We start from the raw sequence: 54,922 nt of genomic DNA on the forward strand, positions 1-54,922 counted from the left end.
CCCCACCGGCGTAGAGCGGGGCAAGCCCCGCTCTACGCCGGTGGGGGCCGCGGGAGGGCGGGAGCGGGCGGCGGGCCGCGCCCGCGGATGGCGTGGCCGGGCGGCAAGCCACCCCGCGCGTCGGAGCGGCTGGACCGTCAGTCCCGGCGCAGGGCCCGGTATTCGCTCGGGGTCATGCCCACCAGTGCCACGAACCGGCGGGTGAAGGCGCTCTGGTCGCCGAACCCGCAGGCCTGGGCGATCGAGGCGATGCTGCCGGGGCCGTGCAGCCGGTGCATCGCGGCCTGGATCCGGATCCGGGTCAGCAGTTGCAGCGGCGCCAGCTGGAACACCTTCTGGAAGGTGCGCTCCAGCTTGGACTCGGAGAAGCCGGTGATCGCCAGCAGGTCCTGGACGCGGACGTTCTCGGCGTAGTGCCGGTTCATGTGGACCAGCGCTTCCCGCAGCGAGCGGTAATCGGCCTCCAGGCCCTCGCGGCTGGCCAGGTCGCGGGAGATCCCGATCAGCCCGATGACCTCGCCGTCGCGCAGCAGCGGCCGCTTGCAGGTCAGGCACCAGCCGGGCTCCTGGTCGGGGAACAGCTGCAGCTCGAGCAGGTTGTCGATCACCGCCCCCTCCAGCACCTGCTGGTCCTGCAGGCCGTAGGTGGCGCCCAGGCCGCCCGGGTACACCTCGCTGGCGCGCCGGCCGATGATGTCCCGGCGCGAGCGCAGCCCCAGCCGGCGCAGCATGGTGGCGTTGACATGGGTGTAGCGGCCTTCCCGGTCCTTGATGAAGAACAGGACGTCGGGGATCGAGTCGAACAGGGCCTCGACCTCGGCGGCGTCCACGGTCGGCAGGGCAGGCTTCACGTCGCGGCGGCGCAGGTCTTTCCGGGGAGGCGTCATTCTAGGGCCGGCGGCGGGCCGGAGCGGCCGCCCGCCTCGCGCCGGCGCTGCGCGGGCGGCCGTGGCGGCCCGCCAGGGCGGGCCCGCGCGGCCTGCGCCGGATCAATGCAAGTTGCCGCTGGATATGCCCAACGCTTACCATCCCGATGTTTTCCGCAGGCGGCAAGCGGCGGTGGGCGGCATGATCGAGGTGGTTCCGGGCAGGTCCGGCGATGCCGGCGCGCAGTTGCGGCTGCGCCCGCCGCGGGCCCTGTCGGCCCGCCAGTTCAGGGGCCTGTTCGCCGCGCTCTCGGGGGCGATGTGGCTGGTGGCCGGGCTCGGCTGGCTGGCCGGCAACGTCTTCGCACCGGCCTTCGCCCTGCTGCACAGCGCGGGGCTCGCGCTGGCGCTGCGCTGGCTGTGGCGCAGCGGGGAACGCGGCGAGGAGATCGCCATCGGCGCGGGGGCGGTGGAAGTCCGCCGCGGCGCCGATATCTTCTTCAGCGCCCATCCGCACTGGGTGCGGATGCAGCGGGAAGGGGACGACGGCAGGGTGATGCTGTCGTCCAGCGGCAGGCGGGTGGAGGTGGGCGCTTTCCTGGGCCCGGCCGAACGCTCGCAGCTGGCGGGGTGTTTGAAGCAATTCCTGGCGGCCGCCGATGGCGACGGCCGCAACCGATGACGCAACCAGGGTCTAGGCAATGATGCAAGCGAAGGGATGGTGGAAGCGGTGGATGGCGGCAGGCGCGCTGTTGGCGGCGCCGGCGCTGGCCTGGGCCCAGTCGGCGGACCCGCACCGCTGGCAGCTGAACATGGGGCGCGGCGTGACCGCCTCCTCGCAGAACGCCTATGAAGCCCACATGATCGTGCTGATCGTCTGCGTGGTCATCGGCGTCATCGTGTTCGGCGCGATGGGCTACGCGATGTTCAAGTTCCGCCGCTCCAAGGGCGCGGTCGCGGCGCAGTTCAGCCACAACACCACCGCCGAGGTGATCTGGACGGTGATCCCGGTGCTGATCCTGATCGCGATGGCGTGGCCGGCCACGGCCAAGCTGATCGCGATGTACGACACCCGCAATTCCGAGATGACGGTAAAGGTCACCGGCTACCAGTGGATGTGGAAGTACGAGTACCTGGGCGAGGGCGTGGCCTTCACCAGCCGGCTGGACCGCGAGTCCGACCGCATCCGCCAGAGCGGCGAGCAGCCGACCCACGAGGCGAACCCGCACTACCTGCTGGACGTGGACAACCGCCTGGTGCTGCCGGTGGACACCAAGGTCCGCTTCGTCATCACCGCCGACGACGTGATCCACGCCTGGTGGGTGCCGGCCCTGGGCTGGAAGCAGGACGCCATCCCGGGCCTGATCAACGAGGCCTGGACCGAGATCAAGGAGCCCGGCGTGTACCGCGGCCAGTGCGCCGAGCTGTGCGGCAAGGACCACGGCTTCATGCCGATCGTGGTCGAGGCGGTCTCGAAGGACGAGTTCGCGCGCTGGCTGGCGGCGAAGAAGCCGGCCCCGGCCGCGCCGCCTGCCGCCGAGGCGCCGGCCCCGGCGGCCGAAGCGCCGGCCGACGCCGCCACGCCGGCCGACGCCGCGCCGCAGGATGCCGCGCCCGAAGGCGCCGCCGCGCAGGGCTGATCCGACGAACACGCAACGGCCGCCGCGCGGCCGCCACGCAAACGCATTCCAGAGGTAGCAACGCCATGGCCCATTCCGCCGCCGGACACCACGACGACCACCACGGCCACAAGCAGGGGTTCTTCGAGCGCTGGTTCTTCTCCACGAACCACAAGGACATCGGCACGCTGTACCTGCTGTTCTCCTTCACCATGTTCATCATCGGCGCGGCCATGTCGGTGGTGATCCGCGCCGAGCTGATGAAGCCGGGCCTGCAGTTCGTCAGCCCCGAGTTCTTCAACCAGATGACCACGGTGCACGCGCTGGTCATGATCTTCGGCGGCGTGATGCCGGCCTTCGTCGGCCTGGCCAACTGGATGATCCCGCTGCAGGTCGGCGCGCCTGACATGGCGCTGCCGCGCATGAACAACTGGTCCTTCTGGATCATGCCGTTCGCGTTCACCCTGCTGCTGATGACGCTGTTCCTGCCCGGCGGCGCCCCGGCCGGCGGCTGGACGCTGTACCCGCCGCTGTCGCTGCAGGGCGGCTACAACGTGGCGTTCACGATCTTCGCCATCCACATGATGGGCGTCAGCTCGATCATGGGCGCGATCAACATCATCGCCACCGTGCTGAACATGCGCGCCCCGGGCCTGGACCTGCTGAAGATGCCGATCTTCTGCTGGACCTGGCTGATCACCGCGTTCCTGCTGATCGCGGTCATGCCGGTGCTGGCCGGCGCGGTGACCATGCTGCTGACCGACAAGTTCTTCGGGACGAGCTTCTTCAATGCGGCCGGCGGCGGCGACCCGGTGATGTTCCAGCACATCTTCTGGTTCTTCGGCCATCCCGAGGTCTACATCATGATCCTGCCCGCCTTCGGCGTGGTCAGCGAGATCATCCCGACCTTCAGCCGCAAGCCGCTGTTCGGCTACCAGGCCATGGTCTACGCGACCGCCTCGATCGCGTTCCTGTCGTTCATCGTCTGGGCCCACCACATGTTCACCGTGGGCATGCCGCTGGGCGGCGAGATCTACTTCATGTTCGCCACGATGCTGATCGCGGTGCCCACCGGCGTGAAGGTGTTCAACTGGGTCAGCACGATGTGGAAGGGCTCGCTCACCTTCGAATCGCCGATGCTGTGGTCGGTGGCCTTCGTGATCCTGTTCACCATCGGCGGCTTCTCCGGCCTGATGCTGGCGATCGTGCCGGCCGACTTCCAGTACCACGACACCTACTTCGTGGTCGCGCACTTCCACTACGTGCTGGTGACCGGCGCGGTGTTCGCGCTGATCGCCGCGGTCTACTACTGGTGGCCGAAGTGGACCGGCCGCATGTACAGCGAGAAGGCGGCCAAGTTCCACTTCTGGTGGACGATGGTGTTCGTCAACCTGCTGTTCTTCCCGCAGCACTTCCTCGGCCTGGCCGGCATGCCGCGCCGCATCCCGGACTACAACGTGGTGTTCGCCGACTGGAACCTGGTCAGCTCGATCGGCGCGTTCGGCATGTTCGTCACCCCGTTCATGATGGCGGCGATCCTGTGGCACTCGCTGCGCAACGGCGCCAAGGCCGAAGCGCGCGCCTGGGAATCGGCGCGCGGCCTGGAGTGGACCGTGCCGTCGCCGGCGCCGCACCACACCTTCGCCACCCCGCCGGTGATCAAGGATGGCGACCTGGCCCACGGCGACGTGAGCCATTGAGGCGAGTCCCTCGCAAGAGCCCGCACATCCATGTGCGGGGTATCAAATGTAGGAGCCGATTCATCGGCGACACGAGCAACTGAGAAGCACGGACCCATGACCGCACCGGGCAACCACAACCAGGACAGCGCGCAGCGGCGCAAGGGCGTGGTGCGCACGGCGCTGGTGCTGGGCGTGGTCGCGCTGGCGATCTACGTGGGCTTCATCCTGTCGGGCGTGCTCAACGCATGAGCCAGGCGCAGTCCCCGGCCAGGCGTGGCGCCGGTTGGCTGAAGCTGGCAGGCGTGGCCGTGCTCGCGTTCGCGTTCACCTTCTCGCTGGTCCCGCTGTACCGGATCGCGTGCGAGAAGGTGTTCGGCATCCGCCTGGAGGGCGGCACCGGTCAGGCCCGTGCCGGCGCCGCCGCCGCGGCCGGCGCGGCCGAGCGGCAGTCGCGCACCGTCAGGGTGCAGTTCGACGGCGGGGTCAATTCGAAGCTGCCGTGGGCGTTCGAGCCCGAGCAGCTGACCATGGATGTGGTGCCGGGCGAACTCAACGAGGCGCTGTACTTCGCCCGCAACGACGGCGACCGGCCGATCGTCGGCAGCGCGGTGCCCTCGGTGGCGCCCGCGCGTGCCTCGGCCCATTTCACCAAGACCGAGTGCTTCTGCTTCACCGCCCAGACCCTGCAGCCGGGCGAGAAGCGCGACATGCCGGTGCGCTTCATCGTCGACCCGGACCTGCCGGACGACGTCAGGACGATCACCCTGTCCTACACTTTCTTCAAGAACGAGGACCTGACCGCGCGACTGGGCGCGGCGCAGGCCACCAACGCGCCGCACGCGGCGCCCTGACGAGCACGGAACCACCGCCATGGCCCAACCGCAGACGGACCACTACTTCGTACCGACCCACAGCAAGGCGCCGATCATGGCCTCGGTCGCGCTGTTCACGCTGATGATCGGCGTGGCCAGCTGGCTCAACGGCCTCGGCTGGGGCAAGTGGGTGTTCTTCACCGGCGTGGCCGCGATGCTGGCGGTGCTGTTCTACTGGTTCAGCGAAGTGGTGCGCGAATCGCTGGCCGGCCACTACAACCGCCAGGTCGACGTCTCGTTCCGGATGGGGATGATCTGGTTCATCTTCTCCGAGGTGATGTTCTTCGCCGCGTTCTTCGGCGCGCTGTTCTACGCCCGGCTCCTGGCCCTGCCATGGCTCGGCGGCGAAGGCGACGGCGTGATGACCAACGCCCTGCTGTGGGACGGTTATTCCGCCGCCTGGCCGACCGCCGGCCCGGGCCAGGTCGGTGGCCAGTTCCAGACCATCCCGGCCTGGGGCCTGCCGCTGCTCAACACCCTGATCCTGCTGACCTCCGGCGTGACCCTGACCATCGCCCACCACGCGCTCAAGGCCAATGCCCGCCGCCAGGTGCTGCTGTGGCTGGGCCTGACGGTCCTGCTCGGCCTGCTGTTCCTGTTCTTCCAGGCCGAGGAGTACATCCACGCCTACAAGGAGCTGAACCTGACCCTGGGTTCGGGCATCTACGGCTCGACCTTCTTCATGCTCACCGGCTTCCACGGCGCGCACGTGCTGCTGGGCACGATCATGCTGGCGATCATGTGGCTGCGGGTGGCCAAGGGCCACTTCACCCCCGACAACCATTTCGCCTTCGAAGCGGCCGCGTGGTACTGGCACTTCGTGGACGTGGTCTGGCTGGCGCTGTTCCTGTTCGTCTACGTGCTCTAAGGGCGGGATTCGGGAGCTGGGATCCGGGTTTCGCAGACGCGAACCGCGCAGTCCCCCCCTCAAGGGCGCCCTCGCGGCGCCCTTGGCTTTTCACCCATCCCGAATTCCCGATGCCGTATGCCGGGGGCCGATTCAGCCGCCGACGCCGTGCGGCTGGATAACCCCGGTCCAGATGCCGAGGATGACCAGCAGGATCAGCGCCACCGACAGGCCGATGCGGCGGGTGAGCGCATTGACCGTGCGCTTGCTCTGGCCGCGGTCGACCAGCAGGTAGTACAGGGCCGAGCCGAGGTTCCAGAGGATGACGAGCAGGAACGCCACCACCAGCAGGGTCTTGAGCGAATCGTTCATGGCGCGGGCCTCGGCGGCGACGTGGATGCAGTGCCCGGCATTATCGCAGGCACGCACGGGCCTGGCGCGATGAGCAGCCGACGCCTGCCATTGTGGGCCGGCTGGCTGCTGGCGCTGGCCGTGGCGGCGGCGTGCGCCTCGCTGGGCGCATGGCAGCTGCAGCGCATGCACGCCAAGCAGGCCCAGGTGGATGCCGCCGCGCAGGTCCTGGCCGACCGCCGAGCCGATCCGTTGTCCGCCGCGGCCGATCCGGCGAGCGCGCGCGGCTACCGGTGGTCCGCCGGGGAGGGCGCGTTCCTGCCGTTGCCGGCGGTGCTGCTGGACAACCAGAACCGTGGTGGTCGCGCGGGCGTGCATGCGTACCGGGTGTTCCAGCCGCGGGCGGAGCACGCCACGCCGCTGCTGGTCGACCTGGGCTGGCTGCCGCTTCCGGGCGACCGCCGCCTGCCCGACGTGCCGCGGCCGCCGGCCACGCGCGTGGCCGGGCTGCTGGCGCCGCCGCCCTCGCCGGGCCTGGTCGCGCCGGTGCTCGAGGTGCAGGCCGATGGCACGCTGCTGGCCGTGGTGCTGGAGCCGGCGGCAGTGGCGGATGCGCTGGGCCTGCCCGCGCTGGCGCCGCGCGTGCTGCGGCTGGACCCCGACCTGCCCATGGGCTACGCGCGGGACCTGGAAGTGCTGGCCAACACGCTGCCGCCGGAGCGCCACCTGGGCTATGCCGTGCAGTGGTTCGCCCTGTCCGCGGCGGTGCTGGTGATCGCGCTGCTGCTTACGCTGCGGGCCCGTCGCCGGCGCTGAGTCCGTCGATAGCGCGTGTCGTGCGAAAATCCCGCCCATGAACCTGCCTGCCCCCGATCCTGCCCGCACCCGCCGCGGGCGCCTGATGCTGGTCGCGTTGTTCCTCCTGTTCTTCGGCAGCGCCGCCGGTGCCGGCCTGCTGCGCCTCAGCGGCTGGATGCCCGCGGGCCTGAAGAACCACGGCGAGCTGTTGCAGCCGCCGGCCGACCTGCGCGAAATGCGCCCGTTGCTCGCCGACGGCACGCCCTACGAATGGAACCCCGCGTCCCGCACCTGGCGGATCGCAGTCGCGCCGCCGGCCGGATGCGCGGCCGACTGCGGGCACCTGCTCGCCGAACTGGACAAGGTGTGGCGGCTGTTCGGCCACAACGCCGACAAGGTCGAGATCCTCTGGCTGGGCCCCTTGCCGCCCGGAGCACCCGCGTTGCCCGAGTTGCGGCCGCTGCGCGCTGACGACACGCTGCGCGCGGCCCTGCCGCGCGCCGACGACCCGGCCGGCATCCCGCTGTACGTGATCGATCCCAACGGCTTCGTGATCCTGCGCTATCCGCCGCAGGCCGACCCGGCCGGCATCCGTACCGATGTCGCCCGCCTGCTGAAACTCAAGTGAGGTCACTGCGCCGATGAACGCGATCGTCCGGCCCGCGTTGGCCCGCCATTTCCACCGCATTGCCTGGCTGGCGGTGCTGCTGACCGCCTGCGTGGTGGTGTTCGGCGCCTTCGTGCGCTTGTCCGACGCCGGCCTGAGCTGCCCGGACTGGCCGACCTGCTACGGCCGCGCGACCTGGCCGTCGGCGCCGCAGGACGCGGCCGCGCATGCGGCCAGCGAGATCCGTCCGTTCGAGACCCACAAGGCCTGGCGCGAGCAGGTGCACCGCCACCTGGCCGCCTCGCTCGGCGTGCTGGTGCTGGTGCTGGCGCTGCTGGCCGCGCGCCGACGCCGGTTCGGCGTCGCCCAGGTCGTCGGCGCATCGCTGCTGGTGGCCGCGGCCATACCGGCCTACATGCAGGGGCATATCGGCCTGGCCTTCGCGCTGGCGGGGGCGGGCGAGGCGGTTCTGCTGCTGGCGGCCCTGCGCTGGTCGAACATCGACCTGGCGCGCGCGGCGGCGCTGACCCTGGCGGTGATCGTGTTCCAGGCGCTGCTCGGCAAGTGGACCGTGACCCTGCTGCTCAAGCCGATCATCGTGATGGGCCACCTGCTCGGCGGCCTGGCCACGTTCTCGCTGCTGCTGTGGATGGCCTGGCGCGCGACCGGCCTGCCGATCCGCCTGGCCGATGCGCGCTGGCTGCGGCGCTGGGTGATCGCCGGCATCGTCCTGCTCGGCGTGCAGATCGCGCTCGGCGGCTGGACGAGCGCCAACTACGCCGCGCTCGCCTGCGGCGGCGGCGGCTGGACCACCGCGCAGCATCACTACCTCGACTTCCCGCGATGCGTGGGCCAGTGGTGGCCGCCGGCGGATTTCCACGAGGGCTTCGTCCTCTGGCGCGGCGTCGGCGTGGATTACGAGGGCGGCGTTCTGGACGGCGCCTCGCGCATCGCCATCCAGATGGCGCACCGGATGATGGCGGTGGTGGTGGCCGTGTACCTGCTGTGGCTGGCGCTGCGCCTGTACCGCCTGCCCGGCATGCGCGGCTGGGCAACCACCCTGGGCCTGCTGGTGGTCGCGCAGGTCAGCCTCGGCATCCTCAACGTCAAGCTCGCGCTGCCGCTGTCGGTGGCGGTGCTGCACAACGCCGGCGCGCTGGCGCTGCTGTTCGTGCTGGTGACGCTGCTGGCGCGCCTGAAGGAACCCGAGTCGGTCGCATGAGCGCCATTCCCCTCTGGCGCCAGTACCTGGAACTGACCAAGCCGCGCGTGGTCGCGCTGCTGGTGTTCACCGCCCTGGTCGGCATGTTCCTGGCGGTGCCCGGCCTGCCGCCGGCGCGCGAAGCGCTGCTCGGCCTGCTGGGCATCTGGCTGGCCGCGTCCTCGGCCGCGGCGATCAACCACCTGATCGACCAGCGCATCGACAAGGTCATGGCGCGCACCGCGCACCGGCCGCTGGCCACCGGCGCGTTGCGGCCGGCGCAGGTGCTGGCCTTCGCGCTGGTGCTCGGCGCCGCCTCGATGCTGGTGCTGGTGCTGTGGGTGAACACCGTCACCGCGGTGCTGACGTTCGCCTCGCTGATCGGCTACGCGGTGGTCTACACCGGCTGGCTCAAGCGCGCCACGCCGCAGAACATCGTGATCGGCGGCGTCGCGGGCGCGGCGCCGCCGCTGCTGGGCTGGGCCGCGGTCACCAACATGGACGGGGCCTGGGACTGGCAGCACGCGCTGCTGCTGGTGCTGATCATCTTCGTGTGGACGCCGCCGCATTTCTGGGCGCTGGCCATCTTCCGCCGCGACGACTACGCCCGCGCGCTGATCCCGATGTTGCCGGTCACCCACGGCGTCACCTACACCCGCTGGCAGATCCTGTTCTACACCGTGCTGCTGCTGCAGGTGAGCATCCTGCCGGTGGTGTTCGGTATGAGCGGCTTCTTCTACCTGGGTGGCGCGCTGGTGCTGGGCAGCGTGTTCCTCTGGTACGCCTGGCGGCTGCTGGATCCGCCGGACGAGTTCTTCGCCATGCGCGTGTTCAACTACTCGATCATCTACCTGATGGCGCTTTTCGCCTTCCTGCTGGTCGACCACTGGCTGCCGCTGCTGCTGCCAGCCTGAAGCGGCGGCTCGGTCGCCGCCACCGCGACCGGGTCCACGTAGAGCGGGGCTTGCCCCGCTGCCCTCGAGGCTTCCGCGCCACGAAAAGCAGCGGGGCAAGCCCCGCTCTACGGGGCGGTCTGCCCGGTATCGAGGACCGTCAGCCGCCGCCCGCCTCGCCGGCCGCGGCGGCGGCCTTCTTCTCGCGGCTGCGGATCCACATGTTGATCGCCTCGACGAACACCGAGAAGGCCATGGCGGTGTACACGTAGCCCTTCGGGATGTGCATGCCGAAGCCGTCGGCGATCAGCACCAGGCCGATCATGATCAGGAAGCTCAGCGCGAGCACCTTGACCGTCGGATGGCGTTCGACGAAGTCGCCGATCGGGCCGGCGAAGGCCAGCATGAAGGCGATCGACACCACGATCGCGGTGACCATGACCCAGCGCTCGTCGACCATGCCGACCGCGGTGATGATCGAGTCCAGCGAGAACACGATGTCCAGCACCATGATCTGGGCGATCACGCCGGCGAACGAGGTGGCCGCGCGCTTGAGCGAAGGGTCGCCGCCGGCGCCCTCGACCTTGTGGTGGATCTCCAGCGTGGCCTTGGCGATCAGGAACAGGCCGCCGCCGATCAGAATCATGTCGCGCCACGAGAACGGCTGGCCAAAGGCTTCGAAGACCGGATAGGTCAGGCGCGTGATCCAGACGATGGCGAACAGCAGGCCGAGCCGCGTGATCGCCGCGCCGGCGATGCCCAGCCGGCGCGCGCGGGCGCGCTGCTCCGGCGGCAGGCGCCCGGCGAGGATCGAGATGAAGATGATGTTGTCGATGCCCAGGACCAGCTCGAGCGCGGTCAGGGTCGCCAGGGCGATCAGGATTTCGGGGGTGAACAGGGATTCCATGGCGGGTTCGGTCGAAGGGGTGCGGCCGGAGGGTGCCCGCGTGCGGGTGCACGCGGCGTGGTGGTCAGCGGAAGGATGCGGGCTGGGCCGCTAGAAGTCGAACAGTTCGCCGAGCAGCGACTTGGGCTTGCGCGGCTTGTGGCCGTAACCGTGGGCGTCGTGATGGCCGTGCGGACGTGGTGCGTGCCGCTCGTCGGGGCGGTAGGCCGGGCGCTGCGCGGGCACGTCGGCGCCGGCGCGCTCGATCAGGCGGTCCAGTTCGCCGCGGTCGAGCCAGACGCCGCGGCATTGCGGGCAGTAGTCGATCTCGATGCCCTGGCGATCGGTCATGGCCAGGTTGACGGTCTTGCAGGCGGGGCATTGCATGTGGGGAGGCTCCGGGAAATCCAGGGCCACGACGGCCGTGCTCCGGAAATGGACGCACCTTCGCCGTGGGACGGCGAAGGTCTTGCCCACAGGCCTTTGGGCCTGCCGCCGCGCCGGGACCGGGGTCCGTAATGACGACGCGGGCGTTGGGGGCTACTCCCCTTCGATGCGCGATCCTAGCACGCGCATCATGACTGGCAGGCGGCGGTCACTCCGCCCCGGCAGGCGCACCGGTGCGCTCCAGCTGCGCGGCCACGACCGGCTCCAGCGAGGCCAGGCCGGCTTTCCGGCCCAGGGCGAGCGCCTCGGCGGCCGGCATCCCGGCGCGCGCGGCGCCCAACGCCAGCAACGCGCCGGCGCGGTTGCCGGAGGCGCAATGCAGCAGTACGCCGTCGCCGCGCTCAGCGAGCAGTGCGGCCAGCGCATCGGCATTGGCGGGGGTGACGTCGTCCTTGCCGGCGATCGGCAGGGCGACGTACTCCAGCCCCAGGCGGGCCGCTTCGGCGGCCTCGTCGAAGCCGCGGTCCTCACCCGGACCGCGCAGGTCGATCACCGTGCGCACGCCCTGCTCCTTGAGTCGGGCCAGGTCCTGCGCGGTCGGCTGGCCGCCGGTGCGCAGGCCGGCGCGCAGCTCGGCGAAGCGGTCCGGGCCGTCGAGCAGGTGCTGCTGCCAGAACAGCATCGAGGCGGCGTTGAAGTAGTCGGTGTTGGTCTTCTTGCGGAAGCCGTGGCCCTCGTCGGCGAACTCCAGGTACCACACCGGCTGGCCATTGCCGCGCACCGCCTTCACGATCTGCTCGGCTTCGGTCCAGGGCACGCGCGGGTCGTTGCGGCCCTGGGCGACGAACAGCGGCGCGCGGATCCGGTCGGCGTGGTTGAGCGGGGCGATCCGGGCGAAGAATTCGGCCATTGCCGGGTCGCGCTCGTCGCCGTACTCGGCGCGGCGCAGGTCGCGGCGGTAGTTCTCGGTGTTCTGCAGGAAGGTGCGGAAGTCGGAGATGCCGACCACGTCGATCCCGGCGCGGATGCGGTCGCTGTAGTGCATCAGCGCCGCCAGCACCATGTAGCCGCCGTAGCTGCCGCCATGGACGCCTACGCGCGAGGCATCCAGCTCCGGCCGGGTGGCGATCCAGTCGAGTAGCGCGCCGATGTCCTTGACCGAGTCCTCGCGCCTGAAGCCGTTGTCGGCCTGCAGGTAGTCCTTGCCGTAGCCGGAAGAGCCGCGCACGTTCGGCACCAGCACCGCCACGCCCAGGTCGGCGAGCATGAACTGGATGGTAGGATTGAACACCGGCTGCGCCTGGCCTTCCGGGCCCCCGTGGATGTTGATCAGCACCGGATGCTTGCCCGATGCCGCCGTCTCGGCCGGGCGGTAGTAGAACGTGGGGATCGTGCGCGGCTTGCCGTCGAGCTGGTCGAAGGTCGGGTAACGGATCAACGTCGGCGCGACGAACGCGGACGCATCCAGGCCGCCGACTTCGCTGCGCGTCCAGCGTTCGAGCGCCTTGCCGTCCAGCGGCAGCACGTACACGTCGCTGGGCGAGGTGGCGCTGTTGAGGTCCAGCGCCAGGCGCCTGCCGTCCGGGGAGAAGTCGAAGTTGCCGATCACCCCGACCGGCAGCGCGCGCAGCGCCGGCAACTCCACCGGCTGCAGGCCCGGCAGGCGCAACACGTGCAGGCGCGAGATGCCGTCCTCGTTGGTGCTGTAGGCCAGGTGGCGGCCGTCGCCGGCGATGCGCACCTCGTCCACGTCCCAGGGGATATGCGCGCTGACCAGCTTCGGCGCGCCCATGCCCGGACCGTGCCAGCGCAGGGTGCGGAACTGCTGCGGCTTGCCGGCGATGTCCTCGTCGGAGATGTAGAACACGCCCTTCCCATCCGGCGCGTACCGGAACTGGCCCAGCGCGGCCTTGCCGCCATCGACCGGGAACATCGCCAGCTTGCCGGCGGCCAGTTCCAGCTCGCCCGGATAGCTCTCGTTGGCCGAGACATAACGGCTGACCAGCAGGCGCGTGCCGTCGGGCGAGAAATCGCTGGCGCTCCAGCTGCCGCCCTCGGTCAATACCGCGCGCGACCGGCCGCTGCGCGTGTCGCGCACCCAGATGTCGCGATCGGTGCCGTTGCGAGCCGTGCTCGAGTAGGCCAGCAGCCCGCCGTCGCGGCTGACCACCGCGCCACCGTTCTGGCTGCGCCTGCCGTCGGTGAGCAGGGTGGTGCCGCGGGTGGCGTCGTCGAACCAGTACAGCTGCGAGAACTCGTCGCCGCCGCGGTCCTTGGCGAATATGAAGCCATCGCGCCATGCGCCCGGCGGCGCCGGCACCAGCCCCGTGACCGGCTCGCGATGGAAGGTCAGCTGCTCGCGCATGCCCAGCGGCGTGCAGACGCGATGGGCCTGGGCGGTCTCGGCGAAGCGCGTGCTGACCAGCAGGCAGCCCTCGCGCGTCCAGCCGGCGAGGCTGGCGCCTCGGGTGTTCTGGTAGCGGTCCAGGCGTTCGAGCAGGTCGGCCGGCACCTCGGGCACGTTCTCGGTGGTGCGGTTGCCGGCCACCTGGCGCTGTACCGGATCGGCGGCCGCGGCCTGCAACGGCAGCAGGGCGAGCAGGAAGGCGGTGAACAGGTGGTGGCGCATCGAGGACCTGCGGAGTGCGATACCAGCCTGCAGGGTAAACGGCCTATCCGCGGCCGGCCAGTCCCTGCAGCAGCATCCGCATCTCGTACTTGTCGGTCTCGTCCAGTCCCTGCGCGCGCTGCTTCTGCTGGAGCTCGTCGATGCGCTGTTGCACCGTCTGCCGTTCGAGCTGCGCGACGGCGTCGTGCAGCTCGTGCGCCCAGCTGGCCTCCTCGCCGGGCAGGACCTGCGCGGCGAGCCTGCGCAGCGCCTCGGCCTGTTCGTGCGCGGCGAAATGTTCGAGCAGGGCGCCGGTGCTGATCTCCGGCCGCTGCGCGACCACGTCCAGGATTTCCAGCAGCAAGGGCACGCCCGGCAGGCGCAGCTCGGCGAACCGGTAGGGGCGCTCCAGCTGCAGGCCCAGCGATGGCTGCTGCAGCAGCAGCGCGATCACGCTGCGCACCAGGCTGCGCCGCTGCTGCGCGGGGGCGGCCTGGCGCGCCGGCGGGCGCGCCTCGGCGACTGGGCGGGCGGCATCGACGCCGGTCTGGCGTTGCAGTTCCTGCCGCATCAGGTCGGCGAAGGCACCATCGGGAAGCTGCGCCAGCAGCGGCCGTGCGCGCTCGGCCAGGCGCGCACGGCCGTCGAGCGTGCCGCGGTTGATGTCGCGGCCCAGTTCCTCGAAGAAGAACTGCGACAGCGGCGTGGCCTGGGCCAGGCGCGCGTCGAAGCCGGCGGCGCCTTCCTTGCGCACGATGCTGTCCGGATCCTCGCCGTCGGGCAGGAACAGGAAGAACGCCTGGCGTCCGTCCTTCATTCGCGGCAGCACCGACTCGACCGCACGCCAGCCGGCGCGGCGGCCGGCGGCGTCGCCGTCGAAGCAGAAGTACACGTCCGGCGCGTTGCGGAACAGCAGCTCGGCGTGGTCGGCGGTGGTGGCGGTGCCCAGCGTGGCCACCGCCTGGGTGATGCCGTGCTGGAACAGCGCGACCACGTCCATGTAACCCTCGACCACGATCAGCCGTGCCAGCTTCTGGTTGGCCTGGCGCGCCTGCCACAGGCCGTACAGCTCGCGGCCCTTGTGGAACAGCGCGGTCTCGGGCGAGTTGAGGTATTTCGGACTGGCGTCCTTGTCGAGTACGCGGCCGCCGAAGGCGATCACGCGCCCGCGGCGGTCGTGGATCGGGAACATCACCCGGTCGCGGAACTTGTCGTAGACGTGGCCGCGGTCGTTCTTCGACAGCATGCCGGTGCGTTCGAGCAGCTTGAGCCGGCGCTCGTCGGTGCCCAGCGCGTCCTTGAGCGTGGAATAGCCGTCGGCGGCGTAGCCGATGGAAAAGCGGGCGCGGTTGTCCGCGTCGACGCCACGGCCGTCCAGGTAGTCGCGCGCGCGCGGACTGTCGGCCAGCTGCCGCTGGAACAGTTTCGCGGCCGCTTCCAGCGCCGCGTACTGGTCGCGCAGGTCGCTGTCCTGGTTGTTCTGGCGGGTCTCCTTGGGCACCTCGATGCCGGCCCGGCGCGCCAGTTCCTCGACCGCGTCGAGGAACTCGAGCCGGTCGTAGTTCATCAGGAAGCTGATCGCGGTGCCGTGCGCGCCGCAGCCGAAGCAGTGGTAGAACTGCTTGGTCGGCGAAACGTAGAACGAGGGCGTGCGCTCGTCGTGGAACGGGCACGGCGCGCTGTACTCGCGGCCCTTGCGCTTGAGCGGCACGCGCGAACCGACGATCTCGACGATGTCGGAGCGTGCGAGCAGGTCGTCGATGAACGCGTCGGACAGGCGGGCCATCGCAATAGGATAGCCATCCGCGCGGGTCCGGTCCGCTTTACCTCACGGTAAACGCAGGAGCCCCTCAGGAGACTGCGCCCCAGACCGCCGGTCGTCCGGCCGGGGGCAGCGCCCTGGCGCCGCTCAACCGCGGGGGTGGGCACCCTGTCCGGCGGCCAGGCCCGAGCCGCTGCCGAAACCCGACGCACGCAGCTTCGATCGCGAATGCATGCGCTCGTCGATGACCGCGGTGATCAGCGCGCCGGCGAAGAACACCACCGCCGCGTAGTAGGTCCACAGCAGAAGCAGGACCAGCGCGCCCATCGAGCCGTAGGCGCTGCCGGGCGCGGCCTGCGCCAGGTACAGGCCGATCAGGTAGCGGCCGAGGGCGAACAGCAGCGCGGTGATCGCGCCGCCCAGGAACGCCTGCCGCCAGGCCACCCGGCGGTCGGGCAGGTAGTGGTAGAGGAAGGCGAAGGCCAGCGTGTAGAGCAGCAGGGTGGTCGCGTAGCCGATCGCCGGCAGCACCGAGGGCAGGTGCGCGAACACCACCTGCAGCGCGGTGGTCGCGATCATCGACACGATCAGCAGGAAGCCCAGCGCCAGCACCACGCCCAGCGAGAACACCCGCTTGCGCAGCCAGGCACGCAGGCCGCCGAGCCGCTCGCCGCCGGTGCGGAAGATCAGGTTGAGCGCCCCCTGCAGCTGGGCGAACACCACCGTGGCGCCGACGAACAGCAGGGCCAGGCTCCATACCCCGGCCAGCGAGCCGATGTCCGGCTGCGCGTCGGCATTGCGGATCACCGTCGCGGCCACCGCCTCGGCGCTGGGACCGGCCAGGTCGCCGATCTGCGCGACCAGCGACGCCTGCGCCGGCGGATACAGCGACGCGGTCAGCCACAGCAGCAGCACCAGCAGCGGCGCCAGCGACAGCAGCGTGTAGAAGGAGAGCGAGGCGGCCTGGGTCATCAGGTCCGCCTCGGCGAAGCGCCGGACCAGCGCCGCCGGCAGGCTCTGTTCGAGGCGGTCGAGGTGGCGGCGCAGCTTGGCGGGGGACAGGCGCTTCATCGCATGGGCGGGATGCACGGGCCCCGCCAGCGTCACCCAGGCGGCGTGGCAGGCGCGTGAGCGGAGCCCGCGTCGCCATTCGCGGCCAGGCTGCGCAGGGCGTCGCCGCTGACACGCTGCACGGTCCAGCCTTCCATCGGCCGGGCACCGAGGCTGCGGTAGAAGTCGATCGCCGGCGTGTTCCAGTCCAGCACCGACCACTCGAAGCGGCCGTAGCCGCGTTCAAGCGCCAGCCGCGCCAGGTGCACCATCAGCCGCCTGCCGATGCCGCGGCCGCGCAGCGCCGGCAGCACGTACAGGTCTTCCAGGTACAGGCCCGGCTTGCCGAGGAAGGTGGAGAAGGAGACGAAGAAGAGGGCGAAGCCGGCCGGCTGGCCATCGCATTCGGCGATCACCACCTCGGCGGCCGGGCGCGGGCCGAACAGGGCCGCTTTCAGGTCCGCAGCGGTAGCCACCGCCTCGTGCGCCAGGCGTTCGTACTCGGCCAGGCCGGCGATCAGTTCGAGGACCAGCGGGATGTCGGCGGGTACGGCCGGGCGCAGGTGGATCGTGTCGTTCGGCATGACGGCGGCCCTGGGAAGTCGCCTCCATTGTGGCGGCAATGGGCGCGTCTTCGCCGGGTCATGAGGGTGGTGCCCCGTGCCGTGCCGCTCGTGCCGGAGGCGGTGGCTTCCCTGCCGCCCCGTGGATCCCTAGCTGCCTACTTGGTGCTGGTGGAAGTGGCGGTCACACGCCAGATCGCGTTGCCGACATCGTCGGCGACCAGCACGCCGCCGCCGGCGTCCACCGCCACGCCGACCGGGCGCCCGCGGGCCTTGCCGTCATCGCCGACGAATCCTTCGAGCACGGTTTCCGGCGGGCCGGAGGGACGGCCGTCGGTGAACGGCACGAACACCACCTGGTACCCGACTTTCGGCGAACGGTTCCAGGAACCATGCAGGCCGATGAAGGCGCCGTCGCGATAGCGCGCCGGCAGCGCGTCCGCCGCGTAGAACGCCAGGCCCAGCGGCGCGACGTGGGAGCCCAGGCCGTAGTCGGGCACCACCGCGCGCGCGACCAGCGACGGATCCTGCGGTTCGACCCGCGTGTCCACGTGCTGGCCCCAGTAGCTGTAGGGCCAGCCGTAGAAGGCACCCTCGGCGACCGAGGTCAGGTAGTCGGGCACCAGGTCGTTGCCGAGCTCGTCGCGCTCGTTGACCACCGCCCACAGGCGCCGATCGCGGGGATGGATCGCCAGCGCGGTCGGATTGCGCAGGCCGCCGGCATACACCCGGCGGTTGCCGGCGGCCGGGTCCACTTCCAGCACCGCGGCACGCTCGACCTCCTCGTCCATGCCGTTCTCGGCGATGTTGCTGTTCGAGCCCACGCCGACGTACAGCGTGGCGCCCGCCGGGTTGGCGACCAGCGACTTGGTCCAGTGGTGGTTGCGCCCGGCGGGCAGGCCGACGACGCGGGTGGGCCTGGTGGCGATCGCGGTCGCGCCGGCGTCGTAGCGCACCTTCACCAGGGCGTCGGCGTTGGCGACGTACAGGGTGTCGCCGACCAGCGCCATGCCGAACGGCGAGTGCAGGCCCTCGAGGAAGACGTGGCGTTGCTCGGCCACGCCATCGCCGTCGGCGTCGCGCAACAGGGTGATCCGGTCGGCGCTGGGCACGCCGGCGCCGGCGCGCTCCTGGACCGCGGCCATGGCCTTCGGGCGCAGGCCGCGGACCGGTTCGGCCGGCGCGGGCTTGTTGGTTTCGGCCACCAGCACGTCGCCGTTGGGCAGGACCAGCAAGGTGCGCGGATGGTCCAGGCCGCGCGCGAACGCGGTGACCTGGAAGCCGTCGGCGGGTCGCGGCTGGCCGTCCTCCGGCCAGCCGACGGCCGGTGCGATCTCGACCACGGGAATGGCGGTCGACACTGGCGCCGGCAGTTCGGGCGATGGCCCGGTGCCGGGCGGGTACGCCGGTGCCTGCGCCGCGGTGGCCGCCGCAGACGCGGTCTCGTTCACCGGCGGCTGGTGGCTGCTGATGCAGCCGACGAGGGTGGCGGCGAGCGCCGTCGCCAGCAGTGCCGGCCGGATGCGCCTGAAGGTGGGTGCCGCCATGGGGCCCGCTCCTCGTGGGGAGCGGGCATTGCAGCAGCGGCGCCGTGACGGCCCGGTCAGGGCCGATGTCGCCGGCCCGCGCGTGGGCTCAGCCCGCCAGGCGGCGCTTCACCAGGGCCGAGACCTGGCCCATGTCGGCCTGGCCGGCCAGCTGCGGCTTGAGCACGCCCATCAGCTTGCCCATGTCGGCCGCGCCGCTCGCACCGGTCTGCGCGATGGCCGCGTCGATCGCGGCCAGGATCGCGGCCTCGTCCAGCTTGGCCGGCAGGTAGCGCTCGATCACCACGATCTCGGCGCGCTCGATCGCGGCCAGGTCCTCGCGCGCGGCGGCTTCGTACTGGGTCACCGAGTCCTTGCGCTGCTTGACCATCTTGTCGAGCACGGCCAGCACCGCGGCGTCGTCCAGTTCGACCCGCTCGTCCACTTCCTTCTGCTTGATCGCGGCGTTGATCAGGCGGATCACGCCCAGGCTGTCCTTGTCGCCGCTCTTCATCGCGGCCTTCATGTCGTCGGTCAGTTGCTGCTTGAGGGTCATGGCGGGGCCTGTCGGTTCGGTGGAGGGGATGCGCCGGCACGGCGGCAGGTAAGGTTTCGCGGGAAACACAAAAAGCCGGCGACGCGTGGGCGTGCCGGCTTTCGGTTTGCCTCATCGACGGGGCGGCCCGTGCGGGCGCCCCGGCAACAACCGCTGGCCTCAGTAGAGGCGCTGGCGCTTGGTGACGTCGCGCGACATCCGGCGCACCTGGCGCTTCACCGCCGCGGCGGCCTTGCGCTTGCGCTCCTGGGTCGGCTTCTCGTAGAACTCGCGCTTGCGGGTTTCGGCCAGGACGCCGGCCTTCTCGCAGGTGCGCTTGAAACGGCGCAGCGCGAACTCGAAGGGCTCGTTCTCGCGGACTTTGACGCTGGGCATGGAATCTCCGGGACACAAATAACCGGGTCGCGCCCGGTGAGCCGCGTATGATAGCGGGGTCCCCGGGGCCGGTGCAAGCCGGTTCCAGGGCCGCCCGTCACCCTCCCTTCCCGGCCCAGTTCCAGCCCATGCGCGTCCTCGGCATCGAAACCTCCTGCGACGAGACCGGCGTGGCCGTCTACGACACCGCCGTGGGCGGGGCCGCCGGCCTGCGCGCCCATGCGGTCTACAGCCAGATCGCGCTGCACGCCGAGTACGGCGGGGTCGTTCCCGAACTGGCCAGCCGCGACCATGTGCGCAAGCTGCTGCCCCTGGTCCGCCAGACCCTGGCCGAGGCCGGGCTGGGGACCGGCGACCTGGACGGGGTGGCTTACACGGCCGGCCCGGGCCTGGTCGGGGCGCTGCTGGTCGGTGCCGGGACCGCGCGCGCGCTGGCCTGGGCGCTCGACGTGCCGGCCATCGGCGTCCACCACATGGAGGGGCACCTGCTGGCACCGCTGATGGAGGACGACCCCCCGCAGCCGCCGTTCGTGGCCCTGCTGGTCTCCGGCGGGCACACCCAACTGGTGGCGGTGGACGCCATCGGCAGCTACCGGCTGCTGGGCGAGACCCTCGACGACGCGGCCGGCGAGGCCTTCGACAAGACCGCCAAGCTGATGGGCCTGCCCTATCCGGGCGGCCCGCAGCTGGCCGCGCTGGCCGAGCAGGGCACCCCGGGCGCCTACCGCTTCGCCCGGCCGATGACCGACCGGCCCGGCCTGGACTTCAGCTTCAGCGGCCTGAAGACCCAGGTGCTGCTGGCCTGGCAGCAGTCCGACCAGTCGCCGCAGACCCGGGCCGACATCGCCCGCGGCTTCGAGGACGCGGTGGTCGACACCCTGGCGATCAAGTGCCAGCGGGCGCTGGACGCGGCCGGCTGCGACACACTGGTGGTCGCTGGCGGCGTCGGCGCCAACAAGCGCCTGCGCGCGAAGCTGCAGGCGATGTGTGCGCAACGTGGCGGCCGCGCCTGTTTCCCGCGGCCGGCGCTGTGCACCGACAACGGCGCGATGATCGCGTTCGCCGGTGCGTTGCGGCTGCAGGCCGGCCAGCACGACGATGCGCAGGTGAGGGTGACCCCGCGCTGGGACATGTCGGCGCTGCCAGCGGTGACCTGAGTCTCGCGGCCAGGCATGCGCCCGCCTTCGCCGGGCGTGCATGCCGCCCGCGCTACCATGCGCGCATGGACAAGGTATTCATCGAAGGCCTCGAGATCGAGGCGCTGATCGGCATCTACGACTGGGAGCGGCGCATCCGCCAGGTCCTGCGCTTCGACCTGGAGATGGCGTTCGACAATCGCGTGCCCGCGGCCAGCGACGACATCGCCGACACGCTCGACTACAAGGCGGTGAGCAAGCGCCTGGTCGAGTTCGTGGGCCAGTCGGACTTCGGCCTGGTCGAGACCCTGGCCGAGCGTTGCGCGGCGATCGTCATCGAGGAGTTCGGCGTGCAGTGGCTGCGGCTGAAGCTGAGCAAGCCCGGCGCGGTGCGCGGCGCGCAGGCGGTGGGCGTGGTGATCGAGCGTTCCCGCCCGGCCGGCGGGGCGTGAGCCGGTGATGGCGATCGCCCAGGCCGAGGCCGGCGCGGTCCGCTGGCTGGAAGGAACGCGGCTCGCGCTGGAACCCTATCCGTGGGCCTACACCCTGCTGGTGCTGTCGCTGCTGCTGCTGGCCGCGGCGCTGGCCAACCTGCTGACCCGGAAAGTCCTGCTGCGCGGGTTGCGCCGGGCGGTGGGCCGGCTGGTGCGCCGTGGCGAGGGCGAGGACTCCTACCGGCTCAAGGTGATCCCGCGGCTGGCCAACGTGGTGCCGGCGCTGGTGATCTCCGCCGGCATCGGCTGGGTTCCGGGCATGCCGCCGGCGGTGGTGGCCTTCGTCCACGGCGCATGCCAGGCGTGGGTGGTGCTGACCCTGGCGCTGGCCTTTTCGCACGCGCTCGACGCGCTCAACGACCTGTACGAGCGCCGGCCGGACGCGCGCCACAAGCCGATCAAGGGCTACGTGCAGGTGGCCAAGATCGCGGTCTTCATCCTCGCCGGGCTGTCGATCATCGCGACCCTGGCCGGCGTGCGCATGCTGCACCTGGTCACCGGCCTGGGCGCGGCGACGGCGGTGGTGATGCTGGTGTTCCAGGACACGATCCTGTCGTTCGTCGCCAGCGTGCAGATCAGCAGCGACGGCCGCGTGCGGGTCGGCGACTGGATCGAGATGCCCAGCCAGAATGCCGACGGCGACGTGACCGACATCGCCCTGCACACGGTGACCGTGCAGAACTGGGACAAGACCGTCACCACGATTCCGACCCGCAAGCTGATCAGCGAGTCGTTCAAGAACTGGCGCGGCATGACCGAATCGGGTGGCCGCCGGATCAAGCGCGCCCTGCACCTGGACCAGGCCAGCGTCCGCTTCCTCGAGCCGTCCGAGCGCGACGCGCTCAGGCGCTTCACCCTGCTGCGCGACTACCTGGACACCAAGGAGCGCGAACTCGCCGACTGGAACGCCGGCCTCGGCGCCGATGGCGAACTGCCGGTCAACGCGCGCCGGATCACCAACCTCGGCACGTTCCGCGCCTATGTCGAGCGCTACCTGCGCCACCACCCGCAGGTGCACCGCGACCTGACCCTGCTGGTCCGCCAGCTGCAGCCCGGTCCGACCGGCCTGCCGCTGGAGATCTACTGCTTCACCAATGACACCCGCTGGGCGGTGTACGAGGGCATCCAGTCGGACATCTTCGACCATCTGCTGGCGATCCTGCCGGAGTTCGGGCTGCGGGTCTTCCAGGAGCCGGCGGGCGCTGATTTCCGTGCATTGGCAGCTGGCGAGGGAGTGCGCAGCGAAACGGATCGCGCGACTTGACGCCTGCGGCGACCGCGTGCATGTTGCGATGCACAAGCCGGCGCGGGGACGACGGCGGCCAGGCAGGCAGGCGCGATGGATTGGGCTAGGTACCGGACGCCGTCGTATGACGAGCTGATCGACGCGGAGGGCCGGCCGCGGCCGGCCGCGCGGCCGCTGGTCGAATACCTGTCCGGGCTGACCGGGCGGGAACTGGCCGAGCGCCAGCTCGCCGCCGACGTGGCCGCGCGGGTCATGGGCATCACCTTCACCGTCTACAGCGACGGCCGCAACGTCGACCGCACGCTGCCGTTCGACCTGATCCCGCGGATCCTCGACCGCCGCGAGTGGCGGCGCACCGAGGCCGGGCTCAAGCAGCGCATGCGCGCCCTCAACCTGTTCATCGGCGACATCTACGGTGACCAGAAGATCGTCCGGGACAAGGTGTTCCCGGCGGCGCTGCTGAAGCAGTCGGTGAATTTCCGCGAACAGTGCGTCGGCGTGCGCCCGCCGCTGGACGTGTGGGCGCACATCTGCGGATCGGACCTGGTCCGCGATGGCGACGGCACGCTATACGCGCTGGAAGACAACCTGCGCATCCCCTCCGGCGTGTCGTACATGCTCGAGAACCGGATGGTGGCCAAGCGCGTGTTCCCGGAGCTGTTCGAGACCAGCGCGATCCTGCCGGTGGACGATTATCCGGCGCAGCTCTATGACACGCTGGCCGCGCTGTCGCCGCGGCCGGGCGACACCCCGGCGATCGCGCTGCTGACGCCCGGCGTATTCAACAGTGCCTACTTCGAGCACGCCTACCTGGCCCAGGCGATGGGGATCGAGCTGGTCGAGGGCGGCGACCTGTTCGTCGGCGACGACGACTGCACCTACATGCGCACCGTCTACGGGCCGCAGCGGGTGGATGTCATCTATCGCCGCGTCGACGACCTGTTCATCGACCCGGAAGTGTTCCATCCGGACTCGATGCTCGGCGTGCCCGGGCTGATCCGCAGCTGGCGTGCCGGCAAGGTGGCGCTGGCCAACGCGCCCGGCGCCGGCGTGGCCGACGACAAGGTCGTATTCGCCTACGTGCCGAAGATGATCCGCTACTACCTGGACGAGGAGCCGATCCTGCCGAACGTGCCCAGCTACCTCTGCCACAACGCGAAAGACCGCAGGTACGTGCTGGAGAACCTGGACAAGCTGGTGGTGAAGCCGGCCAACGAATCAGGCGGCTACGGCATGCTGATCGGGCCGCGCGCCAGCCGCAAGGAGCGCGAGAGGTTCCGTGCGCTGATCGAGGCCGACCCGCGCAACTACATGGCCCAGCCGACGCTGGCCCTGTCGACCGCGCCGATCGTCACCCCCGACGGCCCGGCGGCGAGGCACATCGACCTGCGTCCGTTCATCCTGTCGCGACAGGACACCTACGTGACCACCGGCGGCCTGACCCGGGTGGCGATGACCGAGGGCTCGCTGGTGGTGAACTCGTCGCAGGGCGGCGGCGCCAAGGACACCTGGGTGGTCGACCTGGAGGAGATGGGCTGATGCTCTCGCGCGTCGCCGACCACCTGTACTGGTTCAGCCGCTACCTGCGCCGCGCGGAGAACACCGCGCGCCTGGTCGGCGTGGGCAGCCTGCTGCAACTGGACCTGCCGCGCTCGGTGCGCTTCACCTGGCGGCCGATGATCGCCACGGTCGGCGCCGAGGCGCTGTTCACCGGCGTCCATCCGGAGCCGGAGGACGCCGACGTACTCGACTTCCTGCTGCTGGATGCGCGCAATCCGTCGTCGTTGCGGACCTCGGTCGACAGCGCGCGCGAGATCCTGCGCGGCATCCGCGATGCCCTGCCGCAGGAAGTATGGGAGGCGGTGAACGACCTTCACCTGTACATCGATGCCGATGGCGAGCGGGTGCTGACCCGCCGCTACCGGCTCGAGTTCATCAACCGCATCACCGACGGCTGCCTCAAGGTCTCCGGCCTGCTGGCGGCCAACGTCAGCCGCGACATCGGATTCCATTTCCTGCGCCTGGGCACGGCGATCGAGCAGGCGGACATGACCACGCGGATCATCGACGCCGGCGCCTCCGGGCTGGTGACGCCGCGCAACGAGGACGACCGCGAGGCCTACCAGAACATGCAGTGGATGGCGGTGCTGCGCGCGCTGGCGGCGTACCAGATGTACCGGCGGCACGTGCGCCAGCGGGTATCGGGCACGCATGCGCTGCGCTTCCTGCTGCACAACGCCGAATTCCCGCGCAGCGTGCAGTTCTGCCTCACCCGCGTGCAGCGGATCCTGCCGGCGATGCCGCCGCGCCCGCCGGTGGAACGCGCCCTGACGCGGGCGACCGGCCTGGTGCGCCAGGCCGACCCGGTGCTGCTGGCCGCGGGTGATCCGGCGCGGTTCATGGACGAGGCGCAGGTCTACCTGGGCCAGCTGCACCAGGCCATCGCCGAAGGCTATTTCGCGGGATGAACGCACTCCATCGCCGGGACGCGGCGGGAACGCCGGGGATTGGTCGCGTTGTAGAATCGCGTCGCACAGCAACCACGGCCCGGACATGACCTATTGCGTCGGCATCGAAGTGGATGGAGGCCTGGCCTTCGCCGCGGACACGCGCACCAATGCCTCGCTCGACGACGTGCGCGTGCACCGCAAGCTGCACGTGTTCGAGTACCCGGGCGAGCGGGTGTTCGTGGTGATGAGTTCGGGCAACCTGGCCACGACCCAGCTGGCCGTGTCGCGGTTGCGGCGCGATGCCGAGGATCCGTCGGCGGCGCGCAGCCTGCGCACGTTCCGGCACCTGTTCGAAGTGGCCGAGTACGTGGGCGAGGTGCTCGTCGCCAGCCAGGTGCAGGCCCAGGACAGCGGCCAGCACAGCGGCGTCAGCACCCAGGCCACGCTGATCCTCGGCGGGCAGGTGGCCGGCGAGCGGCCGGGCCTGTACCTGGTCTACCCGCTGGGCAACTGCATCGCGGCGTCACCGGAAACGCCCTACCTGCAGATCGGCGAATCCAAGTACGGCAAGCCGATCCTCGACCGCATCATCCGGCCGGAAACCGAGCTGGAAGATGCGGCGCGCTGCGCACTGGTGTCGCTGGACTCGACCATCCGCTCGAACCTGTCGGTCGGCCTTCCGATCGACCTCGCCCTGATCCGCGCCGGCGACCTGCGCATCAGCCAGCAGATGCGCCTGGAGGGCGATACGCCGCTCTACGCGGAGATCCACGAGAACTGGTCGCGCAAGCTGGAGAACGCGGTGCGGACGCTGCCGCGCTTCCCCTGGGAGGCCGAGCTGCCGGTGGGCGACGATCCGGTCGCGCTGCCGCCGCTGCCGCCGCGCCGCTCGCCGTCGCGCCCGGATCCGGGCGACCAGTCGGCGCAGCAGTAGCCGACTGGTCGCCATGCATCCGTCGAGCGAGAACCCCGCGTCCCGGGCGGGCGCCGTCACGGTGCTGCTCAGCCTGGGCAGCAACATCGAGCCGCAGCGGCACCTGCGCCTGGCCCTGGACGAACTGCGCCAGGCGTTCGGCGAGGTGGTGGTCTCGCCGGCCTACCGCACCGCGGCCGTGGGTTTCGACGGCGCGCCGTTCGTGAACGCGGCCGCGCTGATCCGCAGCACGCAACCGCTGCAGGCGCTCGAAGACTGGTTGCACGCGCTGGAAGACCGGCATGGCCGCGACCGCAGCGGCCCGCGCCTGTCGGACCGGACCCTGGACGTGGACGTGGTGTTCCATGGCGACCTGGTCGTGCGCGAGGGCGAACGCGTGCGCGTGCCGCGGCCCGAACTGCGGCACGCGTTCGTGCTCAAGCCGCTGGCCGACATCGCGCCGGACTTCGTCGATCCACTGGGCGGGCGAACGCTCGCCGAGCTGTGGCGCGACCACCCGCAGCACGACGAGGCGTTCGAGGTCGTGCCGTTGTAGGCGCCGGGGAGACCGGACATGCGTCCGTGGAAAAGCGCCCGCGACGCGACGTTTCGGCAAGCGCGACCTCGCCGCCATTCCGGCGTCCGTGTCGCCGCCAAGCTGCGCTCCCGCGATCGGACATGGCATCGCATCAACGCTCGCGCCCGCCGTCCACGTGCAGCACCTGGCCGGTGACATAGCCGGCATCGGCCGACAGCAGCCACGACACCGCGGCGGCGATGTCGTCCGGTGCGCCCGCCCGTCCGAGCGCGGTGGCGGCGAGGATCGCCTGCTGCGCCTGCGCCGGCTGGCCGTGTTCCGGCCACAGGATCGCGCCCGGCGCCACCGCGTTGACGCGCACGTCCGGCGCCAGCTCCAGCGCCAGCGCGCGGGTCAGCGAAACCAGCGCCGCCTTGCTCGCCGAGTAGGGTGCGTGCGTGGCCAGCGGTCGGTGCGCGTAGACGTCGGCGAGGTTGACGATCGCGCCATGCGCGGCGCGCAGGTGCGGCGCCGCGGCCTGGGCCAGGAAGAACGGCGCGCGCGCGTTGACCGCGAACAGGGCGTCCCATTGCGACGGCGTCACCGTGTCCAGCGGCGTGGGATGGAACGCGGAAGCGTTGTTCACCAGGGCGTCGAGCCGTCCGAAGCGGCCGACCGTGGCCGCGACCAGTTCCGGGAGCCGGTCGGGCGCGGCCAGGTCCGCACGCAGCACGAGGACGCTTCCCGCCCGGACCTGCTCGAGTTCGCTGGCCAGCGCCGCCATTTCGTCCGACGAGTGCAGGTGGTGCAGCGCCAGGTCGTGGCCGCCGGCATGCAGGCGGCGGGCGATCGCCGCGCCGATCCGGCGGGCGGCTCCGGTGACCAGGGCGACGGGACGTTCTGGATTCATGCGCGGCCTCGCTCGGCTATGCTGCCCATTGTCTCCGCGAACACGCGCCGCTGCACGACCCGATGCATTCCGACCTGCCGCTTCCCGATCCGCTTGCCCAGGCCCATTCCGATACGCTGGCCGCGCACCTGCGCGCCGAGATCGCCGCGTCCGGCGGCGCGATCCCGTTCTCCCGCTTCATGGAGCTGTGCCTGTACGCGCCGGGCCTGGGTTACTACAGCGCCGGCAGCACCAAGTTCGGCGCCGGCGGCGATTTCGTCACCGCGCCCGAGCAGGGGCGGCTGTTCGCAGCCACCGTCGCCGGCGTTCTGGCCATGGCGCTGCGGTCGCTCGGGCCGCGGGCACGCGTGCTCGAGCTGGGCGGCGGCAGCGGCGCATTCGCGGAGGTGACGCTCAAGCGGTTGCTGCAGCTGGACGCCTTGCCCGACCGCTACGCGATCCTTGAGCCGAGCGCCGACCTGCGCGAGCGGCAGCGCGACCACCTGGCGCGCACGCTGACGCCGCCGGTGTTCGACCTGGTCGAATGGCTCGACCGCCCGTTCGAGGACGACTGGGATGGCGTGCTGTTCGCCAACGAAGTGATCGATGCCTTGCCGACGCCGCGTTTCACGCTGCGCGACGGCGAGGTCTTCGAGGAGTACGTGGCGATGGACGGCGATGGCCGTTTCGTCCGTACCGACCGCCCGGCCGACGCGTTGCTCGCCGCGGCGGTGCGCCATGTCGAGCACGCGCTCGGCACGCCGTTCGCCGATGGCTACCGCTCGGAACTGCTGCCGCAGCTGCCTTACTGGTTGCAGGCGGTGGCTGGCGGGCTGCGTTCGGGGGCCATGCTGTTCATCGACTACGGCTATCCGCGCGGCGAGTACTACCTGCCGGAGCGCGAGGACGGCACCCTGCGTGCGTTCTATCGCCAGCGCATGCACACCGACGTGCTGCGCTGGCCGGGCCTGCAGGACCTGACCGCCTCGGTGGATTTCACCGCGCTGGCCGAGGCGGGGACGGGCGCCGGTTTCGACCTGGCCGGCTATTGCAGCCAGGCCAGCTTACTGCTCGGCAACGGCATCGACCGCCTGCTCGCCGATGCGGAGGCGCGCACGGACGAGGCCGGCGCGATGCGCCTGCGCCAGGAACTCAAGCGGCTCACCCTGCCCGCGCACATGGGCGAGCGCTTCCAGGCCATGGCGTTCGCGCGCGACGTCGACCTCGACGCGGCGTTCCTGCTCGGCGACCTGAGCTGGCGCCTGTGAAGGCAGCCAAGCCGTTCCGCCGGCCATGGCTCTGGCTCGGCCTGTGGTGGGTGGCGGTGCTGGTGGTGGTCGTCGCCAGCCTGGCGCCCCCGCCCCCGGTCGAACTGCCCCGCCACGGCGACAAGGTCGAGCACCTGCTCGCCTATGCACTGCTGGCCGCGGGCGCGGTGCAGGTGTTCCGCCGCGACGCGCCGCTGTGGCTGGCAGGCCTGGGCCTGGTGCTGCTCGGCATCGGGCTCGAACTCGCGCAGGGGGCGTTCACCACCACCCGCATGGCCGACCCGGCCGATGCGCTGGCCAATGCCGCCGGCGTCGCGCTGGGCCTGCTCACCGTGCGCACACCCTGGCGGGATGCGCTGCTGGGAGGCGAGGGCCGCGATGGTTGAGGCAGGGTCGCGGCGCACATGCCGGTGCATGCGGCGGTGAGCGCGATGCTGCCGCCGTCGCAGCTGTATGCCCATGCCGTCGCCGCCTACCGGCAGGGCGACAGCCGTGCCGCGCTGGTGGTCCTGCAGCAGCTACTGCGCCAGCACCCCGGGCATGCCGACGCCTGGAACCTGGCCGGCGTGATCCACGGCACGCGGCAGGAACCGGCGCTGGCCGCCGACTGCTACCGGCGCGCCATCGCCGCCGGCGCCGGCGCCGGCGCGTGGATGAACCTCGGGCTCGCCGAGCAGCGGCGCCAGGCGCACGACGCCGCCGAAACCGCCTACCGGACCGCCTTGCGCCTGGACCCGGCGATGACCGCGGCCTGGCGCCAGCTCGGCACCCTGCTCGAGGAACAGGCGCGCCGCGAGGAGGCGCTGGCCTGCTACCGCCGGGCGTTGCGCCTGGATCCGGACGACCTGCGCTGCCTGGGCGACGCGCTGATGCTGCGACGCTACCTCGCCGACTGGGACCCGGCGGCCGTCCCGCAGCCGGAGGCGCTGCTGGCCGCCACCGCCAGCGCGACCCGCAGCGACCTCGCGCCGCTGCTCCTGCTGGCGCTGCCGCAAGCCGACGCGCGGGCGCAGCAGGTCGCGGCAAGGACATTCGCGGCCACCCAGTGGCACGCGCTCCTCGCGGCCATGCCGCTGTCGGCGCCGCCCATGCCCGCCGACGGACGACGCCTGCGCATCGGCTACCTGTCCTCGGACTTCCGCGAGCATGCGGTGTCGTTCCTGGCCCTGGACGCGATCGCCGCCCACGACCGCGACCGCTGCGAAGTGGTGCTCTATGCGCATGGTCCACCTGCGGAGGATGCGTGGCGCGGCAAGGCGCGCGCGGCCGCGGACCGGTTCGTGGAGCTGCAAGGCGACGATGTCCTCGCCGCACAGGCCATCGCCGGTGACCGCCTGGACGTGCTGGTCGACCTCAACGGATACACCGCCCACTCACGGATGGGCATCGTCGCCCGCCGCCCGGCGCCGGTGATCGCGTCCTGGCTGGGCTACATCGGCACCCTCGGCGACCGCCGGCTCGTCGACTATGTCATCGGCGATGCGGTGGCCGTCCCGGCCTCGCTGTCGGAGTTCTTCAGCGAAGCGGTGGCCAGGTTGCCGCTCTGCTTCCAGCCCAACGGCGGGCCGGAGCCGGTGCCGGCGACGACCCGCGAGCGCGAAGGGCTGCCGCCCGGTGCGATGGTCTTCTGCAGCTTCAACCAGGCCTACAAGCTGCATCCGGCGCTCTGGGACGACTGGTGCTCGATCCTGGCCGGCGTGCCCGGCAGCGTGCTCTGGCTGGCGCCGCCGCGCGACGACATCGCCCGCGGGAACCTGCGTCGCGAAGCACAGGCGCGCGGCGTATCCGCGGACCGCATCCTGTTCGCGCCGCAGGTCCCGAGGCCGCAACACCTGTCGCGGTTGGCGCTGGCCGACCTGGCGCTCGATACCTGGCCCTACAACTCGGGCACCACCGCCAGCGATGCGCTACGCATGGGCGTGCCATTGCTGACCTTCCCCGGGACCACCTTCGCCGGGCGCATGGCGACCAGCCTGCTGACGGCACTGGACCTGCAGGAATGCATCGCCACCGACCGCCAGGCGCTGGTCCGCGAGGCGATACGCCTGGGCAACGATGCGGCCGCGCGCGCAGCGCTGCGCGAGCGCCTGCACGGCAAGCTGCCGGGTGCGCGCCTGTTCGATCCGGCGGCGATGGCCGCCGACCTGGAGCGCCTGTTCCGGGCGATGCATGCCAACGCACTCACAGGTCGCCACGAGGACATCGATCTCGCCTGAAGGGGCCTGGCGGCTGGCGGTGGCAAAGACGCATGGCGGATGGCCCGCCATGCGTGTCGCCCGCGGCGCCGCTCAGCGCAGCTGCAGCGTGGCCCGGTCCAGCACCCACATCGCCGGCCGCGTATCGCCGGTGAAACGCAGGCAGAGGTCGTGCCGGCCGGCCAGCTCCTCCGCCAGCGGGGCAACGACGTCGACGAACCCGTCCGCGCCCGGCGCGGCCGGCAGCGGCACGCTGGCGATGCGTTCGCCGCCGCAGCCGCCGGCGTGGATGTCCAGTTCGCCGTGCGCCGAGCGCGCCGGTTCGAAGCGGCGCGCCGGCTCGTCGTGGGCCAGCTGGAAGTAGTACGGGATCCGGCCGGCGCGCACCTTCACCGAGGCCACGCCCTCAAGGTCCGCGCCGTTCCACTGCCAGCATGGGTAGAAGATCGTGGTGTTGAAGATGGCGCGCTCACCATCGGCCGGGCCGTCGTCCTCCAGGCGCAGCAGCAGGCGGCCGGCATCGGGGCAGGTGGCCAGCTGCTCGTCGGTGCGGCTGAGCATCGAGGCGGCGTCGTACACGAAGGTGCGGGGCGCGGCGAGCGCCTTGCCGTCGGCGAAGGCAGCCGCACGCAGCGCAGCCGGCAGGGTCACCGGCACCGGCGCGGCGTACAGCGCCGAGGTCGCGGTCGGTTCGCTGCCGTCGTTGGTGTAGCGCACTTCGTAGCCGAGCGGATTGGCCAGGGTGACGATCGCGGTGCCGGCCTTGCGGTCGTCCTCCGCCGTCGCGTCCACCTGGAACGGCGTCTGCGCGTAGCCGATTCCCCAGCGCCGGTAGCGTTCCAGCTGCGCCGGCAGGCGCTGCACGAAGCCGGCATAGTCCTTGCGCGCCTGCGGGGTCCAGCCGGTCTCGGCCACCGCGGCCAGCCGCGGGAACACGTTGTGCTGCAGCCGCTCGAAGGTGCGGGTGTGCTCGGTCCACATGTTCGCCTGCAGGCCGAGGATGTGGTGGCGCTGGCCCTCCTCGAGCGCGGCCGGGACCGGCTCGAAGTCGTAGACCTGCTTCATCGGAATCGTCGCCGGGCGGCCCGGCGGCTCGTCGGGCGAGGAGGTCTGCAGGTAGTCCAGGTACAGGTCGCTGGAAGGCGACATCACCACGTCATGGCCTTCGCGCGCGGCCTTGAGCCCGCCTTCGATGCCACGCCAGGACATCACCGTGGCCTCCGGCGGCATCGGGCCTTCGAGGATCTCGTCCCAGCCCACCAGGCGCTTGCCGTGCGCGGCCAGGAACTTCTCCAGACGGGCGACGATGTGGCTCTGCATCTCCATCTCGGTCTTCGCGCCGACTTCGCGCATGCGCTCCTGCACGCGCGGCGAGGCTTCCCATTGGTCCTTGACCGCCTCGTCGCCGCCGACGTGGAAGTAGGTGCCCGGGAACAGCGGGATCAGTTCGCCGATCACGTCCTCGAGGAAGGCGATCGTGCTCTCCTCGGTGTTGAACAGGTTCGGGAACACGCCCCATTCGCTGGACGGCACCAGCTTGCGGTCGGTGGAGCCCAGCTCGGGGTAGGCCGCGATCGCGGCGGTGGCGTGGCCGGGCTGGTTGATCTCCGGGACGACCGTGATGTGCCGCGCCGCGGCGTAGGCGACGATCTCGCGGACCTGGTCCTGGGTATAGAAGCCGCAGTACTGGCGCGGCTCGCCGGTGGACGGCTCGATGCCGCCGTCGCCCGCGGGAACGCGGCAGCCGCCGACTTCGGTGAGCTTGGGATACCGCTTGATCTCCACGCGCCAGCCCTGGTCGTCGGTCAGGTGCCAGTGCAGGGTGTTGAGCTTGTGCAGCGCCATCGCATCGATGACCTGCTTGACCTGGTCCACGCTCCAGAAGTGGCGCGACGGATCCATCATGAAGCCGCGCCAGCCGAAGCGCGGCGCATCCTCGATGCGCACCGCCGGCAGCGTGACCGCGCCTGCGTCGTCGGCTGCGGCCAGCTGCAGCAGGGTCATCGCGCCGTAGAACAGGCCGGCGGCATCGCCGGCACTGACGGTCACGCCTTCAGGGGCGACTTCCAGGAGATAGGATTCCGCACCCGCGCCAGCGCGGGCCGGGTCGATCGCGAAGCGGATCGCGCCGGCGACACCGGTGCCGTCGGCGAGCGCGGGTTCCACGGCGAAGCCCTTGGCCAACAGCGTGGCGAACTGCGTGGCGACCGTGCGTGCGCCTTCGCCTTCGGCCAGCAGGGGCGTGGCGGCGGTCAGGTCGAAGCGGCCTTCGCCGTGCTCGACGCTGGCCGGGAGCGGAATCAGCGACACGGGCGGTGCCGCCGACGCCGGGGCCGGCGACGCATCGGCCTGCTGCGGTGCGGCGGCGGTGTCGTGCCGGCCCTGGCAGGCGGCCAGCACGACGGCGATGCCCGCGGCGCACAGCAGGCGCGCGGGACGGGAAAGGCTGGATCGGTTCATCGTCACTCCCTCTGGTGCGGTGATGCGTTGCCTTGCATGCCTTCAAAAACGGAACGGGCCCGGATTTCTCCAGGCCCGCCCCGCAACGGACAGCCTGCGCTGCCGTCATGTGCTACCGGTCAGAACTGCACGCGCAGGGTCGCCATGTAGCGGCGGCCGGTGCGGTAGTCGCCGCGGACCAGCTTCTCGGTGTTGGCGATGCCTTCGACTTCCGCGTACGTGTAGTAGTTGGTGTCGAGCAGGTTCATGCCGTCCAGGCTCACGCTCAGGAACTCGTTGATCCTGTAGGTGATGTTGGCGTCCAGCGAGTCGTAGTCGTCGGTGACCAGGAAGTTGCCGCGGTCGACCTGGGTGTAGTACTTCGAGCGCCAGGAGTAGGTCACGCGCGCGCTCCAGTCGTCGTTCTCGAAGAACGGGCTGACGTTGACCTGGTTCTTCGAGTTGTACGGCAGCGGATCGCCGTTGTCGGCCTCGGCGTCGGCGTAGGTGTAGTTGGCCAGCAGGCCGAAGCCGGCGCCGAAGGTCTGCTGGAACGCGGCCGAGAAGCCCTGGATGCTGGCGTTGCCGGCGTTGTTCGGGCGCGAGACGTCATAGACCGTATCGCGGCCCTGGTTCTGGTTGAAGTGCGTTTCCTCCTGGGTGGTGACCAGGATGTAGTCGGATACGTCCTTGTAGAACAGGGTGCCGGCCAGGATCGAGTTCTCGGCGAAGTACCACTCGGCCGAGAAGTCCCAGTTGGTGGAGCGGTACGGATCGAGTTCCGGGTTGCCGCCGCCGCCGGTCAGGGTCTGGTCGCCCAGCCACAGGTAGCTCGACATGTCGCCGTAGTTCGGACGCGCCATCACCTGCGCCGCGGAGAAGCGCAGCACCACGTCGTCGGTGGCGTCGAACGCCACGTTCACGTTGGGCAGGATGTTGTCGTAGTCCTTCTTGACGCTGGTCGGCTCGTAGGCGGTGGCCGGGCAGGGGCTCACGTTGACGGTGCAGGCCCAGCCCATGCTGTTCGATTCGGTCTGCACGTAGCGCACGCCGAAGTTGCCGCGCACGCGATCCCAGCTGAAGTCGCCCTGCACGTAGAACGCGTTGATGTCCTCGGTCACCGTCCAGGTGTTGGCGGCGAACGACGGGTCGTTGAACGTGCTCGGCTCCGGCATGGTCTGCCAGGGGGCCAGCCAGTCGCCGCTGAGGATCCAGTCGGCCAGCGCCCAGCCGTCGATGGTGAAGCGTTCGGACAGGTCGCCGGTGTTCGGGAAGCCGCTCAGGTAGTTGCCCGGCAGCGGACGCGGGCTGAACTGCGAAGCCAGTGCGTTGCCGTAGCCGGCGACGGTGGCCAGCGAAACGCCGCCCATCTCCTGGCCGGTCTCGTGCTCGCGGCGCTTGGCGCCGAAGCGGACCTGGTAGACCGGCGAATCGAGGCGGATGCCGAAGTCGACCTGGGCGTACTTCTCCTCGTCGCGGGTCGGCTTGAACACGATGTTGCCGCCCCAGCCGGGGTTCCAGGTGGCCGCGCTGCCCGGATCGGAGCCCCAGCCGCCATCGATCTGGAAGGCATCGGGGTTCAGGAACGGATTGGCGCCGTGGAAGGTCAGGCTGCGGTCGCCGCTGATGTCGTAGCTGTAGTCGGACCAGTTCAGGAACTCGCCGTACACCTGGCGGCCGGTGCCGCCGGTGGCCTTCGAGGTGCCCAGGTGGGTCGAGGCGAACCAGCGCTCGTCGTTCCAGGTCGCCTTGAGGTCGTACGAGTCGGTGTCGATGGTGGACTGGCGGTTGATCAGGTCGTACACCACCAGCGCATTGTCGAAGGTGGCCTTGGTGATCACGCCGCCGTCGACGGTCAGGTCGGTCAGCTTCATCAGGCCGTTCCAGGCGTTGCCCGGGAAGGCGAACATGGAGTGGCTCATGTTGTCGAAGTCGGCCTTGACGTCGAGCATGTTGAACTCGATGTCCAGCTGGTCGACAGGCTTGAACTGCAGGGCGACCGAGATCGTGTCGCGGTTGCGCTGCTGCTCGAAGTAATGCGCGCTGACGGAGTTGGGGCCGACCGCGTCGAGGTTGTCGAGCAGGGTGTCCTGGCAGGTGCCGACGCACGCGGCCGGCAGGGTCGGCTGCACGCCATTGACCGGCGCCTGCGACCAGTCCGGCGGCAGGTTGAACACCGAGCCGCCGCCGCCCTGGCCATAGGCGTAATCGCGGCCGGTCACGGTGCCGTAGGACTCGATGCCGTCGCGGCGGATGCTCTCCTGCGCGCGCTGCGCCGAGACGATCACGCCGAAGTTGTCGGCGTCGTTCTTCCAGCCCAGCAGGACCGAGGCCTGCGGATCGCCGGTGCCGATGCGGTCGTTGTAGAGGTAGCCGATCTGGCCGGAGATGGTGGTCTTCTCCAGGTCCAGCGGCTTGCGGGTGATGATGTTGACGGTACCGCCGATCGAACCCTCGTCGACGTGCGCTTCGGGGGACTTGTAGACGTCGACGCGGCCGACGATCTGCGGCGCGAGCAACGAATAGTTGAAGGTGCGGCCCGGCTGGTCGGTGATGAACCAGTCGGCGGAGGCCACGGTCTGGCCGTTGAGCAGGGTGCGGTTGAGCGCCGGGTCGGTGCCCAGGATCGAGACCTTCTCGCCCTGTCCGAACGCCTTGTCGATGGTGACGCCCGGGATGATCGTGATCGCCTCGGCCACGTTGGTGGCCGGGAACTTGCCCACGTCCTCGGCGGTGACGACGTCGACGATGTTGTCGGCGTCGCGCTTGGCGTCGAGGGCCTGCTTGAGGCTGCCGCGGATGCCGACGACGGTGACCGTGTCGAGTTCGGTGGCGGTGGCCTGTTCGGCGGCGGGGGCGGCCGGTGCGGCTTCCTGCGCCTGCACCTGCACGGCGAAGCCCAGGCAGGTGACGATGGCGGCGGAAAGAACGGACTTGCGGTGTTTCATGATGTCTCTCCCATCATTGTTTTGAGTTCCGCCGGGGACCGCCCCCGGCGACGACTGCTGCATGTGCCACGGCGTGGAGCGTTCCGTACGCACTAACCTCGCTTCCCACGAAACTGGCTCTTGCCGACGCCGTGTTGCTCACTTCTCCGAAAAACCCGACCCCTGGTACCAGCTGGCGGCGCCGATCACGCCCAGCTGGCCGTGTTCGACCAGCCGCACCGAGACCCGCTCGAGCGCCTCGCGCATCGGCCCCTTGTTGAGGAAGCGGGCGACGAAGTCGCTGCGGACCAGGAACTCGCGGATGTGCGGCAGGATCCCGCCGGCGAGGTAGACGCCCTGGACGCCGTACAGCAGCGCCATGTCGCCGACCGTGCTGCCGAGCAGGCCGCAGAACACTTCCAGGCTCTGGCGGGCCAGCGCATCGCTGCCGTCGAGCGCGGCGGCGGTGATCTCGCCGGGCCGGGCGAACACCGGGGCTTCGCCGCGCAGTGCGCACAGCGCCGAATAGAGGTTCATCAGGCCCGGGCCGGACAGGGCGTGCTCGACCGAGACGTGGCTGCGCTGGCCCAGCATCTGCCGCAGCAGCGCCATCTCGAGTTCGGTGCCCACTGCCAGCGCCGCCTGCCCGGCCTCGGTGGCCAGCACCACCGGGCCGTTGGCGGTCGGGATCCACACCGCCGCGCCCAGGCCGGTGCCGGGGCCCAGCACCAGGATGGGGCCGGGGGCGATGCGTGCGGGCCCGGCCAGCTGCAGCACTTCGCTGGCGCCCAGATGGGCGACGGCGTGGGCCACGGCTTCGAAGTCGTTGACCAGGTGCACCGCATCCAGGCCGAGGCTGTCGCGGATCTCGGCCGGCGACAGGCGCCAGGGCAGGTTGGCGGTGATGACGGTGCCGTCGGCCAGCGGATAGCCGGCGCTGGCGATCACCGCCACGCGCACCGGCGTCTTGCCGGGCAGGCTGGCGATGAACTCGCGGACGATGTCGGCCAGGCTGGCGTAATCCGCGCAGCGGAACTTGCTGTAGGCCAGCACCTGCAGGGGCGAGCCGGCCTGGACCAGGCCGATGCGGACATGGGTACCGCCGACGTCGGCGGCCACGAACGGCTGCGACAGTCCCGGCAGAAGTGTGGCGTTTGCGGCTGCTGACACGCGGATTCCCCGTAGCTGGCGTGCGCTGGTTTCCCCTGACCGGCGGCACGGATTGCGACGGAGTGTGGAAGTGGTCTGACAACGATGTCAACACATCGTGACAAATATCCTGCGCGTCGCCATGAGTCGCACCAAAAGCGTGTAACCGGCAGCGCTGTCATCGATGATTCCGCACATCTATGGTGCTAAATCAACAACCTACATCGTATTCATGTTTCTCCGGGCGGCATGATCGCTGCTGCAAAGCAACATCGATGACGCCTCCGATGGCGTGGTCCGGTTGACAAGGCACGCCTCGCGGCGGAAAGAATGTGACAACGTTGTTCCCGCCTGCGCACTCCTCATCGAGTCCGGGGCAGGTCCGGGAAAAACCGTCCAATCGCCGGGGAGGCACCGCACCCATGTCCGCAACCACCACAGCGCCCGCGCGCGCAGGCCTCGCCACGTCCATCGCGATCGTGGGCGGCCTGTTCTTCATCATCGGCTTCTTCACCTGGATCAACGGCCCGCTGATCACCTTCGTCAAGCTCGCCTTCGACGTCAGCGAGATCTCGGCGTTCCTGGTGCTGATGGTGTTCTACCTGTCGTACTTCTTCCTGGCGCTGCCTTCGTCCTGGATCCTCAAGGGCACGGGCATGAAGAAAGGCCTGGCGCTGAGCCTGGCGGTCATGGCGGTGGGCGCGATGATGTTCGGCGAGTTCGCCACCCGGCGCTGGTTCGGTGGCGCGCTGGGCGGACTGTTCGTGATCGGCGGCGGCCTGGCGCTGCTGCAGACCGCGGTCAACCCGTACATCTCGATCCTCGGTCCCATCGAGAGTGCAGCGCGGCGCATCGCGCTGATGGGCATCTGCAACAAGATCGCCGGCATCCTCGCACCGGTGGTGATCGGCTCGCTGGTGCTGCACGGCATCGGCGACCTGGCCAGCCAGGTCGAGGTGGCCGACGCGGCGACCAAGGCACAGCTGCTCAACGAGTTCGCCGCCAAGATCCACACCCCCTACCTGGTCATGGCCGGGATCCTCCTGCTGCTGGCGGTGGCGGTGCTGTTCTCGCCGCTGCCGGAGATCAGCCCGGCCGAGGCCAACGCGACGCCGGCCGCGGGCGGGGCCAGCGGACGCAGCAGCATCTTCCAGTTCCCGCACCTGTGGCTGGGCGTGCTGTGCCTGTTCGTCTACGTCGGCGCCGAGGTCATGGCCGGCGACGCGATCGGCACGTACGGCCATGCCTTCGGGCTGCCGCTGGACCAGACCAAGTTCTTCACGTCCTTCACCCTGGCGGCGATGCTGCTGGGCTACCTCGCCGGCCTGGTGCTGATCCCGCGCTACTTCTCGCAGGAGCGCTGGCTGAGCGTGTCGGCGGTCCTCGGGGTGCTGTTCTCGATCGGCGCGCTGCTGACGAAGGGCTACGTGTCGGTGGGCTTCGTCGCCGCGCTGGGCTTCGCCAACGCGATGATGTGGCCGGCAATCTTCCCGCTGGCGATCCGCGGGCTGGGCCGCTTCACCGAGACCGGTTCGGCGCTGCTGATCATGGGCATCGCCGGTGGCGCGATCATCCCGCAGGCGTTCGCCGTGCTGAAGCAGTACGCCGACTTCCAGTGGGTGTTCGCGGGGCTGATGGTGCCCTGCTACCTCTACATCCTCTACTACGCCCAGCGCGGTCACCGCGCCGGCCTGCCTGGCGGACGCGCGGGCGCAGGGTAATTGCCGCATCATGCACGGCGGACAGAACCACAAGGCGGAAGGCATGCGCAGGCCCACCATCAAGGACGTCGCCGAGCGGGCCAAGGTCTCGCTCAAGACGGTGTCGCGGGTGATCAACAACGAGCCGTCGGTGATGCAGGCCACGCGCTCGCGCGTGCTGGCCGCCATCGCCGAGCTCGACTACGAACCGGACGCCACCGCGCGCAACCTGCGCAGCGGCACGCCGTTCGTGATCGGGCTGGTGTACGACAACCCCAACCCGTACCACATCATCGGCGTGCAGAACGGCGTGCTGTCCGCCTGCCGGGAAACCGGCTTCGGCCTGCAGATCCAACCCTGCGATTCGACCTCGCCGCTGCTGGCCGAGGAGCTGGCCGAGTTCGTGCAGCGCTCGCGCCTGGCGGGCCTGGTGCTGACCGCGCCGATGTCCGAGCGCCCGGACCTGGTCGCCGCCCTGGTCGCGCGCGGTATCCGCGTGGTGCGGATCATCGCCGCCACCGATGATCCGGGCGATGGTCCCTGCGTCTACATCGACGACCGCGACGCCGCGTACGAGATCACCGAGCACCTGATCCAGCTCGGCCACCAGCGGATCGGATTCCTCTGGGGCGGCGCGCAGCACCGCTCCTCCGGCGAGCGCTACGCCGGCTACGAGGCGGCGTTGAAGGATTACGGCATCGCCCTGGACAAGCACCTGGTCGTGCCCGGCGACTACACCTTCGACGACGGCTTCCGCGGCGCGCGCCGGCTCCTGGCCTTGCGCGAGCCACCTACCGCGATCTTCGGCAGCAACGACGAGATCGCCGCCGGCGTGCTGGCGGCGGCCAAGTCGGTCGGGCTCAACGTGCCCTACGACCTGTCCATCGCCGGTTTCGAGGACAGTCCGTTCTCGCGCCAGTCCTGGCCGGCGCTGACCACCGCCAAGCAGGCCACCGAAGAGATCGCCCGCCACGCCGCAAGGTTGCTGATCGGCGGCCTGCGCCAGGACGCCTACGACGACCATCCGCTGGCGGTCTCCAACCAGGGCTTCGTGCCGCAGCTGGTCGTGCGCGGCTCCACCGCGCCGGCGCCGCTGCAGGCGCGCCCACGACCTCCTTCCTCCTCCGAAGCATGACCATGTCGCTCGCGCTGCATGCCGGTCTCCCGGCCGAAACCGAAACCCTGATGCACAACGAGGCGGCGCAGGCCGCCGAGGTGGTCGCCGCCCAGTTCGCCCGCAACCGCGAGGCCGTCGCCGCACTGGCCGCGCAACTGCGCGCCGCGCCGCCGCCGTTCGTGGCGACCTGCGCACGCGGCAGCTCGGACCATGCCGCCACCTACGCCAAGTACCTGATCGAAACCCAGCTGGGCGTGGTCACCGCATCGCTGTCGCCCTCGATCGGTTCGGTCTACGCGTCGCCGCTGAGGCTGGAGGGCGCGCTGTTCATCGCCATCTCGCAGTCCGGCAAGAGCCCGGACCTGCTGCGCAATGCCGAAGCGGCCAAGGCCTCGGGTGCGCGCGTGGTGGCGCTGGTGAACGTGGAGGATTCGCCGCTGGCGCGACTGGCCGACACGGTGATCCCGCTGGGCGCCGGTCCCGAAAAGAGCGTGGCGGCCACCAAGAGCTACCTGGCCTCGCTCGCCGCCATCGCCCAGCTGGTCGCGCACTGGAAGGACGATCCGGTCCTGCTCGCCGCATTGGACACCTTGCCGCAGGCGCTGCGCGATGCCTGGCAGCAGGACTGGTCGCCGCTCACGGACGGGCTGGTCGACGCGCGCAACCTGTTCGTGCTCGGTCGCGGCCTGGGCCTGGGCGCGGCCCAGGAAGCGGCGCTGAAGTTCAAGGAAACCTGTGGGCTGCATGCCGAGGCCTACAGCTCGGCCGAGGTCAAGCACGGGCCGATGGCGCTGGTCGGTTCCGGCTTCCCGGTACTGGTGTTCGCGCAGCCGGACGAAACCGGCCCCGGCGCGCTGGCCGTCGCCGACGAGTTCCACGGGCGCGGCGCCGAAGTCTGGGTCGCCTCGGCCGCGACCCGCGATGCAGGCAAGGGCTCAAGCGTGGCGCTGCCGCTGGCATCCGCCGCGCACCCGGCACTTGCGCCGCTGCTGACCGTGCAGAGCTTCTACCGCGCGATCAACGCGCTGGCGCTGCGCCGCGGCCACAACCCCGATCTTCCGCCGCACCTCAACAAGGTCACGGAGACCGTGTGATGGCAACGCGCGCGCTGGTCAACGCACGGGTACTGGTCGACGATGGTTTCCGCGACGACCTGGCGGTGCTGCTGGACGACGGCGGCGACATCGCCGCGCTGGTCCCCGCAAGCCAGGCGCGCACGCAGGCGGACGAGATCGATGACCTGGCGGGAGGCTGGCTGGCGCCCGGCTTCATCGATGCCCAGGTCAACGGCGGCGGTGGCGTGCTGTTCAACAACGACACCAGCGTCGAGGCGATCGCGGCGATCGGCCGCGCCCATCGACGGTTCGGTACCACCGGGTTCCTGCCCACCCTGATCAGCGACGACGCCGAGGTCATGGCGCGCGCCATCGGCGCGACCCGCGCCGCGATCGCCGCCGGCGTGCCGGGCGTGCTCGGCGTGCACCTGGAAGGGCCTTACATCGCGCCGGCGCGCAAGGGCACGCACGACGCGGGCAAGTTCCGCGTGCCCGATGCCGCCGAAGTGGCGATGGCGACCTCGCTGGACAACGGCATTACGCTCATCACGCTGGCGCCCGAGCAGGTGCCGCTGGCGACGATCCGGGCGATGGCGGCGCGTGGCGCGATCGTGGTCGCCGGGCATACCGCCGCCAGCTACGAGCAGGCGCGCGCAGGCCTGGAGGCGGGACTGCGAGGCTTCACCCACCTGTACAACGCGATGTCGCCGCTGCAGGGCCGGGAGCCGGGCGCGGTCGGTGCCGCACTCGAGGACCGCGACAGCTGGTGCGGGGTCATCGTCGACGGCGTGCACGTGCATCCGGGCAGCCTGCGCGTGGCGCTGGCGGCCAAGCCGCGCGGCAAGCTGTTCCTGGTGACCGACGCGATGCCGATGGTCGGCTCGGACGACCCGGCCTTCGCCCTGTACGGCGAGGTGATCACGGCGGTGGACGGCGTGGTGCGCAATGCCGCTGGCGCCCTGGCCGGCTCGGCGCTGGACATGGCCACCGCGGTGCGCAACTGCGTGCGGCTGCTCGGCCTGCCGCTCGATGAAGCCGCGCGGATGGCTTCGACCTATCCGGCCGACTTCCTCGGCCTGGGTGGGCGTTGCGGCCGCATCGCGGCGGGCCTGCAGGCCGACCTGGTCCTGCTCGACGAGTCGCTGGCCGTGCGGTCGACCTGGATCGCCGGCGTGCGCGAGGACGTGGCGTGACCAGGCCGGCGTCGCGGCGCCTCGCATGAGGGCATCGGCCCCGGCGAAGGCGCCACGTTTCGCCTCGGTCGACGCGCTGCGCGGCCTGACCGTGGCGGCGATGCTGCTGGTCAACAATCCCGGCGACTGGGGCCATGTCTATGCGCCCCTGCTGCATGCCGGGTGGCACGGCTGTACGCCAACCGACCTCGTGTTCCCGTTCTTCCTGTTCATCGTCGGCGTATCGATCGCGCTGGGCGTGGTACCGCGCCTGGAAGCAGGCGCGTCCCGTGGCGCGCTGATGCGTACGCTCGCGGCGCGCGCGCTGCGCATCGTCGGCCTGGGCCTGCTGTTGCACCTGCTGGCGTGGTGGTGGCTGGACATGGCGCATTTCCGACCCTGGGGCGTGCTGCAGCGCATCGGCCTGTGCTTCCTCGCGGCCGGTGCCGTGGCGTTGTGGTTGGCACCGAGGACGCAGTGGCTGCTGCTCGGCGGCCTGCTCCTGGGCTGGTGGGCGCTGCTGGCGTGGGGCGGGAGCCTCGCGCCGTGGGACAACCTCGCCAGCCGCGTCGATACCGCGTTGCTCGGGCCCTGGCTGTACCAGTTCGATCCCGCTACCGGGCGCGGGCACGACCCGGAGGGCCTGTTGAGCACGCTGGGTGCGCTGGCGACCACGCTGCTCGGCGTGCGGGCCGGCGACTGGTTGCGCCATGGTCGCCGGCGCGCGTTGTGGATCGCGGCGGTCGGCTCGCTGCTGCTCGGCCTGCTGTGGGCGACGGTCCTGCCCTGGAACAAGAACCTGTGGACCCCGTCGTACGTGCTGTGGAGCGGCGGCTGGGCAATGCTGGCGCTGGCCACGGCGCATGCGCTGGTCGACCGACGGGGTTGGCCGGCGTTGGGCCACAGTTTCGGCGTCAATGCGATCGCGGCGTATGCCGGGTCGGCGGTGATGGTCTATGCGTTCGCCGCACTGGGATGGTGGGAACCCGTCTATCGGATCGGCTTCGCCAGCTGGATGGCGCCGCGCTTCGGCCCATTCCTGCCCTCGCTGGCCTTCGCCTTGGCCTTCGTCGGGTTCTGGTGGCTGGTGGTGCGCTGGATGGACCGGCGCGGATGGCACGTAAAAATCTGAGTGGCGTCCCTGTCCGCGCTTTCCCTAGGAGCCCAGCTTGCTGGCGAGACAGGCACCGGAGCTACCAGGACGCCGTCTGGGTCGAGGACAACGGGTCGCGGGCAAGCCCGGCTTCTACAGGATCGTGACGCCAGGAATTCCACGCGTCACGGCGCGCACTGCGCGGCACGCGCGAGCAGCAGGGCCCGTTCACGGCCGTTGCCGGCCAGCGAAGCCGCGCGTTCGAACTCCGTGCGCGCCTCCGCCGCCCGTCCCAGCTTGAACAGCAGGTCGCCGCGCACGCTGGGCAGCAGGTGGTAGCCGGCCAGCTTCGGTTCGCCGCGCAACGCATCCACGCGTTCCAGCGCGACCTGCGGGCCGAACGCCATCGACACCGCCACCGCGCGGTTGAGTTCGACCACCGGCGACGGCGCCAGCTGCGCCAGCGCGTCGTAGAGGGCGACGATGCGGACCCAGTCGGTGTCCGCCGCGGTGACCGCGCGCGCATGGCAGGCGGCGATCGCCGCCTGCAGGGCATACGGCCCGAGCGCGCCGCCGAGCCGCTGCGCGCGCTCCAGCGCCGCCAGGCCGCGCCCGATGAGCAGCCGGTCCCAGCGCGAGCGGTCCTGGTCCAGCAGCAGGATCGGCTCGCCGTCGGCGCCGATGCGCGCGTGCAGGCGCGAGGCCTGGATCTCCATCAGCGCCACCAGGCCGTGCACCTCGGACTCGTCGGGCATCAGCCCGGCCAGCACGCGGCCCAGGCGCAGCGCTTCCTCGCACAGCGCCGGGCGTATCCAGTCGTCGCCGGTGCTGGCCGCGTAGCCCTCGTTGAACACGAGGTAGACCACGCCCAGCACGGCCGACAGCCGTTCGGGCAGTTCCTCGCGGCGCGGTATCTCGAACGGCACGTTGGTTTCGGCCAGGGTCCGCTTGGCACGGACGATGCGCTGGGCCACGGTGGCTTCGGCGGCCAGGAACGCGCGCGCGATCTCGCCGGTCTCCAGGCCGCCGAGCAGGCGCAGGGTCAGGGCCACCCGCGACTCGGGCGGCAGCACCGGATGGCAACTGATGAACATCAGCCGCAGCAGGTCGTCGCCGACCGGTTCGTCGAGCAGGTGTTCCTCGCGCCGGTCGGCGTCGTCCTGCAGCTGCTCCAGCTCGTAGGCGACCTGCAGGTGCTTCTCGTCGCGCAGCTTGAGGTGGCGCAGCCGGTCGATCGCGCGGTTGCGCGCGGTCGTGGTCAGCCATGCGCCCGGATTGTCCGGCACGCCGGTTTCCGGCCATTTCTCCAGGGCGGCGACCAGTGCGTCCTGGGCCAGCTCTTCGGCCAGGCCCACGTCGCGGACCATGCGCACCAGGCCGGCGATGACGCGTGCCGACTCCATCCGCCAGACGGCGTCGATGGCGCGGTGGATGTCGTGGTGGGTGCGGTCGGGGGTCATGCGCGGCGATCAGACCATCGCCGCGCAGGCCAGGCAAGTGCCGCCGCATTCATGCCTGCGGCGGCACCGCGTCGGGCGCCATGAAGAACGGCTCCCACTGGTGGCCGTCGAGGTCGGCCACGCTCTGGTGGTATATGAACCCGTAGTCGCGCGCCGGCTGGGTCACCGTCGCCCCGGCGGCCACCGCCTTGTCGACGAACGCGTCGACCTCGTCGCGGCTGTCCATCGAAAGCGCCAGCAGGACCTCGGTCTGGCGGTGTGCGTCGCTGATCGGCTTGGGGGTGAAGCCCTGGAAGAACGGCTTGACCAGCAGCCCGCTTCAGCACAAGCACGCGAAGATGTCGTCGGACACGACCATGCAGGTCGCATTCGCATCGGTGAACTGCGGGTCGAAGCTGAAGCCCAGGGCAGTGAAGAACGTGACCGACCGGTCCAGGTCCTGCACCGGCAGGTTGATGAAGATCTTGCGGGACATGCGGGTCTTCCTGGTGGCGAGGGGCGCGGGACGATCGACTGCGACGTCTCCGAACGGGCGGGCCGCTCAGCCGCCGGCGGCGATCTGGTCGCGCAGGCGACGTTCCTGCACGCGCAGCTCGGGGGTGAACTCGGCGCCGAAGTCTTCGTCCTCGAGCACCGGCCGGATCTCGATCTCGCTGTCTTCCATGTGCGGGTTGGGGCAGCGCTTGACCCATTCGATCGCCTCGTCCATCGACCGCACCTGCCACAGCCAGAAACCGCAGACCAGTTCCTTGGTCTCGGTGAACGGGCCGTCGACCACGGTGCGCTGCTTGCCGGAAAACTGCACGCGGACGCCGCGCGAGGTCGGATGCAGGCCCTCGCCGGCCAGCATGACGCCGGCCTTGACCAGTTCCTCGTTGAACCGGCCCATGTCGGTCAGCAGCCGCTCGTCCGGCATCTGGCCGGCTTCGGAGCCGGCGGTGGCCTTCACTATCACCATGACGCGCATGTCGGGATCCTCTTGCGATGGAGGGAGCGCCCGGTGGGCTCCCGTGCCATGGCGACGGATGGCGGGCGCCGGAATCGACACGCCCGCCGCGGATCATCCCGCGTCCAGCTCCACGATCGGCTTGAAGCCACCCCAGAACATGCGCTTGCCGTCGAAGGGCATCTGTTCGCTGCCCATCCCGGCCACCCGCGGATCGGCCATAGCCGCCTTGTTGACCTTGTCGCGGTGCGCGCGGGAGCGGTAGCGGATCCAGGAGAACACCACCACTTCGTCCGGCTTGAGCTTCACCGCCTGTGGGAACGACGTCAGCTTGCCGGGCTGGACGTCGTCTGCGACGGCCTCCACGTATTCCAGCGCGCCATGCTCCATCCAAACCTTGCCGGCCTTCCGCGCCAGCCTGCGATACGCATCCACGTTGGCCCGGGGTACGGGCAGGACGAAACCATCCACGTACGACATCGTGCATTCCTCCTCTCGATGGACGCCGGCAGCCCGGGCCTGCGGGAACGACGGGCGGACCGGGCGCGGATCGACACGATGCACCGCGGTTCGTTCACCCGGCGTGGCGGCGGCATGGGCGCAGCCGGCAGCCTGCGTGGCCTGCGAGCGGAGGCCAGGGCGTGCGGGCAGCCGTGCCGGCTGCCTTCGAGGTCAGCGCCGCAGCGTGCGGGCCGCGCCGATCGCTGCGATGCGCGCCTTGCGCACGGCCTCGCCGACCTGCGGGCCGCTGAGTCCGGCGCGTTCGGCCAGGTCGCGCGCGTTGACCGACATCGCGGCGGCGTGCAGGCGCAGCAGTTCCGGTCGTTGGGGATAGTCCGCATCCTCGCTGCCGAGGCGGCCACGCTTGTCCGCTTCGCAGGCCAGCGCGATGCGGGCCACGCGTTCGGGCCGCCGCAACGCGTCGCAGCGCTCCAGCAGCTCGAACACCGTGGCGTCGCGCAGTTCGGCCAGGCGATGCACGTTGAGGTGTTCGCGGCAGACGCACTCGGCCAGGCGGCGGTGCTCGAGCGGCACCTTGAGGCGTTCGCACAGCGCGGCGAGCGGCTTGAGGCCGGCATGTTCGTGGCCGACGTGCCTGGGAAGCGCGTGCCGCGGCGTCAGCGCCTTCCCGAGGTCGTGGGCCAGGGCGGCGAAGCCGACCAGGTCGTCGCCGGGCGCCAGGCGCGCGGCCATGTCGCTGACCAGCTGCTGGTGCACGCCGGTGTCGACCTCGGGGTGGTACTCGGCGCGCTGCGGCACGCCGTACAGCGCGTCGACCTCGGGCAGGATCGATGCCAGCGCGCCGCAGTCGCGCAGCGTCGCCAGGAACGCCGAGGGACGCGGCGCGGCCAGCGCCTTGCGCAGCTCCTGCCACACCCGCTCGGGCACCAGCGTATCGAGCTCGCCGCTGGCGACCATGGAACGCATCAACGACAGCGTCTCCGGCGCCACCGTGAAGCCCAGCGGCGCCAGGCGGGCCATGAAGCGGCCAGCGCGCAGCACGCGCAGCGGGTCCTCGGCGAACGCCGGACCGACATGGCGCAGCACGCGCGCATCGATGTCGTCCGCGCCGCGGTACGGATCGACCAGCTCGCCGCGTGCGTCGCGGGCGATGGCGTTGATCGTGAAGTCCCGCCGCTGCAGGTCTTCCTCGAGGGTCACCGACGGGTCGGCATCGACCACGAACCCGCGATGGCCCCGGCCGCTCTTGCGCTCGGTGCGGGCAAGCGCATGCTCCTCGCCGGTGTCCGGATGCAGGAACACCGGGAAGTCGCGGCCGACGGCCTTGAAGCCGGCTTCGAGCATCTGCCGTGGCGTGGCGCCGACCACCACCCAGTCGCGGTCGCCGGGCGGCAGTCCGAGCAGCGCATCGCGGACCGCGCCGCCGACAAGGTAGGTATCCATGCCGCGCATCGTATCGCGCCCCGTGGAGCGCGGCTTGCCCCGCTACTCCACGGATGGCGAAGCGCGAGGAGCAGGCGTTCCGACGGTGCCCGCATGCAGCGGGGCAAGCCCCGCTCTACGGGCGTGAGTCAGGCGATGGTTATCGTGCTCGCAGGCAGGCGCGGGCAGCGGGGCAAGCCCCGCTCTACGGGCCGGGGCAGGCGAAGCGCTTGCGCGCGCCCTCGGTGCGGCCGAGCATGCGCTGGCTCACCGGCAACGCGTCGCCGTTGAGCAGCCAGTCGTAGATCACGCTGAAGGCCATGACCCGGGCCACGTAGTCGCGGGTCTCCTTGTAGCTGATCGTCTCGATCCACAGGTCGGGGTCGTGCGCGGGGCGCTGCGAAAGCCAGCGCGCCGTCGGCGTCGGTCCGGCGTTGTATGCGGCGATCGCCTGGTAGGTCTGGCCGTACTTGTCTTCCATCTCGCGCAGGTAGGCGCTGCCCAGGGCGATGTTGGTGGACGAGTCGTACAGGCTCTCGGCACCGGCGTAGGGCAGGCCGGTGCGCTGGGCGACGCCGGCGGCGGTGCCCGGCAGCAGCTGCATCAGGCCGCGCGCGTTGGCCGGCGAGCGCGCATTCGGGTTGAAGATGCTCTCGGCACGGATCTCGGCGGCGATCCAGGCCGGATCGAGCTCGTTGCGCCTGGCCGCCGCGCGGATGTCGGCGTCGTGGTGCAGCGGAAAGCGCAGCTTGTACAACCGTTGTTCGTCCGGGACCTTGCCCAGCGAGAAGACCGCGCGGTCGAACCAGCCCTGTTCCTGCGCCAGCGCCACGGCCGTGCGGCGCTTCGCGTCGTCGAAGCGGGTCAGCGCGTCGTTCCATTCGCGCACCGCCCAGCCGGGCTGGTCGATCCGGTACAGCGCCAATGCGCGGACCAGGGCCGGATCGGCGGCCACTTCCCGGCGCAGCGCCGGCGGATCCGACGGTTCCCACGGGCAGAGCGCATAGGGCAGTTGCAGCCGGTCGGCGGCGAGGAAGCCATGGAAGGTCGGCGAGGCGGCGGCGGCGCGGAACAGCGACTGGGCCTCGGCCCGGTGGCCGTTCTTCTCCAGCATCCGTGCCTCGAACCAGCGCCAGCGCGAATCCTCGCGTTGCTTGGCCGGCATCAGGCGGATCGCGTCGAGCGCGGCCTTCCAGTCGCCGCGGGCGAGCGCTTCGCGCGCACGCCACTCGTGCAGGCGCTCGTCGTAGGCCGCCGCCGGCACGGCCGCCAGGCGGCGTGCCGATTCGGGCAGGTACGAGGCCACCGTCCAGAGGGCGACCTGGTAGAGCACCTTGCCGCGCTCGGCTTCGTCCATGCCCAGCAGCGGTGCCAGCTGCGCGAGCTGGCGCTCGGCCGCATCCGGATCGTCCTTGGCCAGCCGGGCCAGGCCGGCGGCGGCGACCTGGCGGCTGCGCGCGTCGCGCGGCCACTGCGCGGCGCGGGTGTGCGGGGCCTGGACGAAGGCGGCGTAGTCCTGGGCCAGGGCCAGCGCGTCGGGGGGCAGGCCGCGCGCCGCGCTGCGCATCACCCCCGTTTCGCCCTCGGCCACGGCCAGGTCGAAGCGTTCCCAGCGCAGCGCATCGCCCAGCGCGCCGCGAGCGGCGAGCGTGGCGAAGGTCGCATCGCAGGCATCGGGCAGCGACTTGCCGCTGCGCCACAAGGCCTGGGCCTCGCTGTTCCACTCGGCACCGGCGCGGCCGAGCGCCTGTTGCGCGTTCAGGCGCGCGCAGCGCAGGCCCGGATCGTCGCTGGGCGTCCAGTCGGCGAGGAAGTCGGCCCACCGCTCGCGCCGCGACAGTGATGCCAGCCACAGCGGCCGCAGCGCCGCGGCCGCGGCCTGGCCGTCGTGGCGCTGCAGGAACGCGCGGACCTGGCCGGCGTCGGCGTTATCGAGGTCGCGCGACAGGCGCGCGAACTCCAGCCATGGCCAGCGTGGGTCGCCGCGCAGTGCATCGGCTTGGCTGGGCGCGAGCCGGCCGGCCTTCGCCGCGGCGATGGCGTCCTGCATGGCCGCATCGTTGGCGGCACCCGCGCCCGCCACCTGCGCGGCGGCGGGTGCGGCCAAGAAGGCGAGCGAGGGCAACAGCACCCCGGCCAGCAGGGCGCGATGCAATCGTTGCAATGACGGGATGGTGGCCGGGCGCGACATGCGTTCGAATATACCCAACGCGCCTGAATGGCCGTGACGACGCGACGCCCCCACCGGCACGCTGCTCGTCCGGCCCGGTGGCGCCCGCCTGGAGTCGCAGCCTTGTCGCCGATGATGTTCCTGCTGTTTCCGTTGCTCGGCGTGGTCGCCGGCATCCTCGCCGGCCTGCTCGGCATCGGCGGCGGCCTGGTGCTGGTCGCCGCACTGGCCTGGCTGCTGCCGCTGTTCGGCGTGCCGCAGGACGCGGCGATGCACGCGGCCCTGGCCAGTTCGCTGGCCAGCATCGTCCTCACTGCAGCCTCCTCCGCGCGGGCGCATGCCCGTCTCGGCAGCGTGCTCTGGCCGACGGTGGCCTGGATGGTGCCTGGACTGCTGCTCGGCGCCTGGCTCGGCAGCGGGCTGGCGGTCGCGCTGGACGATGGCGTGCTGCGCTGGATCGTGGCGGTCTACTGCCTGGTCGCCGCCTGGCAGATCGGTTTCGGCCGCACCCGTGCGCCGGCCGACGGCACCGAGGTCACGGCCCCGCGCGGCTGGCCGATGAGCCTGGCCGGCGGCGGGATCGGCGCGCTGTCGGCGGTGGTCGGCATCGGTGGCGGCAGCATGACCGTGCCGTTGCTGGTGTGGCGCGGAGTGAAGCCGGTGCGCGCGGTCGGCACTTCCAGCGCTTGCGGCGTCGCGATCGGCCTGTCGTCCGCGCTGGGCTATGCGATGCATGCGCCGGCCGGTGCGCTGCCGGCTCACGCGATCGGCTACGTGTACCTGCCCGCCGCGATCGGCGTGGCGGTGGCGTCGGTGCTGTCGGCGCCGTGGGGCACGCGCCTGGCGCACCGGCTCAGCGGCGAGGCCCTGCGCAAGGTGTTCGCGCTGTTCCTGTTGCTGGTCGGGCTGACCGTGCCCTGGTCGGGCTGACGGCGCCCGCCGCGCCCGTCGTGGTCACAGGAGGCGGTCGATCGGCGCCGCGCGCCGCCGCCATCGCGCATGCACGGTCGCGGCGGGCCGGCTTCCGCGGTAGCGCACGCGGGATCAGCCGCCGCAGCTGGTGCTGACGATCTTCGCCAGGCGGTCGTACTCGGCCTGCCGCTTCTCCACGTTGTCGGGATGGGCGAAGCGCCAGCGCGTTTCGGCTTCGCGCGCGTAGCGCCGCCAGGCGTCGCAGGCGGCGCCGTCGGGCACGCGCGAGCACTGGTCGCGCACCACCTCGCAGGCGCGTCCGGCACCTGCGGCCGGATTGCCGTCCAGGCCCACCGTGCGCAGCGGCAGGCAGCGCGGCGGCACTTCCTGCTCCTCGGACAGGTAGCTGTCGTTGTCGTAGGTCGCGCACCGGAACAGCGGCGGCGGGGGCGGGCGGTCCGGGTCGGGTGGCGCGGTGTCCGCCGCCGGCGTGCGTGGCAGGTTCGCGCTGTCGAGGATGCGTGGTTCGGGGCCGGTGCTGGTGGTGACGAACTCGCGGCCGGCGCCGGCCTGGGGCGGGGCTGCCTGGGCCGGGGCGGACAGGAAGATGGGCGTGTCGTCCGGCTGCGGCGCGTTCGCGGGAGGGGGCGCCGTGGGCGCCGTTGCCGAGGCTGGGGGGGCGTCGGCGCCTGACAGGGAGCTGGGTACGCCCTGCATCTGCTGCTCGCGCTGGGTGCTGCCGGCCGGGCATGGCTTGTTCTGCACGGTGAGGACGCCGGCGGCATCGGTGCAGCGGTAGATCGTCACCGGTTGCGCGGCGACGGGTGACGCGTGCAGCAGGCAGGCCAGCAGTGCGGCCAGGGGGCGGAGCAAGCGGGAAGCAGCGGAACCAGGCATCGGTGGTCAGTAGCCGGGGCAGTGGTCGGCCAGGTGCGCATCGATCTGGCGCTGTTCGCGATCCAGTTCCGTGCGCTGGCTGGGCATGGCCGCATGGTAGACGCGGAGGATCTCGTAGCGGCGATCGGAGAGCCGCGCGCACACCTCGTCCTGCGACAGGCGGATGCAGGGGTCACGCACCCAGGTGCCACCGGGCACGACCACGCCCGGCAGTGGCGGACGCGGGCCGTGGCCAGGACCATGGGCCGGCAGGGGCGATGTCGTGGGCGTCGACGCGGGACGGACGGGCGGCAAGGGTGGTCGCGGCGGGGGTCGTGGGCCGGGCCCGACCGGATAGCCCAGTGTCCACAGCGGCACCCAGCGCTGGTTTCCTTGGTCGCTGTCGCTGGTGTAGGTCGTGCCATCCGGCGCGGTGCACTCGTACATCGGACGCGGCGCCTGCACGGTGACCACGCGCACTTCGCGCGGCAGCGGATCGGCCGCCGGCGGCGCGGGCGCCGCGGCGGTGGATGCGGTACGCGGCGGCGGATCCTGCGGGCGCTGCATCCGCACCACTTCCTGGCGTTCGCCGCTGCGGCACGGCGAGTCGCGCAGCGCGACCAGCTGGCCCTTGCTGTCGGTGCAGCGATAGACGGTCACGCCGCTCGCGGCCGGTGCCTGCGCGATGGCGGCCGACGGCGTCAGCAGTGCAGCCAGCAGCGGCGCGGTGATGCCAAGGCGTCGCATGTCACTCCTACGGGCGGCATGGCGAGGACGCCATCCTAGCGCGCCATGCGTCGCCGGTCGCGGCGGCCAGTCGCTCAGAACCGCAGCACGCTGCCATCCAGGGCCACGCGGATCGGGGTGGGCTGGGCCAGTCCACCGGTTTCGCCCGCGACGATGCCGTCGATCGCATCGTCCAGCAGCGGATCCAGTTCGCCGCGTGTGTAGGCGGGCGGTTCGCCCCCACGGTTGGCGCTGGTGGACACCAGGGCGCCGCCGAACCCTTCGCACAGCGCGGTCACCACCGGATGGGCACTGATGCGCACGGCGATGCTGTCGCGCCCGCCGGTGATCCATGCCGGGGCGTCGGCCGCGGCAGGCATCACCCAGGTATGCGGGCCGGGCCAGCTGGCCAGTACCACGGCCAGGCGATCGGGCGGCAGCGCGGGCAGGTCGAGCCAGCGCCGCAGCGGGTCCAGGTGCGCGGCGACCAGGATCAGGCCCTTGTCGACCGGACGCTGCTTGAGCTCCAGCAGGCGCAGCACTGCAGCCTCGTTGTCCGGGTCGCAGCCTAGGCCCCAGACCGCCTCGGTCGGGTAGGCGAGCACGCCGCCCCGTTGCAACAACGGGGCGGCTTCGTCGATGGCGAGTGTGCGGGCCATGGCGGGCGATCTTAGCCGTGGGTTTGATGGCACGGGATGAAGACCGCGGGTGATCGCAGTCCCGGAACGGCGGGTCTCAGAACGGCGGGGCGTCGTCGGCACTGCCACGGGCGGCGGACTTGGCTGCCTTCCTGGCTGGAGCCTTCTTGGCAGCCGTCTTCTTCGCGGCCTTCTTCGTCGCCTTCTTGGCGGGCGCCTTCTTGGCCGCAGCCTTGGCCGGTGCGGCTTCCTTGGCCACGGCCTTGGTCGCCTTCTTCGCCGCGGCCTTCTTGGCCACCGCCTTCTTCGCGCCGAAACCGCGGCGGGCCGGCTTGCCGGTCTCCTCCATCAGCTTCTGCACTTCGGTCAGGGTCAGCGAGGCGGGCTCGCGGTCCTTGGGGATCTTGCCGTTGAGCTTGCCGTCGCTCAGGTACGGGCCGAAGCGCCCGTTGAGCACCTGGATGTCGCTGCCGGGGAACTCCTTGATCACGCGGTTGCGCGCGATCTCCTCCTTCTCCTCGACCAGGAACACCGCCCGCGCCAGGTCGATCTTGTACGGGTCGTCCTCCTTCTTGAGCGACGCGTAGGTGCTGCCGCGCTTGGCGAACGGGCCGAAGCGGCCGATGCCGACGCTGACCTGCTCGCCATTGCTCTCGCCCAGCTGCCGCGGCATGTCGAACAGCTTCAGCGCGTCCTCCAGCGAGATCGAGTAGATGCTCTGGCCCGGCTGCAGCGAGGCGAACTTCGGCTTCTCCTCGTCATCGACCGTGCCGATCTGCACCATCGGCCCGAAGCGGCCGATGCGCGCGCTGACCTCCTTGCCGCTCTTCGGATCGGTGCCAAGCGAGCGCGAGCTGCCGGCGTCGGTGCGGTCCAGCGATTCCTTCTTGTCCTCGACCAGTTCCTTGAACGGAGCCCAGAACTTCTCCATCAACGGAACCCACTCCTCCTCGCCGCGGGAGACCGCGTCGAGCTCGTCCTCGAGCCTGGCGGTGAAGTCGTAGTCCACGTAGCGGGTGAAGTGGCCGGACAGGAACTTGCTGACCGCGCGGCCCACGTCGGTAGGCTTGAACGCGCGGCCCTCCATCTCGGCGTACTTGCGGAACAGCAGGGTCTGGATGATCGAGGCGTAGGTCGAAGGCCGGCCGATGCCGTACTCCTCCAGCGCCTTGACCAGCGCCGCTTCGGTGAAGCGCGGCGGCGGCTGGGTGAAGTGCTGGTCGGCGTGGATGCGGTCCAGCGGCACGCGCTCGCCCGGCTTGAGCGGCGGCAGCTTGCGTCCCTCGTCCTCGTCCTCGGCGGCCTTGCTGTCCTTGCCTTCCTCGTACACCGCCAGGAAGCCGGGGAATACCACGGTGGTGCCGCTGGCGCGGAACACGTGCTCGCTGCCGGCGGCCAGGTCGACCGAGACGGTGTTGAGCGTGGCCGGGACCATCTGGCTGGCGACCGCGCGCTTCCAGACCAGTTCGTAGAGCTTGCGCTCGTCGTCGGTGAGGAAGCGCGAGACCTGCGCCGGCGTGCGCAGCGCGGAGGTCGGGCGCACCGCTTCGTGCGCTTCCTGGGCGTTCTTGGACTTGGTCTGGTAGGTGTTGGGCTTGTCCGGCACCGAGGCGGTGCCGTAGTCGCGCGCGATCACGTCGCGGATCTCGGCCAGCGCCTCCTGCGAGAGGTTGACCGAGTCGGTACGCATGTAGCTGATCAGGCCGACGGTGCCTTCGTCGCCCAGGTTCACGCCCTCGTACAGCTTCTGCGCGACCTGCATGGTCTTGCGCGTGGTGAAGCCGAGCTTGCGCGACGCCTCCTGCTGCAGGGTGGAGGTGGTGAAGGGGGGCGCGGGGCGGCGCTTGCGCTCCTTGCTGGCCACGTCGGTGACGTGCAGCGCGCCGGCGGCGGCCTGCTGCAGGCGCAGGCGCGCGGCCTCGGCCGTCTCGCCGTCGGTGATCGTGAACTGCTCGAACTTCTGCCCGTCCAGCTTGACCAGCTTGGCGGTGAACGGCTGCGAGGCGTGCGCCAGCTCGGCGCCGATGCTCCAGTATTCGCGCGCCTTGAACGCCTCGATCTCCTCCTCGCGCTCGACGATCATGCGCAGCGCCGGCGATTG

52 protein-coding genes (1 of these 52 cut by a window edge) are annotated in these 54,922 nt (G+C 70.9%); 26 read left to right on the forward strand and 26 right to left on the reverse strand.

Annotation, left to right across the window (positions count from 1 at the left end; translation table 11 throughout):
* Positions 1-137: 137 nt before the first annotated feature.
* Positions 138-839 carry an AraC family transcriptional regulator gene (locus CSC66_RS07850; protein WP_238394340.1) on the reverse strand — a complete coding sequence of 234 codons (702 nt, stop codon included), beginning with the start codon at positions 837-839 and terminating at the stop codon, positions 138-140.
* A 229-nt stretch (positions 840-1,068) separates the two neighbouring features.
* Here CSC66_RS07850 and CSC66_RS07855 point away from each other — a divergent pair, with 229 nt between their 5' ends.
* From CSC66_RS07855 to CSC66_RS07875, 6 genes are all read left to right on the forward strand, one after another.
* Entirely contained in the window at positions 1,069-1,548 is a 480-nt protein-coding gene (locus CSC66_RS07855) for a DUF2244 domain-containing protein (protein ID WP_162376850.1), read from the forward strand.
* Between the two features lie 52 nt (positions 1,549-1,600).
* Positions 1,601-2,506: a cytochrome c oxidase subunit II gene (gene coxB, locus CSC66_RS07860; RefSeq protein WP_238394331.1), complete on the forward strand. Its 906-nt coding sequence runs from the start codon at positions 1,601-1,603 to the stop codon at positions 2,504-2,506.
* Between the two features lie 65 nt (positions 2,507-2,571).
* On the forward strand, positions 2,572-4,185 hold the full coding sequence (gene ctaD, locus CSC66_RS07865; RefSeq protein ID WP_162376852.1) for a cytochrome c oxidase subunit I: 1,614 nt from the start codon (positions 2,572-2,574) through the stop codon (positions 4,183-4,185).
* A 96-nt stretch (positions 4,186-4,281) separates the two neighbouring features.
* A complete protein-coding gene (locus CSC66_RS17695; protein ID WP_274381861.1) occupies positions 4,282-4,416 on the forward strand; it encodes a hypothetical protein in 135 nt (44 codons plus the stop codon).
* A complete protein-coding gene (locus tag CSC66_RS07870; protein ID WP_162376853.1) occupies positions 4,413-5,018 on the forward strand; it encodes a cytochrome c oxidase assembly protein in 606 nt (201 codons plus the stop codon). Before CSC66_RS17695 ends, CSC66_RS07870 begins: the two co-directional genes overlap by 4 nt.
* 19 nt (positions 5,019-5,037) lie before the next feature.
* Positions 5,038-5,907 carry a cytochrome c oxidase subunit 3 gene (locus tag CSC66_RS07875; RefSeq protein WP_162376854.1) on the forward strand — a complete coding sequence of 290 codons (870 nt, stop codon included), beginning with the start codon at positions 5,038-5,040 and terminating at the stop codon, positions 5,905-5,907.
* A 132-nt stretch (positions 5,908-6,039) separates the two neighbouring features.
* Here the strand turns inward: CSC66_RS07875 and CSC66_RS07880 are convergent, their stop codons facing one another.
* Entirely contained in the window at positions 6,040-6,258 is a 219-nt protein-coding gene (locus tag CSC66_RS07880) for a twin transmembrane helix small protein (protein ID WP_162376855.1), read from the reverse strand.
* Positions 6,259-6,327: 69 nt separating this feature from the next.
* On the opposite strand from CSC66_RS07880, the gene CSC66_RS07885 reads away from it, so the two are divergent.
* The 4 genes from CSC66_RS07885 to cyoE are packed head-to-tail and all read left to right on the forward strand — an operon-like array spanning position 6,328 to position 9,757.
* On the forward strand, positions 6,328-7,053 hold the full coding sequence (locus CSC66_RS07885) for an SURF1 family protein (protein WP_162376856.1): 726 nt from the start codon (positions 6,328-6,330) through the stop codon (positions 7,051-7,053).
* Between the two features lie 37 nt (positions 7,054-7,090).
* Complete coding sequence (locus CSC66_RS07890) at positions 7,091-7,663, forward strand: hypothetical protein (RefSeq protein WP_162376857.1); 573 nt, start codon at positions 7,091-7,093, stop codon at positions 7,661-7,663.
* Between the two features lie 13 nt (positions 7,664-7,676).
* A complete protein-coding gene (locus CSC66_RS07895; protein WP_162376858.1) occupies positions 7,677-8,864 on the forward strand; it encodes a COX15/CtaA family protein in 1,188 nt (395 codons plus the stop codon).
* Positions 8,861-9,757: a heme o synthase gene (gene cyoE / locus CSC66_RS07900; RefSeq protein ID WP_162376859.1), complete on the forward strand. Its 897-nt coding sequence runs from the start codon at positions 8,861-8,863 to the stop codon at positions 9,755-9,757. The genes CSC66_RS07895 and cyoE overlap by 4 nt, the downstream gene beginning before the upstream one ends.
* Positions 9,758-9,896: 139 nt before the next feature.
* On the opposite strand, the gene CSC66_RS07905 is transcribed toward cyoE, so the two are convergent.
* The 9 genes from CSC66_RS07905 to rpsU all read right to left on the reverse strand — a co-directional run bounded on the left by CSC66_RS07905 (position 9,897) and on the right by rpsU (position 19,449).
* Positions 9,897-10,643 (reverse strand): TerC family protein, encoded by a 747-nt coding sequence (locus CSC66_RS07905; protein WP_162376860.1) that lies wholly within the window; start codon positions 10,641-10,643, stop codon positions 9,897-9,899.
* A 90-nt stretch (positions 10,644-10,733) separates the two neighbouring features.
* Complete coding sequence (locus tag CSC66_RS07910; RefSeq protein ID WP_162376861.1) at positions 10,734-11,009, reverse strand: TFIIB-type zinc ribbon-containing protein; 276 nt, start codon at positions 11,007-11,009, stop codon at positions 10,734-10,736.
* 208 nt (positions 11,010-11,217) lie between these two features.
* A complete protein-coding gene (locus CSC66_RS07915; RefSeq protein WP_162376862.1) occupies positions 11,218-13,638 on the reverse strand; it encodes an alpha/beta fold hydrolase in 2,421 nt (806 codons plus the stop codon).
* A 43-nt stretch (positions 13,639-13,681) separates the two neighbouring features.
* A complete protein-coding gene (gene dnaG, locus CSC66_RS07920) occupies positions 13,682-15,403 on the reverse strand; it encodes a DNA primase (RefSeq protein ID WP_162376863.1) in 1,722 nt (573 codons plus the stop codon).
* Between the two features lie 123 nt (positions 15,404-15,526).
* The gene (locus CSC66_RS07925) at positions 15,527-16,450 is read right to left on the reverse strand and encodes a YihY/virulence factor BrkB family protein (protein WP_162376864.1); all 924 of its coding nucleotides are present in this window, start codon (positions 16,448-16,450) and stop codon (positions 15,527-15,529) included.
* A 32-nt stretch (positions 16,451-16,482) separates the two neighbouring features.
* A complete protein-coding gene (locus CSC66_RS07930) occupies positions 16,483-17,013 on the reverse strand; it encodes a GNAT family N-acetyltransferase (RefSeq protein WP_162376865.1) in 531 nt (176 codons plus the stop codon).
* 137 nt (positions 17,014-17,150) lie between these two features.
* Positions 17,151-18,539 carry a PQQ-dependent sugar dehydrogenase gene (locus CSC66_RS07935; RefSeq protein ID WP_162376866.1) on the reverse strand — a complete coding sequence of 463 codons (1,389 nt, stop codon included), beginning with the start codon at positions 18,537-18,539 and terminating at the stop codon, positions 17,151-17,153.
* Positions 18,540-18,627: 88 nt separating this feature from the next.
* The gene (locus CSC66_RS07940) at positions 18,628-19,074 is read right to left on the reverse strand and encodes a GatB/YqeY domain-containing protein (protein WP_162376867.1); all 447 of its coding nucleotides are present in this window, start codon (positions 19,072-19,074) and stop codon (positions 18,628-18,630) included.
* Between the two features lie 159 nt (positions 19,075-19,233).
* The gene (gene rpsU / locus CSC66_RS07945) at positions 19,234-19,449 is read right to left on the reverse strand and encodes a 30S ribosomal protein S21 (RefSeq protein WP_052631395.1); all 216 of its coding nucleotides are present in this window, start codon (positions 19,447-19,449) and stop codon (positions 19,234-19,236) included.
* A 128-nt stretch (positions 19,450-19,577) separates the two neighbouring features.
* Here rpsU and tsaD point away from each other — a divergent pair, with 128 nt between their 5' ends.
* The 7 genes from tsaD (at position 19,578) to folK (ending at position 26,244) form a co-directional block, all read left to right on the forward strand.
* A complete protein-coding gene (tsaD, locus tag CSC66_RS07950; protein WP_162376868.1) occupies positions 19,578-20,606 on the forward strand; it encodes a tRNA (adenosine(37)-N6)-threonylcarbamoyltransferase complex transferase subunit TsaD in 1,029 nt (342 codons plus the stop codon).
* Between the two features lie 65 nt (positions 20,607-20,671).
* Positions 20,672-21,037 (forward strand): dihydroneopterin aldolase, encoded by a 366-nt coding sequence (gene folB / locus CSC66_RS07955; RefSeq protein ID WP_162376869.1) that lies wholly within the window; start codon positions 20,672-20,674, stop codon positions 21,035-21,037.
* Positions 21,038-21,044: 7 nt separating this feature from the next.
* Positions 21,045-22,343, forward strand: coding sequence for a mechanosensitive ion channel family protein (locus tag CSC66_RS07960; RefSeq protein WP_162376870.1), 1,299 nt, complete (start codon positions 21,045-21,047; stop codon positions 22,341-22,343).
* Between the two features lie 75 nt (positions 22,344-22,418).
* On the forward strand, positions 22,419-23,864 hold the full coding sequence (locus CSC66_RS07965; protein WP_162376871.1) for a circularly permuted type 2 ATP-grasp protein: 1,446 nt from the start codon (positions 22,419-22,421) through the stop codon (positions 23,862-23,864).
* Positions 23,864-24,793 carry an alpha-E domain-containing protein gene (locus CSC66_RS07970; protein WP_162376872.1) on the forward strand — a complete coding sequence of 310 codons (930 nt, stop codon included), beginning with the start codon at positions 23,864-23,866 and terminating at the stop codon, positions 24,791-24,793. Before CSC66_RS07965 ends, CSC66_RS07970 begins: the two co-directional genes overlap by 1 nt.
* An 85-nt stretch (positions 24,794-24,878) precedes the next feature.
* On the forward strand, positions 24,879-25,709 hold the full coding sequence (locus tag CSC66_RS07975) for a proteasome-type protease (RefSeq protein ID WP_162376873.1): 831 nt from the start codon (positions 24,879-24,881) through the stop codon (positions 25,707-25,709).
* 13 nt (positions 25,710-25,722) lie between these two features.
* On the forward strand, positions 25,723-26,244 hold the full coding sequence (gene folK / locus CSC66_RS07980) for a 2-amino-4-hydroxy-6-hydroxymethyldihydropteridine diphosphokinase (protein ID WP_162376874.1): 522 nt from the start codon (positions 25,723-25,725) through the stop codon (positions 26,242-26,244).
* Between the two features lie 133 nt (positions 26,245-26,377).
* On the opposite strand, the gene CSC66_RS07985 is transcribed toward folK, so the two are convergent.
* Positions 26,378-27,115 (reverse strand): pteridine reductase, encoded by a 738-nt coding sequence (locus CSC66_RS07985; RefSeq protein WP_162376875.1) that lies wholly within the window; start codon positions 27,113-27,115, stop codon positions 26,378-26,380.
* A 62-nt stretch (positions 27,116-27,177) separates the two neighbouring features.
* Between CSC66_RS07985 and CSC66_RS07990 the strand changes: the two genes are divergently transcribed.
* From CSC66_RS07990 to CSC66_RS08000, 3 genes are read left to right on the forward strand one after another with little or no spacing between them, the layout of a single operon-like run.
* Positions 27,178-28,362 (forward strand): class I SAM-dependent methyltransferase, encoded by a 1,185-nt coding sequence (locus CSC66_RS07990; RefSeq protein ID WP_162376876.1) that lies wholly within the window; start codon positions 27,178-27,180, stop codon positions 28,360-28,362.
* Positions 28,359-28,748 carry a VanZ family protein gene (locus CSC66_RS07995; protein WP_162376877.1) on the forward strand — a complete coding sequence of 130 codons (390 nt, stop codon included), beginning with the start codon at positions 28,359-28,361 and terminating at the stop codon, positions 28,746-28,748. Before CSC66_RS07990 ends, CSC66_RS07995 begins: the two co-directional genes overlap by 4 nt.
* A 45-nt stretch (positions 28,749-28,793) precedes the next feature.
* Positions 28,794-30,578 (forward strand): O-linked N-acetylglucosamine transferase, SPINDLY family protein, encoded by a 1,785-nt coding sequence (locus tag CSC66_RS08000; RefSeq protein ID WP_238394341.1) that lies wholly within the window; start codon positions 28,794-28,796, stop codon positions 30,576-30,578.
* A 72-nt stretch (positions 30,579-30,650) separates the two neighbouring features.
* On the opposite strand, the gene CSC66_RS08005 is transcribed toward CSC66_RS08000, so the two are convergent.
* The 3 genes from CSC66_RS08005 to CSC66_RS08015 form a co-directional block, all read right to left on the reverse strand.
* The gene (locus CSC66_RS08005) at positions 30,651-33,017 is read right to left on the reverse strand and encodes a family 20 glycosylhydrolase (RefSeq protein WP_162376879.1); all 2,367 of its coding nucleotides are present in this window, start codon (positions 33,015-33,017) and stop codon (positions 30,651-30,653) included.
* A gap of 119 nt (positions 33,018-33,136) precedes the next feature.
* A complete protein-coding gene (locus CSC66_RS08010) occupies positions 33,137-35,944 on the reverse strand; it encodes a TonB-dependent receptor (RefSeq protein WP_162376880.1) in 2,808 nt (935 codons plus the stop codon).
* A gap of 138 nt (positions 35,945-36,082) precedes the next feature.
* Positions 36,083-37,099 carry a glucokinase gene (locus CSC66_RS08015; protein ID WP_379655861.1) on the reverse strand — a complete coding sequence of 339 codons (1,017 nt, stop codon included), beginning with the start codon at positions 37,097-37,099 and terminating at the stop codon, positions 36,083-36,085.
* A 395-nt stretch (positions 37,100-37,494) separates the two neighbouring features.
* Here CSC66_RS08015 and CSC66_RS08020 point away from each other — a divergent pair, with 395 nt between their 5' ends.
* From CSC66_RS08020 to CSC66_RS08040, 5 genes are read left to right on the forward strand one after another with little or no spacing between them, the layout of a single operon-like run.
* Positions 37,495-38,793: a sugar MFS transporter gene (locus CSC66_RS08020; protein ID WP_162376882.1), complete on the forward strand. Its 1,299-nt coding sequence runs from the start codon at positions 37,495-37,497 to the stop codon at positions 38,791-38,793.
* 43 nt (positions 38,794-38,836) lie between these two features.
* Complete coding sequence (locus tag CSC66_RS08025; RefSeq protein ID WP_162376883.1) at positions 38,837-39,907, forward strand: LacI family DNA-binding transcriptional regulator; 1,071 nt, start codon at positions 38,837-38,839, stop codon at positions 39,905-39,907.
* 2 nt (positions 39,908-39,909) lie between these two features.
* Positions 39,910-40,983 (forward strand): SIS domain-containing protein, encoded by a 1,074-nt coding sequence (locus CSC66_RS08030; RefSeq protein WP_162376884.1) that lies wholly within the window; start codon positions 39,910-39,912, stop codon positions 40,981-40,983.
* On the forward strand, positions 40,983-42,137 hold the full coding sequence (gene nagA, locus CSC66_RS08035) for an N-acetylglucosamine-6-phosphate deacetylase (protein ID WP_162376885.1): 1,155 nt from the start codon (positions 40,983-40,985) through the stop codon (positions 42,135-42,137). The genes CSC66_RS08030 and nagA overlap by 1 nt, the downstream gene beginning before the upstream one ends.
* Before the next feature lie 25 nt (positions 42,138-42,162).
* Positions 42,163-43,248 (forward strand): acyltransferase family protein, encoded by a 1,086-nt coding sequence (locus CSC66_RS08040; protein WP_162376886.1) that lies wholly within the window; start codon positions 42,163-42,165, stop codon positions 43,246-43,248.
* A 146-nt stretch (positions 43,249-43,394) separates the two neighbouring features.
* Here CSC66_RS08040 and CSC66_RS08045 read toward each other — a convergent pair whose 3' ends face one another.
* From CSC66_RS08045 to CSC66_RS08070, 7 genes are all read right to left on the reverse strand, one after another.
* Positions 43,395-44,669 carry an RNA polymerase sigma factor gene (locus CSC66_RS08045; protein ID WP_162376887.1) on the reverse strand — a complete coding sequence of 425 codons (1,275 nt, stop codon included), beginning with the start codon at positions 44,667-44,669 and terminating at the stop codon, positions 43,395-43,397.
* Between the two features lie 49 nt (positions 44,670-44,718).
* Complete coding sequence (locus CSC66_RS17800) at positions 44,719-44,982, reverse strand: VOC family protein (RefSeq protein WP_379655862.1); 264 nt, start codon at positions 44,980-44,982, stop codon at positions 44,719-44,721.
* Positions 44,983-44,988: 6 nt separating this feature from the next.
* Positions 44,989-45,144 (reverse strand): VOC family protein, encoded by a 156-nt coding sequence (locus CSC66_RS17805; protein ID WP_379655857.1) that lies wholly within the window; start codon positions 45,142-45,144, stop codon positions 44,989-44,991.
* 66 nt (positions 45,145-45,210) lie between these two features.
* A complete protein-coding gene (locus CSC66_RS08055; RefSeq protein ID WP_162376888.1) occupies positions 45,211-45,636 on the reverse strand; it encodes a YciI family protein in 426 nt (141 codons plus the stop codon).
* A 93-nt stretch (positions 45,637-45,729) separates the two neighbouring features.
* On the reverse strand, positions 45,730-46,095 hold the full coding sequence (locus tag CSC66_RS08060; protein ID WP_162376889.1) for a DUF1428 domain-containing protein: 366 nt from the start codon (positions 46,093-46,095) through the stop codon (positions 45,730-45,732).
* 192 nt (positions 46,096-46,287) lie between these two features.
* Positions 46,288-47,520 carry a multifunctional CCA addition/repair protein gene (locus CSC66_RS08065; RefSeq protein ID WP_162376890.1) on the reverse strand — a complete coding sequence of 411 codons (1,233 nt, stop codon included), beginning with the start codon at positions 47,518-47,520 and terminating at the stop codon, positions 46,288-46,290.
* Positions 47,521-47,704: 184 nt separating this feature from the next.
* Positions 47,705-49,690 (reverse strand): transglycosylase SLT domain-containing protein, encoded by a 1,986-nt coding sequence (locus CSC66_RS08070; protein ID WP_162376891.1) that lies wholly within the window; start codon positions 49,688-49,690, stop codon positions 47,705-47,707.
* A gap of 111 nt (positions 49,691-49,801) precedes the next feature.
* Here CSC66_RS08070 and CSC66_RS08075 point away from each other — a divergent pair, with 111 nt between their 5' ends.
* The gene (locus tag CSC66_RS08075; protein ID WP_238394342.1) at positions 49,802-50,599 is read left to right on the forward strand and encodes a sulfite exporter TauE/SafE family protein; all 798 of its coding nucleotides are present in this window, start codon (positions 49,802-49,804) and stop codon (positions 50,597-50,599) included.
* A 114-nt stretch (positions 50,600-50,713) separates the two neighbouring features.
* Here CSC66_RS08075 and CSC66_RS08080 read toward each other — a convergent pair whose 3' ends face one another.
* From CSC66_RS08080 to CSC66_RS08095, 4 genes are all read right to left on the reverse strand, one after another.
* The gene (locus tag CSC66_RS08080; RefSeq protein ID WP_238394332.1) at positions 50,714-51,454 is read right to left on the reverse strand and encodes a DUF4124 domain-containing protein; all 741 of its coding nucleotides are present in this window, start codon (positions 51,452-51,454) and stop codon (positions 50,714-50,716) included.
* A 30-nt stretch (positions 51,455-51,484) separates the two neighbouring features.
* Positions 51,485-52,204 (reverse strand): DUF4124 domain-containing protein, encoded by a 720-nt coding sequence (locus tag CSC66_RS08085; RefSeq protein ID WP_238394333.1) that lies wholly within the window; start codon positions 52,202-52,204, stop codon positions 51,485-51,487.
* A gap of 74 nt (positions 52,205-52,278) precedes the next feature.
* Positions 52,279-52,842: an L-threonylcarbamoyladenylate synthase type 1 TsaC gene (gene tsaC, locus CSC66_RS08090; RefSeq protein ID WP_162376892.1), complete on the reverse strand. Its 564-nt coding sequence runs from the start codon at positions 52,840-52,842 to the stop codon at positions 52,279-52,281.
* A 76-nt stretch (positions 52,843-52,918) separates the two neighbouring features.
* Positions 52,919-54,922: the 3' portion of a DNA topoisomerase I gene (locus CSC66_RS08095; RefSeq protein ID WP_162376893.1), read on the reverse strand. It continues 507 nt past the right edge of the window; the window shows 2,004 of its 2,511 coding nt (coding positions 508-2,511); its start codon lies off the right edge, out of view — the gene reads right to left on this strand; it ends in the stop codon at positions 52,919-52,921.

Origin of the sequence: Pseudoxanthomonas kaohsiungensis (assembly GCF_010211765.1) — a bacterium.
In the GTDB taxonomy this organism is placed as follows: domain Bacteria; phylum Pseudomonadota; class Gammaproteobacteria; order Xanthomonadales; family Xanthomonadaceae; genus Pseudoxanthomonas; species Pseudoxanthomonas kaohsiungensis.

What these genes read in the sequence shown, in the direction of transcription:
- CSC66_RS07935 (WP_162376866.1), bottom strand. Translation starts at nt 18,539, where the DNA reads ATGGCGGCACCCACCTTCAGGCGCATCCGGCCGGCACTGCTGGCGACG.
- CSC66_RS07940 (WP_162376867.1), bottom strand. Translation starts at nt 19,074, where the DNA reads ATGACCCTCAAGCAGCAACTGACCGACGACATGAAGGCCGCGATGAAG.
- CSC66_RS07975 (WP_162376873.1), top strand. Translation starts at nt 24,879, where the DNA reads ATGACCTATTGCGTCGGCATCGAAGTGGATGGAGGCCTGGCCTTCGCC.
- CSC66_RS07930 (WP_162376865.1), bottom strand. Translation starts at nt 17,013, where the DNA reads ATGCCGAACGACACGATCCACCTGCGCCCGGCCGTACCCGCCGACATC.
- CSC66_RS07960 (WP_162376870.1), top strand. Translation starts at nt 21,045, where the DNA reads ATGGCGATCGCCCAGGCCGAGGCCGGCGCGGTCCGCTGGCTGGAAGGA.
- CSC66_RS07870 (WP_162376853.1), top strand. Translation starts at nt 4,413, where the DNA reads ATGAGCCAGGCGCAGTCCCCGGCCAGGCGTGGCGCCGGTTGGCTGAAG.
- ctaD (WP_162376852.1), top strand. Translation starts at nt 2,572, where the DNA reads ATGGCCCATTCCGCCGCCGGACACCACGACGACCACCACGGCCACAAG.
- CSC66_RS08070 (WP_162376891.1), bottom strand. Translation starts at nt 49,690, where the DNA reads ATGTCGCGCCCGGCCACCATCCCGTCATTGCAACGATTGCATCGCGCC.
- CSC66_RS08000 (WP_238394341.1), top strand. Translation starts at nt 28,794, where the DNA reads ATGCTGCCGCCGTCGCAGCTGTATGCCCATGCCGTCGCCGCCTACCGG.
- CSC66_RS07910 (WP_162376861.1), bottom strand. Translation starts at nt 11,009, where the DNA reads ATGCAATGCCCCGCCTGCAAGACCGTCAACCTGGCCATGACCGATCGC.
- folK (WP_162376874.1), top strand. Translation starts at nt 25,723, where the DNA reads ATGCATCCGTCGAGCGAGAACCCCGCGTCCCGGGCGGGCGCCGTCACG.
- CSC66_RS07905 (WP_162376860.1), bottom strand. Translation starts at nt 10,643, where the DNA reads ATGGAATCCCTGTTCACCCCCGAAATCCTGATCGCCCTGGCGACCCTG.
- rpsU (WP_052631395.1), bottom strand. Translation starts at nt 19,449, where the DNA reads ATGCCCAGCGTCAAAGTCCGCGAGAACGAGCCCTTCGAGTTCGCGCTG.
- CSC66_RS07990 (WP_162376876.1), top strand. Translation starts at nt 27,178, where the DNA reads ATGCATTCCGACCTGCCGCTTCCCGATCCGCTTGCCCAGGCCCATTCC.
- CSC66_RS08055 (WP_162376888.1), bottom strand. Translation starts at nt 45,636, where the DNA reads ATGCGCGTCATGGTGATAGTGAAGGCCACCGCCGGCTCCGAAGCCGGC.
- CSC66_RS07970 (WP_162376872.1), top strand. Translation starts at nt 23,864, where the DNA reads ATGCTCTCGCGCGTCGCCGACCACCTGTACTGGTTCAGCCGCTACCTG.
- CSC66_RS08025 (WP_162376883.1), top strand. Translation starts at nt 38,837, where the DNA reads ATGCGCAGGCCCACCATCAAGGACGTCGCCGAGCGGGCCAAGGTCTCG.
- CSC66_RS07875 (WP_162376854.1), top strand. Translation starts at nt 5,038, where the DNA reads ATGGCCCAACCGCAGACGGACCACTACTTCGTACCGACCCACAGCAAG.
- CSC66_RS08060 (WP_162376889.1), bottom strand. Translation starts at nt 46,095, where the DNA reads ATGTCGTACGTGGATGGTTTCGTCCTGCCCGTACCCCGGGCCAACGTG.
- dnaG (WP_162376863.1), bottom strand. Translation starts at nt 15,403, where the DNA reads ATGGCCCGCCTGTCCGACGCGTTCATCGACGACCTGCTCGCACGCTCC.
- CSC66_RS08045 (WP_162376887.1), bottom strand. Translation starts at nt 44,669, where the DNA reads ATGACCCCCGACCGCACCCACCACGACATCCACCGCGCCATCGACGCC.
- CSC66_RS17695 (WP_274381861.1), top strand. Translation starts at nt 4,282, where the DNA reads ATGACCGCACCGGGCAACCACAACCAGGACAGCGCGCAGCGGCGCAAG.
- CSC66_RS07880 (WP_162376855.1), bottom strand. Translation starts at nt 6,258, where the DNA reads ATGAACGATTCGCTCAAGACCCTGCTGGTGGTGGCGTTCCTGCTCGTC.
- CSC66_RS08005 (WP_162376879.1), bottom strand. Translation starts at nt 33,017, where the DNA reads ATGAACCGATCCAGCCTTTCCCGTCCCGCGCGCCTGCTGTGCGCCGCG.
- CSC66_RS07885 (WP_162376856.1), top strand. Translation starts at nt 6,328, where the DNA reads ATGAGCAGCCGACGCCTGCCATTGTGGGCCGGCTGGCTGCTGGCGCTG.
- CSC66_RS08020 (WP_162376882.1), top strand. Translation starts at nt 37,495, where the DNA reads ATGTCCGCAACCACCACAGCGCCCGCGCGCGCAGGCCTCGCCACGTCC.
- CSC66_RS07985 (WP_162376875.1), bottom strand. Translation starts at nt 27,115, where the DNA reads ATGAATCCAGAACGTCCCGTCGCCCTGGTCACCGGAGCCGCCCGCCGG.
- folB (WP_162376869.1), top strand. Translation starts at nt 20,672, where the DNA reads ATGGACAAGGTATTCATCGAAGGCCTCGAGATCGAGGCGCTGATCGGC.
- CSC66_RS07915 (WP_162376862.1), bottom strand. Translation starts at nt 13,638, where the DNA reads ATGCGCCACCACCTGTTCACCGCCTTCCTGCTCGCCCTGCTGCCGTTG.
- CSC66_RS07855 (WP_162376850.1), top strand. Translation starts at nt 1,069, where the DNA reads ATGATCGAGGTGGTTCCGGGCAGGTCCGGCGATGCCGGCGCGCAGTTG.
- CSC66_RS08030 (WP_162376884.1), top strand. Translation starts at nt 39,910, where the DNA reads ATGTCGCTCGCGCTGCATGCCGGTCTCCCGGCCGAAACCGAAACCCTG.
- tsaD (WP_162376868.1), top strand. Translation starts at nt 19,578, where the DNA reads ATGCGCGTCCTCGGCATCGAAACCTCCTGCGACGAGACCGGCGTGGCC.
- CSC66_RS08065 (WP_162376890.1), bottom strand. Translation starts at nt 47,520, where the DNA reads ATGGATACCTACCTTGTCGGCGGCGCGGTCCGCGATGCGCTGCTCGGA.
- CSC66_RS07890 (WP_162376857.1), top strand. Translation starts at nt 7,091, where the DNA reads ATGAACCTGCCTGCCCCCGATCCTGCCCGCACCCGCCGCGGGCGCCTG.
- CSC66_RS08075 (WP_238394342.1), top strand. Translation starts at nt 49,802, where the DNA reads ATGATGTTCCTGCTGTTTCCGTTGCTCGGCGTGGTCGCCGGCATCCTC.
- CSC66_RS07895 (WP_162376858.1), top strand. Translation starts at nt 7,677, where the DNA reads ATGAACGCGATCGTCCGGCCCGCGTTGGCCCGCCATTTCCACCGCATT.
- CSC66_RS08085 (WP_238394333.1), bottom strand. Translation starts at nt 52,204, where the DNA reads ATGCGACGCCTTGGCATCACCGCGCCGCTGCTGGCTGCACTGCTGACG.
- coxB (WP_238394331.1), top strand. Translation starts at nt 1,601, where the DNA reads ATGGCGGCAGGCGCGCTGTTGGCGGCGCCGGCGCTGGCCTGGGCCCAG.
- CSC66_RS07925 (WP_162376864.1), bottom strand. Translation starts at nt 16,450, where the DNA reads ATGAAGCGCCTGTCCCCCGCCAAGCTGCGCCGCCACCTCGACCGCCTC.
- nagA (WP_162376885.1), top strand. Translation starts at nt 40,983, where the DNA reads ATGGCAACGCGCGCGCTGGTCAACGCACGGGTACTGGTCGACGATGGT.
- CSC66_RS08010 (WP_162376880.1), bottom strand. Translation starts at nt 35,944, where the DNA reads ATGAAACACCGCAAGTCCGTTCTTTCCGCCGCCATCGTCACCTGCCTG.
- tsaC (WP_162376892.1), bottom strand. Translation starts at nt 52,842, where the DNA reads ATGGCCCGCACACTCGCCATCGACGAAGCCGCCCCGTTGTTGCAACGG.
- cyoE (WP_162376859.1), top strand. Translation starts at nt 8,861, where the DNA reads ATGAGCGCCATTCCCCTCTGGCGCCAGTACCTGGAACTGACCAAGCCG.
- CSC66_RS08040 (WP_162376886.1), top strand. Translation starts at nt 42,163, where the DNA reads ATGAGGGCATCGGCCCCGGCGAAGGCGCCACGTTTCGCCTCGGTCGAC.
- CSC66_RS07965 (WP_162376871.1), top strand. Translation starts at nt 22,419, where the DNA reads ATGGATTGGGCTAGGTACCGGACGCCGTCGTATGACGAGCTGATCGAC.
- CSC66_RS17805 (WP_379655857.1), bottom strand. Translation starts at nt 45,144, where the DNA reads ATGTCCCGCAAGATCTTCATCAACCTGCCGGTGCAGGACCTGGACCGG.